This window comes from Pseudomonas sp. NFACC02 (assembly GCF_900110765.1).
GTDB lineage: Bacteria > Pseudomonadota > Gammaproteobacteria > Pseudomonadales > Pseudomonadaceae > Aquipseudomonas.
Map to the genome: position 1 here is coordinate 57,471 of NZ_FOEO01000002.1, position 57,462 is coordinate 114,932.

The 57,462-nt window shown below is 60.2% G+C and carries 50 protein-coding genes and 4 tRNA genes (2 of these 54 running past the window's edge); 13 read left to right on the forward strand and 41 right to left on the reverse strand.

Features of this window, described 5'->3' with window-relative positions:
• The 10 genes from brnQ to sdhC form a co-directional block, all read right to left on the reverse strand.
• Nucleotides 1-521: the 5' portion of a branched-chain amino acid transport system II carrier protein gene (gene brnQ, locus BMY73_RS02405; RefSeq protein ID WP_092404805.1), read on the reverse strand. The gene continues 793 nt to the left of window position 1, outside the view; only the first 521 of its 1,314 coding nucleotides appear in the window; the start codon lies at nucleotides 519-521; its stop codon lies off the left edge, out of view.
• Nucleotides 522-915: 394 nt separating this feature from the next.
• Nucleotides 916-1,800 (reverse strand): succinate--CoA ligase subunit alpha, encoded by an 885-nt coding sequence (sucD, locus tag BMY73_RS02410; protein WP_062381087.1) that lies wholly within the window; start codon nucleotides 1,798-1,800, stop codon nucleotides 916-918.
• Entirely contained in the window at nucleotides 1,800-2,966 is a 1,167-nt protein-coding gene (gene sucC, locus BMY73_RS02415) for an ADP-forming succinate--CoA ligase subunit beta (protein WP_062381086.1), read from the reverse strand. The genes sucD and sucC overlap by 1 nt, the downstream gene beginning before the upstream one ends.
• 204 nt (nucleotides 2,967-3,170) lie before the next feature.
• A complete protein-coding gene (lpdA, locus tag BMY73_RS02420) occupies nucleotides 3,171-4,610 on the reverse strand; it encodes a dihydrolipoyl dehydrogenase (RefSeq protein ID WP_062381084.1) in 1,440 nt (479 codons plus the stop codon).
• 171 nt (nucleotides 4,611-4,781) lie between these two features.
• Nucleotides 4,782-6,023 (reverse strand): 2-oxoglutarate dehydrogenase complex dihydrolipoyllysine-residue succinyltransferase, encoded by a 1,242-nt coding sequence (gene odhB / locus BMY73_RS02425; RefSeq protein WP_062381083.1) that lies wholly within the window; start codon nucleotides 6,021-6,023, stop codon nucleotides 4,782-4,784.
• A 42-nt stretch (nucleotides 6,024-6,065) separates the two neighbouring features.
• Complete coding sequence (locus tag BMY73_RS02430; protein ID WP_062381081.1) at nucleotides 6,066-8,897, reverse strand: 2-oxoglutarate dehydrogenase E1 component; 2,832 nt, start codon at nucleotides 8,895-8,897, stop codon at nucleotides 6,066-6,068.
• A 289-nt stretch (nucleotides 8,898-9,186) separates the two neighbouring features.
• Nucleotides 9,187-9,891 carry a succinate dehydrogenase iron-sulfur subunit gene (locus tag BMY73_RS02435; RefSeq protein ID WP_062381079.1) on the reverse strand — a complete coding sequence of 235 codons (705 nt, stop codon included), beginning with the start codon at nucleotides 9,889-9,891 and terminating at the stop codon, nucleotides 9,187-9,189.
• A gap of 11 nt (nucleotides 9,892-9,902) precedes the next feature.
• A complete protein-coding gene (gene sdhA / locus BMY73_RS02440) occupies nucleotides 9,903-11,675 on the reverse strand; it encodes a succinate dehydrogenase flavoprotein subunit (RefSeq protein ID WP_062381077.1) in 1,773 nt (590 codons plus the stop codon).
• Nucleotides 11,676-11,678: 3 nt separating this feature from the next.
• Complete coding sequence (gene sdhD / locus BMY73_RS02445) at nucleotides 11,679-12,047, reverse strand: succinate dehydrogenase, hydrophobic membrane anchor protein (protein WP_062381075.1); 369 nt, start codon at nucleotides 12,045-12,047, stop codon at nucleotides 11,679-11,681.
• Nucleotides 12,041-12,415, reverse strand: coding sequence for a succinate dehydrogenase, cytochrome b556 subunit (gene sdhC, locus BMY73_RS02450; RefSeq protein WP_062381073.1), 375 nt, complete (start codon nucleotides 12,413-12,415; stop codon nucleotides 12,041-12,043). The genes sdhD and sdhC overlap by 7 nt, the downstream gene beginning before the upstream one ends.
• Nucleotides 12,416-12,777: 362 nt before the next feature.
• On the opposite strand from sdhC, the gene gltA reads away from it, so the two are divergent.
• On the forward strand, nucleotides 12,778-14,067 hold the full coding sequence (gltA, locus tag BMY73_RS02455; RefSeq protein WP_062381071.1) for a citrate synthase: 1,290 nt from the start codon (nucleotides 12,778-12,780) through the stop codon (nucleotides 14,065-14,067).
• Nucleotides 14,068-14,146: 79 nt separating this feature from the next.
• Here gltA and BMY73_RS02460 read toward each other — a convergent pair whose 3' ends face one another.
• The 9 genes from BMY73_RS02460 to BMY73_RS02500 all read right to left on the reverse strand — a co-directional run bounded on the left by BMY73_RS02460 (nucleotide 14,147) and on the right by BMY73_RS02500 (nucleotide 21,468).
• On the reverse strand, nucleotides 14,147-14,752 hold the full coding sequence (locus tag BMY73_RS02460; RefSeq protein WP_092404807.1) for an START domain-containing protein: 606 nt from the start codon (nucleotides 14,750-14,752) through the stop codon (nucleotides 14,147-14,149).
• A gap of 56 nt (nucleotides 14,753-14,808) precedes the next feature.
• The gene (locus BMY73_RS02465; RefSeq protein ID WP_092404809.1) at nucleotides 14,809-15,066 is read right to left on the reverse strand and encodes a YkgJ family cysteine cluster protein; all 258 of its coding nucleotides are present in this window, start codon (nucleotides 15,064-15,066) and stop codon (nucleotides 14,809-14,811) included.
• A gap of 95 nt (nucleotides 15,067-15,161) precedes the next feature.
• Entirely contained in the window at nucleotides 15,162-15,677 is a 516-nt protein-coding gene (locus BMY73_RS02470; RefSeq protein WP_092404811.1) for a hypothetical protein, read from the reverse strand.
• Nucleotides 15,678-15,972: 295 nt separating this feature from the next.
• A complete protein-coding gene (locus tag BMY73_RS02475; RefSeq protein WP_062381063.1) occupies nucleotides 15,973-17,412 on the reverse strand; it encodes an aminotransferase-like domain-containing protein in 1,440 nt (479 codons plus the stop codon).
• A 231-nt stretch (nucleotides 17,413-17,643) separates the two neighbouring features.
• Nucleotides 17,644-18,459, reverse strand: coding sequence for an OmpA family protein (locus BMY73_RS02480; RefSeq protein WP_062381062.1), 816 nt, complete (start codon nucleotides 18,457-18,459; stop codon nucleotides 17,644-17,646).
• Nucleotides 18,456-18,782, reverse strand: coding sequence for a DUF4398 domain-containing protein (locus BMY73_RS02485; RefSeq protein ID WP_062381060.1), 327 nt, complete (start codon nucleotides 18,780-18,782; stop codon nucleotides 18,456-18,458). The genes BMY73_RS02480 and BMY73_RS02485 overlap by 4 nt, the downstream gene beginning before the upstream one ends.
• A gap of 48 nt (nucleotides 18,783-18,830) precedes the next feature.
• Nucleotides 18,831-19,652 (reverse strand): substrate-binding periplasmic protein, encoded by an 822-nt coding sequence (locus tag BMY73_RS02490; RefSeq protein ID WP_092405123.1) that lies wholly within the window; start codon nucleotides 19,650-19,652, stop codon nucleotides 18,831-18,833.
• Between the two features lie 137 nt (nucleotides 19,653-19,789).
• Nucleotides 19,790-20,719 (reverse strand): electron transfer flavoprotein subunit alpha/FixB family protein, encoded by a 930-nt coding sequence (locus tag BMY73_RS02495; protein ID WP_062381057.1) that lies wholly within the window; start codon nucleotides 20,717-20,719, stop codon nucleotides 19,790-19,792.
• Nucleotides 20,719-21,468, reverse strand: a complete 750-nt coding sequence (locus tag BMY73_RS02500; protein ID WP_062381055.1) for an electron transfer flavoprotein subunit beta/FixA family protein — start codon at nucleotides 21,466-21,468, stop codon at nucleotides 20,719-20,721. Before BMY73_RS02500 ends, BMY73_RS02495 begins: the two co-directional genes overlap by 1 nt.
• A 523-nt stretch (nucleotides 21,469-21,991) precedes the next feature.
• On the opposite strand from BMY73_RS02500, the gene BMY73_RS02505 reads away from it, so the two are divergent.
• Nucleotides 21,992-23,656 (forward strand): electron transfer flavoprotein-ubiquinone oxidoreductase, encoded by a 1,665-nt coding sequence (locus BMY73_RS02505; protein WP_092404813.1) that lies wholly within the window; start codon nucleotides 21,992-21,994, stop codon nucleotides 23,654-23,656.
• Between the two features lie 102 nt (nucleotides 23,657-23,758).
• Here the strand turns inward: BMY73_RS02505 and BMY73_RS02510 are convergent, their stop codons facing one another.
• A complete protein-coding gene (locus BMY73_RS02510; RefSeq protein ID WP_092404815.1) occupies nucleotides 23,759-24,664 on the reverse strand; it encodes an AraC family transcriptional regulator in 906 nt (301 codons plus the stop codon).
• Nucleotides 24,665-24,841: 177 nt separating this feature from the next.
• On the opposite strand from BMY73_RS02510, the gene BMY73_RS02515 reads away from it, so the two are divergent.
• Nucleotides 24,842-25,894 carry an NAD(P)-dependent alcohol dehydrogenase gene (locus tag BMY73_RS02515; RefSeq protein ID WP_092404817.1) on the forward strand — a complete coding sequence of 351 codons (1,053 nt, stop codon included), beginning with the start codon at nucleotides 24,842-24,844 and terminating at the stop codon, nucleotides 25,892-25,894.
• A gap of 117 nt (nucleotides 25,895-26,011) precedes the next feature.
• On the opposite strand, the gene BMY73_RS02520 is transcribed toward BMY73_RS02515, so the two are convergent.
• The 5 genes from BMY73_RS02520 to BMY73_RS02540 form a co-directional block, all read right to left on the reverse strand.
• A complete protein-coding gene (locus tag BMY73_RS02520) occupies nucleotides 26,012-26,818 on the reverse strand; it encodes an IclR family transcriptional regulator (RefSeq protein WP_062381048.1) in 807 nt (268 codons plus the stop codon).
• A gap of 65 nt (nucleotides 26,819-26,883) precedes the next feature.
• Nucleotides 26,884-28,209, reverse strand: coding sequence for an MFS transporter (locus BMY73_RS02525; protein WP_092404819.1), 1,326 nt, complete (start codon nucleotides 28,207-28,209; stop codon nucleotides 26,884-26,886).
• Between the two features lie 255 nt (nucleotides 28,210-28,464).
• Complete coding sequence (gene dgoD, locus BMY73_RS02530; protein WP_092404821.1) at nucleotides 28,465-29,613, reverse strand: galactonate dehydratase; 1,149 nt, start codon at nucleotides 29,611-29,613, stop codon at nucleotides 28,465-28,467.
• A gap of 72 nt (nucleotides 29,614-29,685) precedes the next feature.
• Nucleotides 29,686-30,318, reverse strand: a complete 633-nt coding sequence (locus tag BMY73_RS02535; RefSeq protein ID WP_092404823.1) for a 2-dehydro-3-deoxy-6-phosphogalactonate aldolase — start codon at nucleotides 30,316-30,318, stop codon at nucleotides 29,686-29,688.
• Nucleotide 30,319: 1 nt separating this feature from the next.
• Nucleotides 30,320-31,336: a 2-dehydro-3-deoxygalactonokinase gene (locus tag BMY73_RS02540; RefSeq protein WP_092404825.1), complete on the reverse strand. Its 1,017-nt coding sequence runs from the start codon at nucleotides 31,334-31,336 to the stop codon at nucleotides 30,320-30,322.
• A 390-nt stretch (nucleotides 31,337-31,726) separates the two neighbouring features.
• Between BMY73_RS02540 and BMY73_RS02545 the strand changes: the two genes are divergently transcribed.
• Nucleotides 31,727-32,887 carry an acyltransferase family protein gene (locus tag BMY73_RS02545; protein WP_092404827.1) on the forward strand — a complete coding sequence of 387 codons (1,161 nt, stop codon included), beginning with the start codon at nucleotides 31,727-31,729 and terminating at the stop codon, nucleotides 32,885-32,887.
• Between the two features lie 1,191 nt (nucleotides 32,888-34,078).
• Here the strand turns inward: BMY73_RS02545 and asd are convergent.
• From asd to leuC, 4 genes are all read right to left on the reverse strand, one after another.
• The gene (asd, locus tag BMY73_RS02550; protein ID WP_062381038.1) at nucleotides 34,079-35,191 is read right to left on the reverse strand and encodes an aspartate-semialdehyde dehydrogenase; all 1,113 of its coding nucleotides are present in this window, start codon (nucleotides 35,189-35,191) and stop codon (nucleotides 34,079-34,081) included.
• Between the two features lie 82 nt (nucleotides 35,192-35,273).
• A complete protein-coding gene (leuB, locus tag BMY73_RS02555) occupies nucleotides 35,274-36,356 on the reverse strand; it encodes a 3-isopropylmalate dehydrogenase (protein ID WP_092404829.1) in 1,083 nt (360 codons plus the stop codon).
• 152 nt (nucleotides 36,357-36,508) lie between these two features.
• The gene (leuD, locus tag BMY73_RS02560; RefSeq protein WP_092404831.1) at nucleotides 36,509-37,150 is read right to left on the reverse strand and encodes a 3-isopropylmalate dehydratase small subunit; all 642 of its coding nucleotides are present in this window, start codon (nucleotides 37,148-37,150) and stop codon (nucleotides 36,509-36,511) included.
• A gap of 10 nt (nucleotides 37,151-37,160) precedes the next feature.
• Nucleotides 37,161-38,585: a 3-isopropylmalate dehydratase large subunit gene (gene leuC, locus BMY73_RS02565; RefSeq protein ID WP_062381033.1), complete on the reverse strand. Its 1,425-nt coding sequence runs from the start codon at nucleotides 38,583-38,585 to the stop codon at nucleotides 37,161-37,163.
• Between the two features lie 158 nt (nucleotides 38,586-38,743).
• Here leuC and BMY73_RS02570 point away from each other — a divergent pair, with 158 nt between their 5' ends.
• Nucleotides 38,744-39,622 carry a LysR family transcriptional regulator gene (locus tag BMY73_RS02570; protein WP_092404833.1) on the forward strand — a complete coding sequence of 293 codons (879 nt, stop codon included), beginning with the start codon at nucleotides 38,744-38,746 and terminating at the stop codon, nucleotides 39,620-39,622.
• Between the two features lie 56 nt (nucleotides 39,623-39,678).
• Here the strand turns inward: BMY73_RS02570 and BMY73_RS02575 are convergent, their stop codons facing one another.
• Entirely contained in the window at nucleotides 39,679-40,458 is a 780-nt protein-coding gene (locus BMY73_RS02575) for an IclR family transcriptional regulator (RefSeq protein ID WP_062381029.1), read from the reverse strand.
• 215 nt (nucleotides 40,459-40,673) lie between these two features.
• On the opposite strand from BMY73_RS02575, the gene BMY73_RS02580 reads away from it, so the two are divergent.
• Genes BMY73_RS02580 through BMY73_RS02595 form a run of 4 tightly spaced genes read left to right on the forward strand, consistent with a single transcriptional unit; the run spans nucleotide 40,674 to nucleotide 44,135 of the window.
• Nucleotides 40,674-41,456, forward strand: coding sequence for an ABC transporter substrate-binding protein (locus tag BMY73_RS02580; RefSeq protein WP_092404835.1), 783 nt, complete (start codon nucleotides 40,674-40,676; stop codon nucleotides 41,454-41,456).
• Nucleotides 41,453-42,121, forward strand: coding sequence for an amino acid ABC transporter permease (locus tag BMY73_RS02585; RefSeq protein WP_062381026.1), 669 nt, complete (start codon nucleotides 41,453-41,455; stop codon nucleotides 42,119-42,121). Before BMY73_RS02580 ends, BMY73_RS02585 begins: the two co-directional genes overlap by 4 nt.
• Nucleotides 42,118-42,870, forward strand: coding sequence for an amino acid ABC transporter ATP-binding protein (locus BMY73_RS02590; RefSeq protein WP_062381024.1), 753 nt, complete (start codon nucleotides 42,118-42,120; stop codon nucleotides 42,868-42,870). The genes BMY73_RS02585 and BMY73_RS02590 overlap by 4 nt, the downstream gene beginning before the upstream one ends.
• Nucleotides 42,867-44,135, forward strand: coding sequence for an NAD(P)/FAD-dependent oxidoreductase (locus tag BMY73_RS02595; protein WP_092404837.1), 1,269 nt, complete (start codon nucleotides 42,867-42,869; stop codon nucleotides 44,133-44,135). Before BMY73_RS02590 ends, BMY73_RS02595 begins: the two co-directional genes overlap by 4 nt.
• Nucleotides 44,136-44,315: 180 nt before the next feature.
• On the opposite strand, the gene BMY73_RS02600 is transcribed toward BMY73_RS02595, so the two are convergent.
• The 10 genes from BMY73_RS02600 to uvrB form a co-directional block, all read right to left on the reverse strand.
• Entirely contained in the window at nucleotides 44,316-44,759 is a 444-nt protein-coding gene (locus BMY73_RS02600; RefSeq protein WP_062381021.1) for an Hsp20 family protein, read from the reverse strand.
• Nucleotides 44,760-44,872: 113 nt separating this feature from the next.
• Nucleotides 44,873-45,832, reverse strand: a complete 960-nt coding sequence (locus BMY73_RS02605) for a tRNA dihydrouridine synthase (RefSeq protein WP_092404839.1) — start codon at nucleotides 45,830-45,832, stop codon at nucleotides 44,873-44,875.
• A 76-nt stretch (nucleotides 45,833-45,908) separates the two neighbouring features.
• The gene (locus tag BMY73_RS02610) at nucleotides 45,909-46,349 is read right to left on the reverse strand and encodes an acyl-CoA thioesterase (RefSeq protein ID WP_062381018.1); all 441 of its coding nucleotides are present in this window, start codon (nucleotides 46,347-46,349) and stop codon (nucleotides 45,909-45,911) included.
• 83 nt (nucleotides 46,350-46,432) lie between these two features.
• The gene (locus BMY73_RS02615) at nucleotides 46,433-46,972 is read right to left on the reverse strand and encodes a TetR/AcrR family transcriptional regulator (protein WP_092404841.1); all 540 of its coding nucleotides are present in this window, start codon (nucleotides 46,970-46,972) and stop codon (nucleotides 46,433-46,435) included.
• Nucleotides 46,973-47,148: 176 nt separating this feature from the next.
• Nucleotides 47,149-47,224, reverse strand: a tRNA-Glu gene (locus BMY73_RS02620).
• Between the two features lie 54 nt (nucleotides 47,225-47,278).
• Nucleotides 47,279-47,354, reverse strand: a tRNA-Ala gene (locus tag BMY73_RS02625).
• Nucleotides 47,355-47,405: 51 nt separating this feature from the next.
• A tRNA-Glu gene (locus tag BMY73_RS02630) sits at nucleotides 47,406-47,481 on the reverse strand.
• 87 nt (nucleotides 47,482-47,568) lie between these two features.
• A tRNA-Ala gene (locus BMY73_RS02635) sits at nucleotides 47,569-47,644 on the reverse strand.
• Between the two features lie 223 nt (nucleotides 47,645-47,867).
• Nucleotides 47,868-49,349 (reverse strand): glutamate--tRNA ligase, encoded by a 1,482-nt coding sequence (gene gltX, locus BMY73_RS02640; protein WP_092404843.1) that lies wholly within the window; start codon nucleotides 49,347-49,349, stop codon nucleotides 47,868-47,870.
• Nucleotides 49,350-49,627: 278 nt separating this feature from the next.
• Entirely contained in the window at nucleotides 49,628-51,643 is a 2,016-nt protein-coding gene (uvrB, locus tag BMY73_RS02645; protein WP_062381013.1) for an excinuclease ABC subunit UvrB, read from the reverse strand.
• Between the two features lie 340 nt (nucleotides 51,644-51,983).
• Here uvrB and BMY73_RS02650 point away from each other — a divergent pair, with 340 nt between their 5' ends.
• On the forward strand, nucleotides 51,984-53,180 hold the full coding sequence (locus BMY73_RS02650) for an amino acid aminotransferase (protein WP_092404845.1): 1,197 nt from the start codon (nucleotides 51,984-51,986) through the stop codon (nucleotides 53,178-53,180).
• A gap of 270 nt (nucleotides 53,181-53,450) precedes the next feature.
• Here BMY73_RS02650 and BMY73_RS02655 read toward each other — a convergent pair whose 3' ends face one another.
• On the reverse strand, nucleotides 53,451-54,416 hold the full coding sequence (locus tag BMY73_RS02655) for an isopenicillin N synthase family dioxygenase (protein ID WP_092404847.1): 966 nt from the start codon (nucleotides 54,414-54,416) through the stop codon (nucleotides 53,451-53,453).
• Nucleotides 54,417-54,718: 302 nt separating this feature from the next.
• Between BMY73_RS02655 and BMY73_RS02660 the strand changes: the two genes are divergently transcribed.
• The 3 genes from BMY73_RS02660 to BMY73_RS02670 form a co-directional block, all read left to right on the forward strand.
• The gene (locus BMY73_RS02660; protein ID WP_092404849.1) at nucleotides 54,719-55,909 is read left to right on the forward strand and encodes an alpha-hydroxy acid oxidase; all 1,191 of its coding nucleotides are present in this window, start codon (nucleotides 54,719-54,721) and stop codon (nucleotides 55,907-55,909) included.
• A 1-nt stretch (nucleotide 55,910) separates the two neighbouring features.
• Nucleotides 55,911-57,287, forward strand: a complete 1,377-nt coding sequence (locus BMY73_RS02665) for an FAD-binding oxidoreductase (protein WP_092404851.1) — start codon at nucleotides 55,911-55,913, stop codon at nucleotides 57,285-57,287.
• 102 nt (nucleotides 57,288-57,389) lie between these two features.
• Nucleotides 57,390-57,462: the 5' end (the start) of a transporter substrate-binding domain-containing protein gene (locus tag BMY73_RS02670; RefSeq protein ID WP_092404853.1), read on the forward strand. The gene runs 794 nt beyond the window's last position; the window shows 73 of its 867 coding nt (coding positions 1-73); the start codon lies at nucleotides 57,390-57,392; the stop codon falls past the right edge of the window.

A 57,462-nucleotide genomic window follows, 5' to 3' on the forward strand; every position in this document is an offset into this window, starting at 1 on the left:
CCGACATCACCGGCAGGCAGGGCGAACGCCGCGATGCCCAATACGGCCAACGCGATGATCTTCAACGGAGCAAGGAAGCGCCCGACGGTGTCGAGCAAGCGGCCGGGGTAAAGCGAAATCCAGAACACCAGCAGGAAGTACGCGAGGCTGTAAAGGAACAGCGCCAGCGGGCTCTCACCGGTGATCGGCGCCAGGCCGACCTCGAAGGACACGGTTGCCGTGCGCGGGGTGGCGAACAGAGGGCCCACGGACAGGTAACACACTGCTGCAAGCACGGTGCCGGCGACTTTACCGACAGGACGGCTCAGCGTGTCCATGGCCCCACCGACCTTGGCCAGCGCCACGACCGTCACGACCGGCAGACCTACGGCGGTGACCAGAAAGCCCAGAGCGGCCATCCACACGTGCGGACCCGCCTGTAAACCCACGATTGGGGGGAAGATGATATTGCCAGCACCTACGAACAACGCGAACGTCATGAAGCCAAGCGCCAGGATGTCCTGACCTTTCAACACTTTCATCAAAGAAACCACACTGCTGAATCGGAATTAAGAAGAGGATTTCCCTGAGGATGAGGGAAATGCTGCCCGTCCTTTTAGAACAGGCCCGTAGGCATGCAGCGGCTCCTTATGGGGGCCGGCCACGCAAAATGGCGGCTAGCCTACCCTATTTCCCGCACCGTTACAGGGCGGAGCGACCGATGAACGCACTTCTGTGTCGCATATCGGAAAACTCCTACACCTTTCAGCGGAGGACCAGTGCGGTTCCAGGTCTACCGCGTCATCGTTTATTCGCGGGCAAGCTCGCTCCCACAGCGCGCAACCGGAACGACAGGCAGAAATGTCCGAACCCGGAAAACACAAAGGCCACCCGAAGGTGGCCTTTGTCGATCGTTCAATGATTAGCAAGCGATGCTTACTTCTTCATTTCCCAACCGGTCAGCTCAGCCAGGGCTTTGCCGATGTCTGCCAGCGAACGCACGGTTTTGACACCCGCGTCTTGCAGCGCAGCGAATTTCTCGTCTGCAGTGCCTTTACCGCCGGAGATGATTGCGCCCGCATGGCCCATGCGCTTGCCCGGAGGAGCAGTCACACCCGCGATGTAGGAAACGACCGGCTTGGTCACGTTTGCCTTGATGTAGGCAGCGGCTTCTTCTTCAGCCGAACCACCGATCTCACCGATCATCACGATCGCTTCGGTCTGTGGGTCGTTCTGGAACAACTTCAGGATGTCGATGAAGTTGGAACCAGGGATCGGATCGCCACCGATACCGACGCAGGTGGACTGACCGAAACCGGCGTCAGTGGTCTGCTTCACAGCTTCGTAAGTCAGGGTGCCGGAACGCGACACGATACCGACTTTGCCTGGCAAGTGAATGTGACCTGGCATGATGCCGATCTTGCACTCGCCCGGCGTGATCACGCCTGGGCAGTTAGGGCCGATCAGGGTCACACCCAGCTCGTCGCACTTGACCTTGGCATCCAGCATGTCGAGGGTAGGAATACCTTCGGTGATGCAGATGATCAGCTTGATGCCGCCGAAAGCAGCTTCCAGGATCGAATCCTTGCAGAAAGGAGCCGGAACGTAGATCACGCTGGCGGTAGCGCCCGTTTTTTCTACTGCTTCGCGAACGGTGTTGAACACCGGCAGGTTCAGGTGAGTGGTGCCACCCTTGCCTGGCGTCACGCCGCCAACCATTTTGGTGCCGTAGGCAATGGCTTGTTCGGAGTGGAAAGTACCTTGCGAGCCGGTGAAGCCCTGGCAGATAACTTTGGTGTCTTTATTGATCAGGACGCTCATTATTTGCCCTCCGCAGCTTTGACGACTTGTTGAGCAGCGTCGGTCAAGCTGGTAGCAGCGATGATGTTCAAGCCGCTTTCTGCCAGTACTTTAGCGCCCAGGTCAGCGTTGTTACCTTCAAGGCGAACAACGACCGGGATTTTCACGCCGACTTCTTTCACGGCGCCAATGATGCCTTCGGCAATCATGTCGCAACGAACGATACCGCCGAAGATGTTGACCAGTACTGCTGCGACGTTGCTGTCGGACAGGATGATCTTGAAGGCTTCGGTCACGCGCTCTTTGGTAGCACCACCACCTACGTCGAGGAAGTTGGCTGGCTTGCCGCCGTGCAGGTTGACGATGTCCATGGTACCCATGGCCAGGCCGGCACCGTTGACCATGCAGCCGATGTTGCCTTCCAGTGCCACGTAGTTCAGTTCGAACTTGGCAGCGTGGGCTTCACGTGGGTCATCTTGCGATGGATCGTGGAAAGCCTTCAGCTTGGGCTGACGGTACATGGCGTTGGCGTCGATGTTGATTTTGGCGTCCAGGCAGTGCAGATCGCCGTCAGCCTTGATCACCAGCGGGTTCACTTCCAGCAGGGCCAGGTCGTGGTCCTGGAACAGATTGGCCAGACCGACGAAGATCTTGGCGAACTGAGTCACCTGCTTGCCTTCCAGACCCAGCTGGAATGCCAGATCGCGGCCCTGGAATGGCTGAGCGCCAACCAGTGGGTCGATCGTGGCCTTGAGAATCTTCTCAGGAGTTTCGTGAGCGATCTTCTCGATGTCCACGCCACCTTCGGTGGAGGCCATGAACACGATACGACGGCTCGAACGGTCCACTACAGCGCCCAGGTACAGCTCTTTGGCGATGTCAGTGCAGGATTCAACCAGGATCTTGGTGACCGGCTGACCGTTGGCATCAGTCTGGTAAGTGACCAGACGCTTGCCCAACCACTGCTGGGCGAACGCAGCTGCGTCTTCCTTGCTGCGAACGAGCTTGACGCCGCCCGCTTTACCGCGACCACCTGCGTGAACCTGGGCTTTGACGACCCATTCGGTTCCGCCGATCTTGTCGCACGCTTCTGCTGCTGCTTCCGGGGTGTCTACTGCAAAGCCCTTGGATACTGGCAGGCCGTATTCAGCAAACAGCTGCTTACCCTGATACTCGTGAAGATTCATGCTTATTACCGTCTTCGTTAGGTACTGCGCATTCGGTGCTGCTCGTCTAGGCGTGCCGCACCACCTGTGACCGCTTCTCCCGGAAGCGCCCGAACCTGCACGCGGGTGCAGGTCCGGAAACGGCCGGGAGTTCGAGTCCAACGGACCTTCCGCGGTAAGCCTTGTGGGCAAGGCCTACGACGGGCGGTCCGTCGTGGTTTTTTCTTAGCGTTTTTTCTTGTTCTGGATGTGGATGGCGTGGCCATTCACAGCCAAAGCAGCTTCGTGCAGCGCTTCGGACAACGTCGGGTGAGAGAAGACCATCATGCCGATGTCTTCGGCACTGGTGCCGAATTCCATACCGATCGCGCCCTGCTGTACCAGCTCTGCCGCGCCTGGACCGATGACGTGTACACCCAGTACACGGTCGGTTTTGGCGTCAGCGATGACTTTGACGAAACCGCCAGTGTCGTTCGCCGCCATCGCACGGCCGCTCGCCGCGAACGGGAAGCTGCCGACGTTAACCTCAACGCCTTCGGCCTTCAAGGTCTGCTCGGTCTTACCGACCCATGCGATTTCCGGGTGCGTGTAGATAACCGACGGGATCAGGTCGTAGTTCATCTGGGTCTTGTGACCCTTGATGCGTTCGACAACCATGATGCCTTCTTCCGATGCTTTGTGTGCCAGCATCAGACCACGGACCACGTCACCGATCGCATAAACGCCAGGCACGCTGGTTTCGCACTGATCGTTGACGAAGATGAAGCCGCGCTCGTCGATGTCGACGCCGCTGTCGGAGGCCAGCAGATCGGTGGTCACCGGACGACGGCCCACAGCAACGATCAGGCGATCGAACGTGATGTTCTGCTCACCGTCTTTATCGGTGTAGTTGACGACGACTTCGTTGCCGTTGACTTTCGAGCCGGTGACGCGAGCGCCCAGCTTGATGTCCAGACCCTGCTTGGTGAAGGTCTTCTGTGCTTCTTTGGAAACGGCTTCGTCAGCGGCAGGCAGGAATTTCTCCAGCGCTTCCAGAACGGTGACCTTGGAACCCAGGCGCGACCATACCGAGCCCAGTTCCAGGCCGATAACGCCTGCACCGATCACGCCCAGACGCTCAGGCACAGCCTGGAATTCCAGGGCGCCAGTGGAGTCGACGATGACGTTCTGGTCGACCGGGGCCGGTGGAATGTCGATAGGACGCGAACCGGATGCCAGGATGATGTTGTCGGCTTCGATGACTTCGGTGGTGCCGTCAGGCTTGGTCAGCTCGACTTTCTTGCCGGCCAGCAGCTTGCCGTGGCCCTGCAGGGAAGTGACGCCGTTAGCCTTGAACAGGCTGGCAACGCCGCCGGTCAGGCCTTTGACGATCTGCGACTTGCGACCCACCATGGCCGGGACGTCCATCTGCACGTCGCCGGAGATGGAAATGCCGTGCACGTTGAACTGGTTCTTGGCTTCGTAGAATTTCCACGAGCTGTCCAGCAGCGCCTTGGAAGGAATGCAGCCTACGTTCAGGCAGGTACCGCCGAGAGCGAGCTTGCCCTCTTTATCCTGATACTTCTCGATGCAGGCAGTCTTGAGACCAAGTTGCGCGGCCTTGATGGCGGCAACATAACCGCCAGGGCCTGCGCCAATCACTACCACGTCGAATTTCTGGGACATAAAAAAGAGTTCCTCTTTAGCTGCGAGCTTCAAGCCACAAGCTGCAAGCTGATCCGTGATGCTCTACAGACAAGTTGCAGCCTGTTCATTAGGATGTTGCGACGACCCAAGCACGAGCGCCAGGCTGCATATTCTTGCAGCTTGGCGCTTGCGGCTTACAGCTGCCTTGAATCAGATATCCAGCAACAGACGCGCTGGATCTTCCAGCAGGTTCTTGATGGTCACCAGGAACGTCACAGCTTCTTTACCGTCGATCAAGCGGTGATCGTAGGACAGTGCCAGGTACATCATCGGACGGATGACAACCTGACCGTTGATCGCCATAGGACGCTGAACAATGTTGTGCATGCCCAGGATGGCCGCTTGTGGCGGGTTGACGATCGGGGTCGACATCATCGAACCGAAAGTACCACCGTTGGTGATGGTGAAGGTACCACCGGTCATCTCGTCGATGGACAGTTTGCCGTCGCGGGCTTTCTTGCCAAAGGTGGCGATGCCGCCTTCGATTTCAGCCAGGCTCATCTGCTCTGCGTTACGCAGAACCGGAACCACCAGACCACGGTCGCTGGAAACAGCCACACCGACGTCAGCGTAGCCGTGGTAAACGATGTCGGAACCGTCGATCGACGCGTTGACTGCCGGGAAGCGTTTCAGCGCTTCGGTGGCGGCCTTGACGAAGAAGGACATGAAGCCCAGGCGTACGCCGTTGTGGGACTTCTCGAACAGATCCTTGTACTTCGAACGCAGGGCCATGACTTCGGTCATGTCGACTTCGTTGAACGTGGTCAGCATGGCCATGGTCGACTGAGCTTCAACCAGACGCTCGGCAACCTTGGCGCGCAGGCGGGTCATCGGAACGCGCTTCTCGGTGCGGTCGCCCGCCGCCACCACAGGTGCGGCAGCCGGTGCAGCGGCTGGCTTGGCAGCAGGTGCCGCGGCCGGAGCGGATTTCTTCGCTTCGATGGCAGCAACAACGTCTTCCTTGGTGACACGACCGTCTTTACCGGTGCCCTTGATGCTGGCCAGTGCGATGCCGTTTTCTTCGGCCAGCTTGCGGGCAGCCGGAGCGCCGATGGCGTCTTCGTCGCCAGCGGCGGCAGGAGCAGGCGCGGCAGCAGCGGCAGGTGCAGCAGCCGGGGCCGCAGCAGCGGCAGCAGGCGCGGCAGATGCCGTGGCGCCAGCGTCCAGGGTTGCGATCAGTTCGTTGGACAGGACGGTGTCGCCCTCGCCTTTCACGATCGACGCCAATACGCCGTCAGCTTCAGCCAGTACTTCGAGAACCACCTTGTCGGTTTCGATGTCGACCAGCAGTTCGTCGCGTTTTACCGCTTCGCCCGGCTGCTTGTGCCACTTGGAAATGGTGCCGTCGGCAACGGATTCCGGGAAAGAGGGGGCTTTGATCTCAATAGCCATTGTCTGTAATTTCCTTAATTCGGTTTCTAGTGCGCGAAGGCGTTAAACAGTGAACGCGTCTTGCAGCAGTTTTTCCTGCTGTTCGGCGTGCATCGAAGCGTAGCCACAAGCAGGAGCAGCAGAAGCATCACGACCGGCGTACTCGAGAACGAGGTTGCGGTTGTGATTGCCGATGCTACGGCGCAAGTGATGCTGGCTGCTGTACCAGGCGCCCTGGTTCATCGGCTCTTCCTGACACCAGACCACGTCGGTCAGATTGGTGTAAGGCGCGATGGCCTCCATCAGGTCGTCTTCCGGGAACGGATAGAGCTGCTCGATACGCACGATGGCGATATCTTCGCGGCCTTCGGCACGGCGTTTTTCCAGCAGGTCGTAATAAACCTTGCCACTGCAGAGCACCAGGCGGGTCACCTTGGCCGGATCGAGGGTATCGATTTCCGGGATGACTGTCTGGAACGAGCCTTCGGCCAGATCTTCCAGCGTCGAGATCGCAAGTTTGTGACGCAGCAGGGACTTCGGTGTCAGCACCACCAGCGGCTTGCGCAGCGGACGGATCACCTGACGGCGCAACAGATGGTAGATCTGTGCCGGAGTCGTCGGTACGCACACTTGAATGTTGTGCTCGGCGCACAGCTGCAGGTAACGCTCCAGACGTGCCGAAGAGTGCTCAGGGCCCTGACCTTCGTAACCGTGTGGCAGCAGCATGGTCAGACCGCACAGGCGGCCCCACTTGTGCTCGCCGCTGGTGATGAACTGGTCGATCACCACCTGCGCACCGTTGGCGAAGTCGCCGAACTGGGCTTCCCAGATCACCAGCGCGTTTGGCGAGGTGGTCGAGTAACCGTATTCGAATGCCAGCACCGCCTCTTCCGACAGGAACGAGTCATACAGGTCGAAACGAGGTTGACCGGCATACAGGTTCTGCAGAGGAATGTAGGTGGATGCGTCCTTCTGGTTGTGCAGGACAGCGTGACGGTGCGAGAACGTACCGCGACCGACGTCTTGACCGGTGATGCGAACCGGGTGCCCTTCGAACGCCAGTGTGGCGTAGGCCATGGTTTCCGCATAACCCCAGTTGATCGGCAGGCCACCGGCTTGCATCTTCTGGCGATCTTCGTAGATCTTCTGTACCTGACGCTGAACCACGAAGCCTTCCGGCAGTTCCATCAGCTTGGCCGACAGTTCCTGGAGGGTCTTGAGGTCGAAACGCGTGTCGTGACGTGCCGTCCAGGCGTGGCCCAGATAAGGACGCCAGTCGACGAACAATTCCTTGTTCGGCTCCTTGACCAGACTTTTCACCACGTGCATGCCGTTGTCCAGCGCGTTGCGGTACTCGTCGACCTTGGTCTGAGCCGCTTCAGCGCTGAGGACACCGCTGGCAGCCAGCGCATCGGCGTACAGCTCACGGGTGGTGCGCTGTTTGGCGATCTGCTGGTACATCAACGGTTGGGTGCCGCTCGGTTCGTCAGCTTCGTTGTGACCGCGACGACGGTAGCAGACCAGATCGATCACCACGTCACGCTTGAACTGCATGCGATAGTCGATGGCCAGTTGGGTCACGAACATGACGGCTTCAGGATCATCGCCATTCACATGGAGAATCGGCGCCTGAATCATCTTGGCAACGTCGGTCGCGTACTCGGTGGAGCGCGCGTCCTGCGGATTGCTGATGGTGAAACCGACCTGGTTGTTGATCACGATGTGGATCGTGCCGCCGGTCTTGAAGCCGCGGGTCTGCGACATCTGGAAGGTTTCCAGCACGACACCCTGACCTGCGAACGCCGCGTCGCCATGGATGGAAATCGGCAGCACTTTCTCGCCAGTGGCATCGTTGCGACGGTCCTGACGGGCGCGCACGGAACCCTCGACCACCGGAGAAACGATCTCCAGGTGAGACGGGTTGAAGGCCATCGCCAGGTGGACTTCGCCACCGGTGGTCATGACGTTGGACGAGAAGCCCTGGTGGTATTTCACGTCACCGGAACCCAGCTCGACCTTTTTCTTGCCTTCGAACTCGTCGAACAGCTCACGCGGATTCTTGCCGAAGGTGTTGACCAGTACGTTCAGACGGCCACGGTGGGCCATGCCGATCACGATTTCCTTCGTACCGTAGGAACCCGAACGCTGGATCAGTTCGTCCAGCATCGGGATCAGGCTTTCACCGCCTTCCAGACCGAAACGCTTGGTGCCCGGGTATTTGGTGCCCAGGTACTTTTCCAGACCCTCAGCCGCGGTGACGCGCTCGAGCAGGTGGCTCTGAATGTCGGCGGAGTATGCAGGACGGCCACGCACGCTTTCGAGGCGCTGCATGAACCAGTTGCGCTGGTTGGAATCGACGATGTGCGTGAACTCGGCGCCGATGGTGCGGCAATATGTCTTCTGCAAAGCGTCGACGATTTCGCGTAGGCTCGCCTCCTCCTTGCCGATGAACAGGTCGCCGGCACGGAACGTGGTATCGAGGTCAGCGTTGGTCAAACCGTAATGGTTGATCGACAGGTCAGCTGGCGCAGTACGCTTCCACAAACCCAGAGGATCGAGTTGCGCACCCTGATGGCCGCGCATACGGAATGCCTGGATCAGTCGCAGCACTTCGACTTGCTTCTTCTCGTGTTCGCTGCTCACGCTACCGGCGGAGACCGGCTGAGCGCGGCGCTGGTTTTTCCCCAGCAACACGAAATGATCGCGAACCGTAGAGTGCGATACATCGGTGGCAGTGCTGCCGTCAGCCGGCAACGTCTGAAAGTAGGTGCGCCACTCTTCTGGCACAGCGTTAGGGTCGTGCAGGTAGAGCTCGTAGAGCTCTTCCACATAGGCAGCGTTACCACCTGAAAGGTGGGCGCTGTTCCACATGCGCTGCATCACGCTTTCTTGCATGCTTGGTCACCCTCGGTTAGGGGACACCATCGGCGAAGACACCGTTGCAAACTTGAAAAGTCCACGCAGCGAATGTATCAGGTCGCTGACTGCACCAAGCCGCTAAGGATCACGCAGATAGTCCGGGTACCAGCCCGGATGCCCCTGCTGGTCTCATTTCTTCAAAATAAGAGCTGCGGCCAAATGACTGCTGCTCTGGTTAAAACTGCGGCGCCGGTTGAAGCCCGCGCCGCAGCGTTTACGGGTACAACATTTACAAACCTACAAATGCTTCGATGCTGCCTTGAACTCAGATACCGCTCTTCAGAAGCATGCTGCGTACGTGACCGATGGCCTTGGTAGGGTTCAGGCCTTTAGGGCAAACGTTTACGCAGTTCATGATGCCGCGGCAACGGAACACACTGAACGGGTCGTCCAGGGAAGCCAGACGCTCCTGGGTCTTGGTGTCACGGCTGTCTGCCAGGAAACGATAGGCTTGCAGCAATGCAGCTGGACCCAGGAACTTGTCAGGGTTCCACCAGAACGAAGGGCAGGAAGTGGAGCAGCAAGCGCACAGAATGCACTCGTACAGACCGTCCAGCTTCTCACGCTCTTCTGGCGACTGCAGACGCTCGATGGCCGGAGCCGGCGTGTCGTTCTGCAGGAAGGGTTTCACCTTCTCGTATTGCTTGTAGAAGATGCTCATATCGACGACCAGGTCACGGATGACCGGCAAACCAGGCAGTGGGCGCACTACCAGCTTGTTGCCCTTCACCACCGATGACAACGGCGTGATACACGCCAGGCCGTTCTTGCCGTTGATGTTCATACCATCGGAACCGCAAACGCCTTCACGGCAGGAGCGACGATAGGAGAATCCTTCGTCCTGCTCTTTGATCAGCGCCAGCACGTCCAGGACCATCAGGTCTTTGCCACCGGTATCAACGTCGAAGACCTGGGTCTTGGGCGCCGAATCGGTGTCAGGGTTGTAGCGATAAACTTCGACTTTCAACATAGCGGCCACCCTTAGTAAGTCCGAATTTTCGGTTCAAACGCCGGTACGGTTTTCGGCGCAAAGTTGACTGCACGTTTGGCAACCCGCTTCTCACCCGGGTAGTACAGGGTATGGCACAGCCAGTTTTCATCGTCGCGGTCTTCGAAGTCTTCACGGGCGTGAGCGCCGCGGGACTCTTTACGCACTTCCGCAGCCACGGCGGTTGCTTCGGCCACTTCCAGCAGGTTCTGCAACTCCAGCGCCTCGATACGGGCAGTGTTGAAAGCCTGGGACTTGTCGTTGATCTTGACGTTGGCAATACGGGCCCGCAGATCAGCCAGTTGGGCAATACCCTTCTGCATGTATTCGCCGGTGCGGAACACACCGAAGTAATTCTGCATGCAGTTCTGCAGCTCGCGACGCAGCGTGGCGACGTCTTCGCCCTGGGTGCGCTCGTTGAGCGCGTTCAGACGGCTCAATGCGACATCGATGTCGGTGTCGCTGGCATCGGCGTATTCGATACCGTCGGACAGGGCTTTTTCCAGGTGCAGACCGGCAGCGCGACCGAATACGACCAGGTCAAGCAGCGAGTTGCCGCCCAGACGGTTGGCACCGTGAACGGATACGCACGCCACTTCACCGACCGCGAACAGACCAGGAATCACGCGATCCTTGCCTTCAGCGTCCATGGTCATGGCCTGACCGTGAATGTTGGTGGCAACGCCGCCCATCATATAGTGACAAGTCGGTACAACCGGGATCGGCGCGACCGCAGGATCGACGTGAGCAAATGTCTTGGACAGTTCCATGATCCCTGGCAGACGGCTGTGCAGCACTTCTTCGCCGAGGTGATCGAGCTTGAGCATCACGTGGTCGCCATTCGGACCACAACCGTTACCGGCGATGATTTCCTTGACCATGGAACGGGCGACAACGTCACGACCTGCAAGGTCCTTGGCGTTGGGAGCGTAACGCTCCATGAAACGCTCGCCATGCTTGTTGATCAGATAACCACCTTCACCACGGCAACCTTCAGTGACCAGTACACCTGCGCCGGCGATGCCGGTCGGGTGGAACTGCCACATCTCGATGTCCTGGACCGGAACACCTGCACGCAATGCCATACCGATACCGTCGCCGGTATTGATCAGGGCGTTGGTGGTCGACGCGTAGATACGACCCGCACCACCCGTCGCCAGTACCGTGGCCTTTGCCTTGATGTACATGGTTTCGCCGGTTTCGATGCAGATCGCGATCACACCCACGAATGCGCCGTCATGGTTCTTGACCAGGTCAACGGCGTAGTACTCGTTCAGGAACGTGGTGCCCGCTTTCAGGTTGCCCTGATAAAGGGTGTGCAACAGGGCGTGACCGGTACGGTCCGACGCAGCGCAGGTACGTGCCGCCTGACCGCCTTTGCCGAAATCCTTGGACTGACCACCGAACGGACGCTGGTAGATACGACCGGTTTCGGTACGCGAGAACGGCAGACCCATGTGGTCCAGTTCGAAGACCGCAGCCGGGCCTTCCTGACACATGTATTCGATAGCGTCCTGGTCACCGATATAGTCGGAACCCTTGACGGTATCGTACATATGCCAGCGCCAGTCATCGTTCGGGTCGGCCGAAGCGATGGCGCAGGTGATGCCGCCCTGAGCGGAAACGGTGTGCGACCGGGTCGGGAAGACCTTGGTGACCACAGCGGTCTTGTGGCCACCCTCGGCCAACTGCAGCGCCGCGCGCATGCCTGCGCCGCCGCCACCAATGATGATGGCGTCGAACGAGATGGTATTAATTTTAGCCATGAATCAGATACCCCAAAGAATCTGCACACCCCAGACGAAGTAAGCGAACATCGCAATGCCGCATACCGCCTGGAACAGGAAACGCACCGCGGTCGCGGACTGGCCGAAACTCATGGGAGTCAGGTAGTCGGTCGCGATGGTCCACATGCCCACCCAGGCGTGAGCGGCCAGGGCAACGAGGGCGAGCAGACTGAAGATGCGCATTGCGTTGTGGGAGAACAAGGCGTGCCACGTGGCGTAGTCGATGCCAGGGTGCGCGATGAGGTATCCGATCAGAAAAATGAAATAAGCCGCGAGCACTACAGCGGAGACGCGCTGCGCCATCCAGTCATAGAGGCCCGAACGAGACAGGTTCGTAACGCTGGTTACCATATCCAAACTCCCGCCAGAACGATCAGCGCCAGAGAAACGACGATGACGATTTTCGAGCCCAGCTTCCCGCCTTCCAGCGTTTCACCGACTCCCGTATCCATGATCAGGTGACGAATACCGGCCACCAGGTGATACAGCAGGGCAGACAGAAGCCCCCATGCGATGAACTTGGCCAGCGGACTGGTCAAGGTCGCCTTCACGTCGGCGAAGCCTTCTTCAGAACCCAGCGACGCGCTCAATGCGTAGAGCATGAAAGCGAGGCCGATGAAGAGGATGATGCCGGAGATGCGGTGAAGGATCGACGTGATCGCGGTAATGGGGAGTTTGATGGTCCTTAGGTCTAGGTTTACAGGTCGTTGGCTTTTCACGGCTTTTTTTCACACTGAAGAGCCCCTAGGAATCAGGGCAAGTTGTTGGGAAGTGCACTGGTCAGGTACCCACTACCCAGGAAGTGCGACCCCCAGAAAAACAGGTCTCAGAGCCCCTGGCGGTCGGGCATCGAGTATAGACAGTTAGCCCACTAATGACAACGCGCAGACCCTCCCCTAATGGCTGATTGCTTTAGCGGAATAAAAGGCGTAAATGGCAGGGAAATTCGAGGAAAACCTCGCGTTAAAGCCTTCTGGCACAAGACTTTTGGCAAATTGACTTTAGAATTTATCTCACTATAGTGATGCGGGCCCTGCGTGGGGGGCCTGTCTGATGATTTGAAGCATAAATAGGAGGCCACATGGCTGACAAAAAAGCGCAGTTGATCATCGAGGGCGCAGCCCCCGTCGAGCTGCCCATTCTGACCGGCACCGTTGGTCCCGATGTAATCGACGTACGCGGCCTGACCGCCACCGGACGCTTCACATTCGACCCAGGCTTCATGTCGACCGCCTCATGCGAATCCAAGATCACCTACATCGACGGTGACAACGGCATTTTGCTGCACCGCGGCTACCCGATCGAGCAACTGGCCGAACAGTCGGATTATCTGGAAACCTGCTACCTGCTGCTGAACGGCGAACTGCCAACTGCCGAGCAGAAAGCCCAGTTCGTTGTCACCGTGAAGAACCACACCATGGTGCACGAGCAACTGAAGACGTTCTTCAACGGTTTCCGTCGCGATGCTCACCCGATGGCCGTCATGTGCGGTGTAGTGGGCGCGCTTTCCGCGTTCTACCACGATTCGCTGGACATCAATAATCCGCAGCACCGCGAAATCTCGGCGATTCGCCTGGTCGCCAAGATGCCAACCCTCGCAGCGATGGTGTACAAGTACTCCATGGGCCAGCCCATGATGTACCCGCGCAACGACCTGAGTTATGCGGAAAACTTCCTGCACATGATGTTCAACACGCCGTGCGAGATCAAACCGATCAGCCCGACGCTGGCCAAGGCTATGGACCGGATCTTCATCCTCCATGCCGACCACGAACAGAACGCATCGACCTCCACCGTGCGCATGGCCGGCTCTTCGGGTGCCAACCCGTTCGCCTGTATCGCAGCCGGTATCGCCGCACTCTGGGGCCCTGCTCATGGCGGCGCCAACGAAGCCGTGCTGACCATGCTGGACGAAATTGGCGATGTGTCGAACATCGACAAGTTCATCGCCAAGGCCAAGGACAAGAACGATCCGTTCAAGCTCATGGGCTTCGGTCACCGCGTTTACAAAAACCGCGACCCACGCGCCACCGTCATGAAGCAGACGTGCGATGAGGTTCTGCGCGAGTTGGGCATCACCAACGACCCGCAACTGGAACTGGCCATGCGCCTGGAAGAGATCGCGCTGACCGATCCGTACTTCATCGAGCGCTCGCTGTACCCGAACGTGGACTTCTACTCGGGCATCATCCTGAAGGCCATCGGCATTCCGACCAGCATGTTCACCGTGATCTTCGCCCTGGCACGTACCGTCGGCTGGATCTCGCACTGGAAAGAAATGCTGTCCAGCCCGTACAAGATCGGCCGGCCTCGCCAGTTGTACACAGGCGAAGTTTCTCGCGACATCGTTCCACTCGCAGAACGCAAGTAAGCGCTTCGCGACTCGCTCCTTCCGAAAGTAAAAAGGCTGCCAGTGGCAGCCTTTTTACATCCGGACAACTGTACCGGAATTACTTTTCTGCGCGCTCTTTCAATGCCTTAAGCGTATTGAACGGCGCATCTACCACGAACTTGTTAGCCAGCCATGACGGCACACTGCCACCCGGTTCGGTATGCACTTGATACGTCACTTCTGTCTGATTGGGGCCCTTGGGCACAAGCTTCCAGAATCCTTCCACCTGCGCCACGCGCACGAAGCCTTTTTCCTCAGGGATGTACGTCGGCTGACCGAGCAGGTTACGGGTCAAGCTGCCGTCAGCCCCCTCGACCGTCGTAATCTGCAGCACCGAATCACGCGGCGTGACGGGCCAAGGTGTATTGAACTGCGTGTAGGTCCAGGTTTTGTCGCCTTCGTGTTTCAGGATTTTTTGCGACTTGCACTCATGAATCCATGCACACGCGCCCGCAACATCTTCCTGCAGACTGCGCAGCTTCGCGACGCTGGCCTTGATCGTGGTCACACCCTGATAAGCCTTGTATTGCGAGCCCGAGACATCGCTGAGCGATACCTTGATGCCGTCCTCGTTCTTGGCCACTGTCCAACCTTCGGCATGAACAGCGCCGATGACCGATACAGTCATGCCAATTCCAAATGCTATCCGGTACAGCGAACCCATGGTCTTATTCCTTATTGTCTGAAGTTCAGTTGTCGCGAACGAACGAGCTGCCGCCATCATGCGACCGACGTAGCCTCCTCCCACCACCCCAGTATCCGGATCGCCTCTTGCGAACTGCCGCCGCACACCTCGGGATCCGCCGCAAACTGACTGCACACCAGTGGCCGGTCGGACTGGCCGAAGATGCCGCACAGCATGTCGACTGATAGATGCAGGCATCGTTCTCCTGCCGGCTTCCCCTGAGGCATGCCGGGAATCGGCGACGAGATCGAAGGCGCAATGCAGCATGCGCCACAGCCCGGACGGCATTCCATGGAAACATCCTCTTGGGAGGCGATGAGAGATGACAGGATCTTAACCGCTAAAACGCGCGTTTGAAAATGAAGGATTGAAACCCGGTCAGGATGGGTTACTGCTTGAACGTGAAATCCACGGCAGCACCTTCAACTTCTTTGCGCGCTTCATTGCGCAGCTGCAACTGCATTTCGTTACTTAACAGCCGGCCTTGCAGCTGAAAATCCGGGTCACTGTTGCTGTCGGAAAACATCTTGGGCAGCAGCGGCTTCGGGGCGCCACCCGTCGAGGGCTTGGGCTTCGCTCCGGCGGTAATGACGTTGGGAGGCGGTGTCATCTGCTTGACCATTTCAGGGGGCAAACTCAAGTCGAGCGCTGGCTTCGGCAGCTTCGTCTCCTTGACCACCTGCGCAGGCGTTTTGCTCTTGCTAGCCACCGGGGCACGATGGGCAACCTCGGCGTTATCCGCCTTAACCTTGGCGGATTTGGCGTTCACGCTGGGCGTCTTCCGCTCGATCGCTGCAGCCTTGGTGGGCTGTACTGATTTTTTTTGCGCGTCGCCTGCCGGCGGTTCAGCCTTCGTCGCCGCAATAACACGCACAGCAGAAACGTTCGGCGCCAATTCGTGCACAGGGGGCTGCGCCGTGACTGCCTTTTCTACGGGCTCAGGCGCCTGGACTGTCTTGACCCCCGGGGCCGAGACGACGTTTGTAGCGACCACTTTAGGGGGTGGAGCGGGCGGCTTGTCGGCATCACAGGCCGTCAGAAACAGCACCGATAGCACACCCAGACATCGCAATGTTTTCATAACGTAGACGGCAGAAATAGGCAGAAGCCAATATGCTGGCTCTTTGCATGCTCGCTGACAAGTGAACGCCGTGCCAGCTAGCCCATTGAATATGTGAAAAACAATGACAGGCGAGAGTTCACCACGCCTGACCAGCGTCCTGACAAAGCTGTTTGGCCAGCATGCCTAGGGTCATCAGCGCCCGCTCCGCCTCACGGTTCCATGGCAAACCACAGTTCAGCCGAATGCAGTGATTGAACTGCTCTGTGTTGCTGAAGATCAGGCCAGGGGCGATGCTGATGCCCTGCTCCAATGCTCTGACGTGCAACTCCTGCGTATTAACCCGGCCTGGCAAGCTGATCCACAATATGAAACCGCCAGCCGGACGACTGATTTGCGTACCCTCCGGAAACATCTGCTGCACCCCAAGCTGGAACGCACTCAGATTTTTGCGATGTTCCTGGCGGATATAGCGCAAGTGGCGATCGTAACCACCGTTTTCAAGATACGACGCCACGGCCATTTGCGTGACACTGCACGCCGAATGGGTACTGAACGTCTGTAAACGCTGGATTTCCGCCTGATACTTGCCCGCGATCATCCAGCCAATGCGCACGCCCGGCGACAGTGTCTTGGAGAAACTCGAACAGTAGATCACGCGCCCGAGGCGATCGAATGCCTTCAACGCCTTGGTCTTGTTCTGCTCATACATCAGCTCACCGTAGATATCGTCCTCGATGACCTGAATGTCGAAGTCCGATGCCAGACGCAGCAGATGCTTCTGTCGCTCTTCGGGCATCGTGCTCCCCAGCGGATTGCTCAACCGAGAGGTCATCACGAGCGCTTTGATCGACCACTGATTAGCGGCCAGTTGCAAGGCCTCGAGGCTGATACCGGTGTTGGGATCACTGGGGATCTCGATCACCTTCAAGCCCAACAGATCCGCAAGTTGCAGCAGCCCGTAATAGGTCGGTGACTCGGCAGCAATCAGGTCGCCGGGGCTGGTCAGTACACGCAGCGACATCTGCAGGGCATCCACACAGCCATGTGTAATCACCACTTCAGAAGGGTCGACGACGGCACCGGCATCACGCATGCGAATCGCCACCTGACGGCGCAGCGGCTCAAACCCCGGACTGAACATGTAATTAAAGGCTCGCGGCGCCTGAAATCGGGTGACCTTGGCCAGTTGCTGATGCAGCGCGCGCAGCGGCAGGTAATCGATATGCGGCACCGCCGCGCCGAACGCAAAAACGCCCTCCCGACGTGCCTCGACGAGCACCTGTTGAATAATACTGGCCCGAGTGACCAGGCCCGGCCGCTCGACACGTGCGATATCAGGCGTCGGTGCCGTCAGCGCAGGTGTTTGATGAACGTAATAGCCGGATTGAGGACGTGCGCGTATCAACCCCTGATCTTCGAGATTGGCGTACGCCTGCAGCACCGTGGCATGGCTCACGTTGAGCTGGGAACTCATTTTTCGGACGGACGGCACCCGCTCGCCAGGCTGATAAACACCCCGGCGAATGTCCTCGGCCAACTGCTGGGCGATACGTTGATACAGCAGAAGATTGGTCATTTCGCGTCCCTCGACTTCTCTCTTTCAGACTGCCTGCTCAACAGACTGACGGAGCGGCAGCGTAGCGATCTAGGCAAAAGATCACCGGCACAGTTGAGAAGTGTACGGGGACAGTTCACGTCAGAGCCAGTCATACTTGTGTGTAACAATAAATTTTTGCGGCACGCATGCCCGTTTGCGTGCACAAAAAAGCCCGGACTCCTGAAAGGCCGGGCTCCTGAACACATGTTTTTAGCGTGCGGGGCTGAGGTGCCCTTTTTCATCGGAAAACACGATTTCTACGCGGCGATTAAGCGCGCGACCTCGTTCAGACGTGTTGACGTCAACCGGAAACTGGTCGCCGTAACCTTCCACCTGAATGCGCTCATCCTCGATGCCAAGGTCTGAAAGCACATCGGCAACCGCTTGTGCACGATCTCGGGACAACTGAAGGTTTTCCTGCCTGTCGCCGGTGCTGTCGGTGTAACCCTCAATACGCACGACCCGCTTGGGATTGAATTGCAGGAACTGCACAACCTTCAACACCGTACGGTTAGCCGAGCTTTTGAGCTCGGCGCGCCCGGTGTCGAACAGCATGTCGCCCAGGGTCATCACCAAACCGCGCTCGTTCTGCTGGGTCGAGAGACTGATGACCTGGTCTTCGGCCCATTTACCTTGTTGCTGGGCACCAGAAAGCTTGGCCTCGCGCAGAGCCAACTGCAGCCGCTGGCGTTCAAGCTCGAGGCGCGCGAGTTTTTCCTGATTCAACAGCAACTGGCTGTGCTCCGTAGCGATGGCGCTGTAGCGACTGCTCAGGTAGGCGTAATGGCTCACGTCGTCGGAGCTGCCCACATACCCGGAAAGACGCTCGGCCCTGGCTAACAGCTCACCCGCCCGGATCACATCCCTGGGGGCGCTGCGCAGCACGTTGGTATCGCCCTTCACTTTCTGGAAGTCGGCACTGGCGCTCTGCAACGCCTTTTCGCTGTTCTGATGGCCCGCGCAGCCGTACAGACCGGCACTGCCCAACAACAGGCAAACACTCACTACACGAGGAAGGCGGTTCATTGGGCCGCCCCCAATTGTTTGCGCAAGCGATCCAGACGGGCGTTCACTTGTGCCAACTGTTCGTCACTCTTTTCGGTCAGCACCCGCGCTTCGGCCAGTCGTGCATCGAGTTCCGCTTGCTCGGCCTGCATGCGAGCCGTCTTATAGGATTTCTCGGCCATGGCCGCGCGTGCCTGGGTCAGTTTCGACTGTGCCGTGACCATGTCCGGTTCGTCATCGGTGGCACCGACCGCCGTCGCCTGAGCGACGGCTTGCTCCGTGAGTTTGAGCTGTTCAGTTGGCGCAGGATCATTTGCACAGCCAGCCAAAGAGGTGACAGCCATGACAATGAGTAAAGGTCTGGATCTTAAAAGAAAGCTCAAAAAACGTTCCTACTGATTGGGAGTGCTGGCTGGCTGCTGCAACTGAGCCTTCCACAACTCGAGGTTGCGCGCGACCGCTTCACTGGAGCGGCCCGAAGCCGCCAATTCTGTCATTTTTTTTGCCAGCTGTCCGCGCAACCACGGATCGTTGCAGGCCGAATTGAACGACAGCGCCAGATACAATCCCGGCGTGTCGACCGGCAGTGGTTGCGCCTGCAGGTCTTTGGACATCCCGAGGGTCTGGGTCAGCGCCAGGCCTGCGTAACGACCGGCAAGCACGAACTCTGCCTGTCCAAGCATCAGCTGCTGAAACGCCTGAGTCAGGTTCGGCTGTTTCGCCAGGGTCAGATGCTCTTTGATGGTGTTCTCGAAAGTCGGCGTGACGCGGGTTTTCTCGGACATCGCACCCGCATGCCCGCTCAACTCAGCCAGCGAGTTGAAGGGTTGCGCCTGCCCTACACGGGTCCAGACCATAATCTCGTTTTGTGCGATGGGCGGATGAATGAAATCCAGCGAGTCCAGCTCACCGGCATTCAGCGGCGTGTCGGCCAGCAGGTCCATTCGTCCAGAGCGCACTTCTTCAAGCGCCTGACTGCGTTTGCCGGCAAACAGCAGTTCGACCTTGACGCCCATCTGGGTCGCTGCCTCCTTGAGCAGGTCGGCATTGGCGCCCATCAGATGTTTCGGATCTTGCGGGTCACGCCACAAATAAGGAGGCGCGTCAGGACTGCCAGTGACGACCAGTCGCTCGCATTTCCCCGCTGCAACGGCTGCCGTTGACGGCAGAACCAGCCCGGCGATCAGCGACGTCAACGTCTGCCTCGGCGACAACATGCCTGCTTCCTTTTTTCAGCCCAATAAAAAACCCGCTCATTCGTGCCGCGAAACGCATCAATCATCACAAGGATGATCAACAGGTTCGAACAGCCCGAAACGAACGGGTTCTCTTTATAAGTCAGGCGGCGGGTTTAGACCAGCTTCTCCAACTCGGGTACCGCTTCGAACAGATCCGCGACCAGGCCGTAGTCGGCCACCTGGAAGATCGGCGCTTCTTCATCCTTGTTGATCGCAACGATCACCTTGGAATCTTTCATGCCGGCCAGGTGCTGGATCGCGCCAGAGATACCAACGGCGATGTACAGCTGCGGCGCCACGATCTTGCCGGTCTGCCCGACCTGCATGTCGTTGGGGACGAAGCCTGCGTCGACGGCGGCGCGGGAAGCGCCGACCGCAGCGCCCAGCTTGTCGGCCAGTGCGTACAGGTGTTTGAAGTTGTCACCGTTCTGCATGCCGCGACCACCGGAAACGACGATCTTGGCAGCGGTCAGTTCAGGACGATCGGATTTGGCCAGCTCTTCGCTGACGAAGGACGACTTGCCCGCATCGTGTGCAGCCGAAACGGATTCGACCGCTGCGGAACCGCCTTCGGCAGCAACGGCGTCGAAACCGGTGGCGCGAACGGTGATGACCTTGATCGCAGCCGAAGACTGAACGGTGGCGATGGCGTTACCGGCATAGATCGGGCGCTTGAAGGTGTCAGCGCTTTCGACCGAGATGATCTCGGAGATCTGATCGACGTCCAGCTGCGCGGCCACACGGGGCAGGATGTTCTTGCCGTTTGAGGTGGCAGCGGCCAGCACGTGGCTGTAACCGGACGCCAGCTCGGCAACCAGTGGCGCAACGTTTTCTGGCAGTTGATGCGCGTACGCGGCGTTATCCGCGACCAGCACCTTGGCGACGCCAGCGATTTTCGCGGCGGCTTCACCCACGGCGCCCGCGTTCTGGCCAGCGACCAGCACGTGGATGTCACCGCCAATCTTAGCAGCCGCGGCAACGGTATTCAGAGTGGCGGGAGCGATTGCGCCGTTTTCATGCTCAGCGATTACGAGAATAGGCATCAGATCACCTTCGCTTCGTTTTTCAGTTTCTCGACCAGTTCAGCCACCGACTTGACCTTGATGCCGGCGCTGCGGGCAGCAGGGGCTTCGACCTTGAGGGTTTTGTTGGTCGAAGAAGTCGACACGCCCAGTGCGTCAGGCGTCAGGACCTCAAGCGGCTTCTTCTTCGCCTTCATGATGTTCGGCAGCGATGCATAGCGCGGCTCGTTCAGGCGCAGGTCGGTGGTGACGATCGCCGGCAGGCTCAACGAAACGGTTTGCAGACCGCCGTCGATTTCGCGGGTCACGGCAACCTTGTCGCCCGACACTTCAACCTTGGAGGCGAAGGTGCCTTGAGCGTAACCGCTCAGGGCCGCCAGCATCTGGCCGGTCTGGTTGTTGTCGCTGTCGATCGCTTGCTTGCCGAGGATGACCAGTTGCGGCTGTTCTTTATCGACCACAGCCTTCAGCAGTTTGGCCACGGCCAGCGAGGTCAGCTCGTCAGCGGATTCAACGAGGATGGCGCGGTCGGCACCCAGTGCCAACGCGGTGCGCAGTTGCTCCTGAGCGGTGGTAGGGCCAATGGACACGACGACGATCTCGGTCGCGACGCCTTTCTCTTTCAGGCGCACGGCTTCTTCCACAGCGATTTCGCAGAAGGGGTTCATCGACATTTTGACGTTCGCGAGATCGACGCCGGAGTTATCCGCTTTGACGCGAACCTTGACGTTGTAGTCGACCACTCGTTTGACAGCTACAAGAACCTTCATGGATTCCTCGTTACTCTCCGGTGAAAAGAAATCGCCAGGACCTGCCCGGCGATGGGAACACGTCAGTGTAAAGAACACCTCTGAAAACAGCGTATTCGGCGTTGCTTAACGGTGAGTTCGGCAAAAAACAATCACGCCGTCCCGCCAATCCAAGCCATACAGTGACCCGCCGTGTAAACTGCACCTCACCTGCACTGCGCAGGCATCCCACGGGATCGCCCATACCGTCGCGTTGCTTTTAGAGGCATTCTCCGGTCTGACGTTCAGCCTACGGCGAGCGCAAAACCGCCCGTATCTTGACCGGATCGCCTATTCCGGTCAATACGACAAAAACGCCAGTCATGAGCCGGCTCCCTATGATTTATCAGGGTTTCAGCCGATTCAAACAAACGTTTGTATTGGACCTGCAAGGTGGTGTAGATATAATGCGCCCCTTTGAGATGATGCGCGGGCAGCCCGTCACCGTGCGTCGGTTTAGCCCCTATAAAAAAATACCCGTTGAGCCTTGATCAGGAGATAGCCAGTGGAACGCGAATTTATGGAATTCGACGTCGTCATCGTCGGAGCCGGCCCCGCAGGGCTTTCCGCCGCATGCCGTCTGAAGCAGAAGGCCGCCGAAGCTGGCCAGGAGATCAGCGTCTGCGTGGTGGAAAAAGGCTCGGAAGTGGGCGCCCATATCCTCTCGGGTGCGGTGTTCGAACCTCGCGCACTGAATGAACTGTTCCCTGACTGGAAAGAGCTCGGCGCACCGTTGAACACGCCCGTCAAAGGCGACGACATCTATGTGCTGACCAGTGCCGATGCCGGAACCAAAGTGCCCGGTGCGTTCGTGCCCAAGACCATGCACAACGAAGGCAACTACATCATTTCCCTCGGCAACCTGTGCCGCTGGCTGGCGCAGCAGGCTGAAAACCTGGGTGTGGAGATCTACCCGGGCTTTGCGGCTCAGGAAGCGCTGATCGACGAGAATGGCGTGGTTCGCGGGATCATCACCGGTGACCTGGGCGTTGACCGTGAAGGCCATCCGAAAGAAGGCCTGTATACCCCTGGCATGGAACTGCGCGGCAAATACACGCTGTTCGCCGAAGGCTGCCGTGGCCACATCGGCAAGCAACTGATCAAACGCTTCAATCTGGACAGCGAAGCCGACGCCCAGCATTACGGCATCGGCCTCAAGGAAATCTGGGAAATCGACCCTGCCAAACACCAACAAGGCCTGGTGGTGCATACCGCCGGCTGGCCACTGGACGTGATGGGCACCGAGAACACCGGCGGTTCCTTCCTCTATCACCTGGAAAACAATCAGGTGGTGGTGGGCCTGATCGTCGATTTGTCCTACGCCAACCCCTACCTGTCGCCGTTCGACGAGTTCCAGCGCCTCAAGCATCACCCGATCCTCAAGCAGTATCTGGAAGGCGGCAAGCGTGTCAGCTACGGCGCGCGCGCGATCTGCAAAGGCGGCCTGAATTCGCTGCCGAAGATGGTCTTCCCGGGCGGCGCGCTGATCGGTTGCGATCTGGGCACACTGAACTTCGCCAAGATCAAGGGCAGCCACACGGCGATGAAGTCCGGCATGCTGGCCGCTGAATCGGTGGCGGATGCCCTGTTCGCCGGCAACGAAGGCGGCGATGCGCTGAACACGTATGTCGAAGCCTTCAAGGGCAGCTGGCTGCACGAAGAACTGTTCGCCAGCCGCAACTTCGGCGCGGCGATCCACAAGTTTGGTCCGGTATTGGGCGGCGCCTTCAACTTCATCGACCAGAACCTGTTCGGCGGCAAGATTCCGTTCACCCTGCACGACAACAAGCCTGACTACGCGTGCATGAAGCTGGCAGCCGATTCGAAAAAGATCGACTACCCGAAACCGGACGGCAAACTGAGCTTCGACAAGCTGAGCTCGGTATTCATCTCGGGCACCAACCATGAAGAAGAACAGCCTTGCCACTTGAAGCTGAAGGACCCGAGCATCCCGATCAGCGTCAACCTGCCTAAATACGATGAGCCAGCGCAACGCTACTGCCCGGCCGGCGTGTATGAAGTGGTGACTCAGGAAGACGGTGCCAAGCGCTTCCAGATCAACGCGCAGAACTGCGTTCACTGCAAGACCTGCGACATCAAGGACCCGTCCCAGAACATTACCTGGGTCACCCCTGAAGGCGCTGGCGGGCCAACCTACCCGAATATGTAAACGGTAGGCGCGCTTGCCCGCGATTGCGATCTGTCTGCAACGAATGAGTTTGCTGACACGGCACTATCGCGGGCAAGCGCGCTCCCGCATTCGTTTACAGCATCACGCAGAAGCCCTCAACTGGGCGCCCTCTTCTCCCGGACTGCGATCGAAGTAACGTTTGTACTCGCGACTGAACTGCGACGTGCTTTGATACCCCACCTTGTGCGCGACCTGCGCCACGCCCATGCCTTCGCCGATGAGCATTTGTTGCGCTTTCAACAGACGCAGTCGCTTTAGGTACTGCACCGGCGACAGCAACGTGCTGCGTTTGAAATGCTCATGAAAGGTCGAGGTGCTCATGTTGGCGCAACGGGCCAGCTCATCGACGCTCAGCGCTTCCTGATAATGATCACGCAGGTGCTGCAAGGCCGCTGCAATCCGCGCGAAGTGCCCTGTCTGTTCGACCAGCGCCCGCAACACACCCGCCTGCGGGCCGCGCAACGCTGCGTAAAGCACCTCCCGGACGCGCGCCTGCCCCAACACCTCACTGTCTAGGGGATCGTGCAGACTGCGCAACAGTCGCTCGACACTCTCACGCATCGGCGCATCCAGCTCGGCGGACGTCATGGATTCCGGCGTCTGAGGCTTGACCCTGATGTCCGGCGCTTCGCCCATGACGTGCACCAACTCACTCAGCACGGTGCGATCGATCGACACCGCCACGCCATACATGGGCTCTTGCTGGGTGGCGAAGGTCTCGCACATAAAAGGCACCGATAACGCCTGAACCAGGTAATGCCCAGCGCCGTACTCGAGGGTTCGAGGCCCCAGGCGAGCGAGTTTGCTGCCCTGGGCGAGGATAACCAGGCTCGGCTCATAAATCTGCGGACTGCTGGCAACGTAGTAATCCCAGAACATCGCCTGCACGCCGGGTACGCGCGTGTCGACGAATCCCGGACGGGACGCGAGCGGCTTGATCAGGGACACCAGCGTGGCATTGGCATCGGAATGAAGTGTCAGTGACATGGGCGACCAGACAGAGGATTAGACACTGGCATCATCGCAGATCTGCGGCGCGAGGCATCACCCCTCCTCGCAACTTCGGAGGAATGGGCATGACAGGCGGAGAATCGGTCATGGCCGCCATCCGCTTGGGTCGGGAAAATAGGTCGCCTCCACTGTATCGTTTATGCGAGGTATCACATGTACACAGCTATCGGTTATGCAGCCCAATCGGCCACCACTCCCCTCGCCCCCATGACCTTCAACCGGCGCAGCCCTCGCCCTGACGACGTGGCGATCGAGATCCTGTACTGCGGCGTCTGCCACTCGGACATCCACCAGGCGCGCAACGAATGGGGCATCGCCGTCTACCCGCTGATGCCCGGCCACGAAATCGTCGGCAAGGTCACCGAAGTCGGCGCCAACGTTACCCGACACAAGGTCGGCGATCTGGTCGGCGTCGGTTGCATGGTCGACTCCTGCCGTCACTGCGAAGCTTGCGCTGCGGACCTCGAGCAGTACTGCCTCGAAGGCCCTACCCTGACGTATGCCACGCCTGACCGAGTCGACGGCACCAACACCATGGGCGGCTACTCCAGCAGCATCGTGGTCAGCGAGCACTTCGTGGTGCGTATCCCGGAAAAACTGAACCTGGCCGCCGCCGCACCGATCCTGTGTGCCGGCATCACCACCTACTCCCCGCTCAAGCACTACGGCGTCAAGGCGGGCGACAAGGTCGGCGTGCTGGGCATGGGTGGCCTGGGTCACATGGGCATCAAATTCGCCAAAGCCATGGGCGCGGAAGTCACGCTGTTCACCCGCTCGGCGAGCAAGGCCGAAGAAGCCCGTCGTCAGGGTGCCGATCACGTGATTGTGTCCACCGACGCCGAACAGATGAAAGCCGCTGCCGGTCACTTCGACTTCCTGCTCGACACCATTCCGGTGCAGCACGACCTGAACCCGTACCTGGAAACCTTGCGCTTCGATGGCGTGCACATTCTGGTGGGCCTGATCGAGCCGGTCGATCCCGCGCTGCACGCGGCGAATCTGGTCATGAAGCGCCGGGTACTGGCGGGCTCGTTGATCGGCGGCATCGCCGAGACTCAGGAAGTCCTGGATTTCTGCGCGGAACACGACATCAGCTGCGACATCGAGATGCTCGACATCAAGAACATCAACGAGGCGTACAGCCGCATGATCGCCGGTGATGTGAAGTACCGGTTCGTGATCGACATGGCCACCCTGAAAGCCTGAACGCCTGAGCGCTCAGTGTAGGAGCGCGCCTGCCCGCGATTGCGTCGTGTCAATCGACATCTCTGTCACAGACCGATTGCATTCGCGGGCAAGCGCGCGCCTACAAAAGCAAGTCGTTCAACCACCCAGCTCCGCCGACAGCCGCGCCGCCGTCTCTTTGATCACCGGCACCAGCTCGGCCATCTTTTCCAGCGGCATGTACGGCACTGTGCTGGCGATGCTGATCCCCGCAACGATGTGTTTGCTGGCATCGCGGACCGGAGCCGCCACGCAGCGGATGGAAGGCTCGTTGTCCTCAAGGTCGAATGCGTAACCGCCCTTCACGTACTCGCGCATCCGGTCACGCACCTGTTCCCATGTCTGCTCCTGATGCGCAGGCCATAGCGGATTTCTGGCCACCTCCGGCACGCTCAGGTCATACAGCCGACGCCATTCACTTTCCGGGCTGTCTAGCAACAGCGCCTTGCCAATGCCGGTGCGCGCCAGCGGCATCCTGTGGCCCACCCGCGAGCGCATCTCCGGGCCGTTGCGACCAGGATTCTTGTGCAGATACAGCACCTCGTCACCGTCACGAACCGCCAGGTGGAGGGTGTCGCCCGTCAGCGCCGACAATTCATCGAGGTAAGGTCTGGCCAGCATCGCCAACGGCAGCTCTTCGCGGGCCTGAAAACCCAGTTCGATCAGCTTCGGCCCCAGCAGATAGCCCACCTGTGGCAACACACGCAGGTAACGCTCTTCCACCAGACAGCTGGCCAAACGGTGGGTCGTGCTTTTCGTCGTCCCGATCAGCCGTGCGATTTCCTTGAGGTCCCGGGCGCCACTGGCGACGGCCTGCACCACGCTCAACCCTCGCAACAGCGTTTGCGTGCCGGTTGGCGCCGTTTCTTTACCGGTCGGGCTCGGGGTGTCGGAAGCATCTTGCATATCAGGCCTTATCGATTCAGAAAGCTGGCGGCATTATCGTCGCCCGCTTTGGTGCATGCCAATTGTCAGCGTGGATTATCCAGCTCGATTCGCTCGACCTTGCCTACCAGCAGGATGTAGGAAAGCGCGCCGAGCAGCGCCAACACGGCGATGTAAGTGATCGCGGGCGCGAACGACTCACCCGAGGCCAGAAAACCGATGACGATCGGGGTGGCAATGGCCGACAGGTTGCCGATCAGGTTGAAGGTCCCTCCGGTCAGACCCAGCAGACGCGCCGGGGCCAAGGTCGACACCAGCGACCAGGTGATCGACGCCAGGCCGTTGCCAAAAAAGGCCAGGGCCAGGAACGCGATCACCAACGGTGTCGATTCCACGTAATTGGCGCCGATGATCGACGTCGAGATCAGCAACCCGGCAATGATCGGCAGCTTGCGCGCGAACCCCACGGTATAGCCGCGACGAATCAACCAGTCGGAGAAGAACCCGGAGCACAGGACGCCGACGAAGGCCGTCAGAAACGGCAACGACGCCAGCAGACCGGACTTGATGAAATCCATGCCGCGGTACTTCACCAGATAGGTCGGGAACCAGGTCAGGAAAAACCACAGCGTCGAGTTCAGGCAGAACTGGCCGAGGTAGATACCCCAGAGTTTGCGCTGGGTCAGGACGATGCCCAAATCTTTCCAGCGAAAACCGCCCTTGGCTTTTTCGGTGTCAGTCTGTATGTCGACCAGACCGCCGCCGTCCTTGATCAGGTCGATCTCGCCTTGATTGACGCCTTTGAAATCACGCGGCTCGCGGTAAACCGTGTACCAGATCACGGCCCAGATCACGCCCACGCCGCCGGTGGCGACGAAGACCATGTGCCAGCCGAACGTGGCTTGCAACCAGGCGAGGACCGGGGTCAAAAATGCCAGGCCGACAAACTGGCCCGAGGTGTAGAAGCCGACGGCGGTCGCGCGTTCCTTTTCCGGAAACCAGGCGGTGACCACGCGGCTGTTGATCGGATACGCCGGTGCCTCCAGCGCGCCGACCGCCATGCGCAGCACGAACAGGCCGACGAAGCTGCCGACGAAGCCGAGGAAAATCGTCGCGATCGACCACAGGGCCAGCGCGACGGTGTACAGAATGCGCGGCGGAACACGGTCCACCAGCCAGCCGCCAGGCAGTTGCATGGCGGCATAGGTCCAGCCGAACGCCGAAAACACCAGGCCCACGTGCACGGGGTCGATGTTCAGCTCGCTGGTCAGCGCCGGCGCGGCGATGGAAAGGTTGCTGCGGTCCAGGTAGTTGATCACGACGGTGATGAACAGCAGGACCATGATGAAAAAGCGTTTGCGTGTAGGCGTGGCGGTGATCGCCCGCGCCTCCGGCAAGGTCTGTGTGCGCATGGGGGGTGCCTCTTTTTATGTTTATCTGAGGTCTGGATTCGTGTGATACATGGGAATGATCGGTACTTCGTGGGGCTAGGAAATGACCATTGCCCTATGTAGGAACCGGCTTGCTGGCGAACGCAATTCATCGTTCGCCACTTCAGTGGCCTGGCCCACCGCTTTCGCCAGCAAGCCGGCTCCTACAGGTTTTGCGACCAACGCCCGGTTCTGCGGCAGCCAACGCATGCCGGCGATGGCTTCAGCAAACCGATATCACCACTCGGCAAAGCTGCCGTCGGCATGACGCCAGATCGGGTTGCGCCAGCGGTGGCCGATGGCGGCGCGCTCCTTGACGTATTCCTCGTTGATCTCGATGCCCAGGCCCGGGCCGTTGGGGATTTTCACCATGCCCTTGTCGTAGTCGAAGACTTCCGGGTTCTTGATGTAGTCGAGCAGGTCGTTGCTCTCGTTGTAGTGAATGCCCAGGCTTTGCTCCTGGATGAACGCGTTGTAGCAGGCAGCGTCCAGTTGCAGACACGCCGCAAGCGCGATCGGACCCAGCGGGCAATGCAGCGCCAGCGCTACGTCATAGGCCTCGGCCATGTTGGCGATTTTGCGGGTTTCGGTGATGCCGCCCGCGTGAGAGGCGTCCGGCTGGATAATGTCGACGTAACCTTCGCTCAGCACGCGCTTGAAATCCCAGCGCGAGAACAACCGCTCGCCCAACGCAATCGGGGTGCTGGTCAGCGGCGCGAGTTCTTTCAGCGCCTCGTAGTTTTCGCTGAGCACCGGCTCTTCGATGAACATCAGTTTGTACGGGTCCAGTTCCTTCATCAGCACCTTGGCCATCGGCTTGTGCACGCGACCGTGGAAGTCGACGCCGATGCCGACGTTGGGACCGACCGCATCCCGCACGGCGGCGACATTGGCCAGCGCCAGGTCGACCTTCTCGAACGTGTCGAGAAATTGCAGCTCTTCAGTGCCGTTCATCTTCACCGCAGTGAAACCACGGGACACGGCTTCTTGCGCCGCCAGCGCAGTGTCGGCAGGACGGTCGCCCCCGATCCACGAGTAGACACGGATCTTGTCGCGCACCTGACCGCCCAGCAGATCGCTGACGGACACGCCAAGCGCCTTGCCCTTGATGTCCCACAACGCCTGATCGATGCCGGCCAGCGCGCTCATGTGAATCGCACCGCCGCGATAGAAGCCGCCGCGATAGAGCACGGTCCAGATGTCTTCGATGTTGCGTGGGTCCTTGCCGATCAAGTAATCGGACAGTTCCTCGACCGCCGCAGCGACGGTGTGCGCGCGACCTTCGACCACCGGTTCGCCCCATCCCGTGACACCCTGGTCGGTTTCCACTTTCAGGAAGCACCAGCGCGGTGGAACGATAAAGGTCGTGAGTCGGGTGATTTTCATGTCTTGTCTCTCTTGTAGTCGAAGCCGGTAATCGCGGCCTTAGCCAATCCAGGCCGCTTTGTGCGATACGCGTTATTGGCCATGGGGCCGGTACTGTTTCCAGGCGGCGACATAACCCTTCGCGCGCTCGGCGACGTCTTCGGGGCTCATGCCGGGTTTGAACAGCCCGGAACCCAGGCCGAAGCCGGAAACCCCGGCGTCCAGGAAAACCTTCATGTTGTCCGGGGTAATCCCGCCGACCGGCAGCAGCACAGTGCCCGCCGGCAACACCGCCAGCCAGGCCTTCACCACCGCCGGGCCCATTTGCTCGGCTGGAAACATTTTCAAGACATCGGCGCCTTCGGCCAGCGCGGCAAAGGCTTCCGTCGGCGTTGCCACGCCAGGCGACAGAAACAGGCCTTCGGCCTTGGCGGCTCGCAGCACTTCGGGGTCGCTGTGCGGCATGACGATCACCTGCCCACCGGCCTCCTTGACCTGACGCACGTGCTCAGGTGTCAGCACGGTGCCCGCGCCGATCAGGCAATCGGCGGGCAGACTCTGACGCAGCAGGCGGATGCTGTCGTACGGCTGCGGGGAATTGAGCGGGACTTCGATGACGCGGAAACCGGCAGCGTACAGAACCTCACCCACCGCCGGGGCTTCTTCAGGGCGCAGGCCGCGCAGAATCGCGACCAGGCCGTTTTGCGCAAGGGCTTGTTTGAGCATCTCAGTTCTCTACGTGAAGGGGCCGGGCAACGGCCGCAGAAGTGGATGAAACCAGACCGGCCTGGACCGCGACCTGCCACAGACCCCGTTCGGTGGCCTGTTCGGCCAGCGTCACCTGGGGGAATCGGTTGGCGTCAAGTGCGCGCTGATAGCGCTCCAGCAACGGGCCGCTGCCGATCAGGATCACTGACGGCAGATCGGTCTCGTGCTGGCTCAACAACCGGGCCAACGCCACGATTTCGTGGCCGATCAGCAGACCGGACAGATAATCGGGTTGTGCGGCACCGGTCAGGGCGCCGGTAAGGCCGAGGGTTCGACAGCTGAAGATGGTTGACAGCGGACCCGCCGCGCCTTCCGCAGACTGCGCAACGGCAACGCCACGGTCGAACGCGGCGGCATCAAAGGCATCGCTGCGCTGCATCGTGCGCCCGAGGATGGTGTGACTGGAGAGCGCGGCATAGACCTCACCGGTCATGAAGGTGTCGAAATGGACGATGCGCCCATCGACTGCCCTCACCCACTTCGAGTGGCTGCCGGGCAACCCGATCAACAGCGGCCTGGCCGTTTCTTCGGCGGGCAACGCGCTGAGAATGCCCAGCACCTGCGTCTCTTCACCGCGCATGACATTGGGCAGCTCGGAGCGTTGCAGTACGCCAGGGATGATATGGACATCCACGCCGCGCACGCTGCGCACCGTCACCAGCGCAGCACTCAGCGCACCGACACTGGCTGGCGTCTGCTGGTAAACCGCTTCCCGCCAACCTTGAGCGCTGCCGACCATGCCGCAGGCGATCACCGGCAATGTCGGCTGGGCGTCGAGCCAGTCGCCACAGGCTTCATCGAAGGCCAGCTCGAAACCGTCGCTGCACAGCTCACCCGCAATTCGTCGACTGCCGGACGGCAGTTGCATGATGCCCGCGCTGAGCGAACGGTGTTCGAGTACCCGGCCGTTTTCGCCGAGCCGATACGCGCGAAGGGATGTCGTTCCCCAATCGAGCGCGATCAATTGCGCCTGCATGGCTTCACCTGATTGTTATTGATGAGTGAATGCGGGACGAACTATAAACCCGTCATCACGAATATCTCAATATGTAAATTACAATCCCACATTATGGGATTTATCATCAGGTTTACGACGAACAGACGGTTCGCGGCGGCCGCTGATCTGGCAAGCGCGCCGCTTCGTCAGGCATACTCCGGCTTGCCATCCCTGAGGTGTGCCGGACGCCTGTATAGGCCAAGCCGTTCCTGACCCTCCCGAAGATCGCCGCCCATTCAGCCGACAGCGCAGAAGGTGGTAACCATCCCTCGCGTTTTTTTCACACCCTGCTCAGTAAGCTCAGGCGACTTCAGACGCCCATAGCCACCTGCCGTCCACGTCACACTCATCTGCAAAAGGACCCGTAAGATGAAGCGATTTCTCGTGCTTGACAGCCTTCGCGGCCTCTGCGCCATCGCGCTGATCGTTCATCACTCGCACATTGAGCGCAGCATCACCGAGCTGACGTTTTTCAGAAACGCCAGCCAGTTCGTGGGCTTGTTCTTCGCCTTGAGCGGGTTTCTGATTTACCGGCGCTACATCGGTCACCTGGCCACGCCACGCCAACTGGGCGACTTCATGATCACCCGGACCTGCCGGGTCATGCCGCTGCACGTCGCCGTTCTGCTGTTCTTCATCGGGTTCGAGTGCCTGAAACAGGTGATGGAGCGCTACGGCCTGTCGCTGAATTACCCGGCTTTCAGCGGCGACCGCGCGCCAAGCGAGATTTTGCCGAATCTGCTGCTGATCCAGGCATGGTGGCCGGGGTTCAACGCACTGTCGTTCAACTACCCCTCGTGGTTCATCAGTGTCGAGTTCTATCTGTGGATGATCTTCGCGCTGACCCTGTTCTCGCTGCCAGGCCTGGCACGCAAACTGTTCTCGGTGCTGTGCGTCCTGGCGTTCGTCGCGCTCTACATGGACATCAACCTGCTCCCGCGCAACGTGCTATGGGGCGCTTCGTGCTTCTTCGCTGGCGTCATCACCTACCGGCTTTACGTGCGGCTGCACGATTCGACGCCGGGGCCAATCATTGCCACCTTGCTGGAGGTCGGTGTGTTGGCCGCGATGTATTGGGTCATGACAGAGGGCGAACAGCCCCTCACCATCGAGCTGGGGTTGCTGTTCTGCACGGCAGTGCTGATTTTTTCCTACGAGGCCGGGCTGGTGTCGCGACTCTTGCGCTTGCGGGTGTTCCCGGCGCTGGGCAAGTTGTGGCTGTCCATCTATCTGACCCATGCGGCGGTGATATTCGTCCTGGCGACGGGCATTACGGTCGCGGCGAAGTTCAGCGGACTCTCTTTGCTGGTCGACCGGCCGGGCGAAACCAGCGGCACGATGGTGCGTTACTTGAGCACCGGGACCGCGCTGAACGACAACCTGCTGATGCTCCTTGTGGTCGTCGCCGTGGTGGTGGTGTCGATGCTGACCTATCGCTACATTGAAGCACCGGGGATCCGGTTTGGTCAGCACTGGAGGCAGGGAACGTTTTTTCGTCGGCGCAAGGATGATCAGCCGGAGCAGGTTTGAAGCTCCCGATTGGGCCCGCTGAGTCGGGTTCCGTCGTCCATGTAGGAGCGCGCTTGCCCGCGATCTGCCGCGCAGCGGCAGCAAAATCAGGCGACACGGTTATGCCTGACACTCCGCATGCACCGGGTTTGCTGCCGGTTCCCGGCAGATCGCGGGACAAGCCACGCTCCTACACACAGCTGAAGCGCGCTACGCCTTCGGCAGAAGCAAACGATCTTCACTCCGGGCGAAGTCGGGATTAAAAGGAGGGTTCTCGGCTTTGATTCTGGCCGGAGGCCGTAGGAGCGTGGCTTGTCCCGCGATCTGGCGCGCAGCGGCAGCAAAACCAGACGACTCAATTGTGCCTGAAACCCCGCATACACCGATCTTGCTGCCGGTTCCCGGCAGATCGCGGGACAAGCCACGCTCCTACACACAGCTGAAGCGCGCTACGCCTTCGGCAGAGCAAACGATCTTCACTCCGGGCGAAGTCGGGATTAAATGAGGGTTCTCGGTTTTGATTCTGGCCGGAGACCGTAGGAGCGTGGCTTGTCCCGCGATCTGGCGCGAAGCGGCAGCAAAACCAGACGACTCAATTGTACCTGTCACCCCGCATACACCGGCCTTGCTGCCGGTTCCCGGCAGATCGCGGGACAAGCCACGCTCCTACACACAGCTGAAACGCGCTACGCCTTCGGCAGAAACAAACGATCTTCACTCCGGGCGAAGTCGGGATTAAAGGAGGGTTCTCGGCTTTGATTCTGGCCGGAGGCCGTAGCAACTGTCCCGCGATCTGGCGCGCAGCGGCAGTAAAACCAGACGACTCAATTGTGCCTGTCACCCCGCATACACCGACCTTGCCGCCGGTTCCCGGCAGATCGCGGGACAAGCCACGCTCCTACACACAGCTGAAGCGCGCTACGCCTTCGGCAGAAGCAAACGATCTTCACTCCGGGCGAAGTCGGGATTAAAACGAGGGTTCTCGGCTTTGATTCTGGCCGAAGGCCGTAGCGCGCTTGCCCGCGATCTGGCGCGCAGCGGCAGCAAAACCAGACGACTCAATTGTGCCTGTCACCCCGCATACACCGATCTTGCTGCCGGTTCCCGGCAGATCGCGGGCAAGGTGGAACGCCACTCCGGTCGCTCCTACACCTGCGATAGAAAAAAACCGCCTCTAAAAGGCGGTTTTTTTATGGCCGGCGCAAAAGCGAATCAACGCTCCAGCAAAATCCGCAACATACGACGCAACGGCTCGGCGGCGCCCCACAGCAACTGGTCACCTACCGTAAATGCGCCCAAGTACTGCGAACCCATGTTCAGCTTGCGCAGACGCCCTACCGGAATGTTCAGCGTGCCAGTCACCGAGGTCGGGCTCAGTTCCTGGATGCTCGCCTCACGGTTGTTCGGCACCAGCTTCACCCACGGGTTGTGCTGGCTGATCATCCCCTCGATGTCGGCAATCGGCACATCCTTGTTGAGCTTGATGGTCAACGCCTGGCTGTGGCAACGCATCGCGCCGATGCGCACGCAGATGCCGTCGACCGGAATCGGGCTCTTGAAGCGACCCAGAATCTTGTTGGTTTCGGCCTGACCTTTCCATTCTTCACGGCTCTGACCGTTCGGCAGTTCCTTGTCGATCCACGGAATCAGACTGCCCGCCAGCGGCACGCCGAAGTTCTCGGTCGGGAAGCTGTCGCCGCGCATGGCTTCGGCCACTTTGCGGTCGATGTCCAGAATCGCGCTGGCAGGGTTGGCCAGTTCGTCCGCCACCGAGGCGTTGATCGCGCCCATCTGCCTGATCAGCTCACGCATGTTCTGCGCGCCAGCACCGGAGGCCGCCTGATAGGTCATGACGTTCATCCACTCGACCAGACCAGCTTCGAACAGACCACCGAGCCCCATCAGCATCAGGCTGACGGTGCAGTTGCCGCCGATGTAGTTCTTGGTGCCGGCGTCCAGTTGCTGGTCGATGACCTTGCGGTTGACCGGGTCGAGGATGATCACCGCGTCGTCCTGCATGCGCAGGGCCGAAGCCGCATCGATCCAGTACCCCTGCCAGCCGGCTTCACGGAGCTTGGGGAACACCTCGTTGGTGTAGTCGCCGCCCTGGCAGGTCAGCACCACGTCCAGGGTCTTGAGCTCGTCGATGCTGTAGGCATCTTTCAACGGCGCAATGTCCTTGCCCACGGACGGACCTTGTCCGCCAACGTTGGAGGTGGTGAAAAAAACCGGCTCAATGAGATCGAAATCCTGCTCTTCCAGCATGCGCTGCATGAGCACGGAACCCACCATACCGCGCCAACCGACCAGACCTACACGTTTCATCGCAACTACACCTTAATTAAAAGTGGGGCCCCTCCTCGCAGAGAGCCTTTCGACTCGATCTTGCGGCAGTGGGCCCGAGATATTACAGATTGCGCAGCGCGGCGACTACGGCGTCACCCATTTCCTGCGTACCGACTTTGGCATGACCTTCGGACCAGATGTCACCGGTGCGCAGGCCCTGGTCCAATACCAGGCTCACGGCTTTCTCGATGGCATCGGCTGCGGTGTGCTGATTGAAGCTGTAACGCAGCATCATCGACACCGATAGGATCGTCGCCAGCGGGTTGGCCACGCCCTTGCCCGCGATGTCCGGGGCCGAGCCGTGGCAAGGCTCGTACATGCCCTTGTTGTTCGAGTCCAGCGACGCCGACGGCAGCATGCCGATGGAGCCGGTGAGCATCGAGGCTTCGTCCGACAGGATGTCACCGAACATGTTGTCGGTGACCATGACGTCGAATTGTTTCGGGGCGCGGACCAGTTGCATGGCGGCGTTGTCCACGTACATGTGGCTCAACTCGACATCCGGGTAGTCCTTGGCCACTTGCTCGACCACTTCGCGCCACAGCTGGCTGGAGGCCAGAACGTTGGCCTTGTCGACCGAGCAGAGTTTCTTGCCACGCACACGGGCCATGTCGAAACCCACGCGGGCTATGCGGCGGATCTCGCTCTCGCTGTACGGCAAGGTATCGTATGACTGACGCTCACCGTTTTCCAGCTCACGGGTGCCGCGTGGTGCGCCGAAGTAGATACCGCCGGTCAGCTCGCGAACGATGAGGATATCCAGGCCGGCGACGATTTCCGGCTTGAGGCTCGATGCATCGGCCAGTTGCGGATAGAGGATGGCCGGACGCAGGTTGGCGAACAGGCCCAGTTGCGAGCGGATTTTCAGCAGACCGCGTTCAGGACGGATGTCGCGCTCGATGGCGTCCCATTTAGGGCCACCCACCGCGCCCAGCAGGACCGCGTCGGCCGCACGGGCGCGGTCCAGCGTCTCGTCAGCCAAGGGCACGCCATGTTTGTCGATCGCAGCGCCACCGATGACGTCGTGGCTCAATTCAAAGCCCAGCTGATACTTCTCGTTTGCCAGCTCCAGTACCTTGACCGCTTCGGCCATGATCTCCGGACCAATGCCATCACCCGGGAGAATCAGAATCTGCTTGCTCATAACATCCTCGTTTCAATAAATGCATCGGCGCTTCAGGAGCGCCGATTGAAAAAGCTGATACCGCGTGCCTGCAACAATCCCGGAAATCCCGGGTGACTGCCAGGCCGTCTTCGCGAGCAAGCTCGCGAATCGTTCAGACGACACACCCTCAATCAGTCGCGAAACAACCAGGGCTGCGTGGCGCGGTGTCTGGCTTCGAACGACGCGATCGCATCGCCATCCACCAGGGTCAGGCCGATGTCGTCCAGGCCATTGAGCAGACAGTGCTTGCGGAAGGCGTCGATTTCAAAGGTGTACACCATGCCATCTTCGCGGGTCACGGTCTGCGCCTGCAGGTCCACTTTCAACTGGTATCCGGGATTCGCCTCGACCACCTTGAACAGCTCGTCGACCTGCTCTTCGCTCAGGATGATCGGCAGCAGGCCGTTCTTGAAGCTGTTGTTGAAAAAGATGTCGGCGTAGCTCGGCGCGATGATGCTGCGGAACCCGTATTCTTCCAATGCCCACGGCGCGTGCTCGCGGCTTGAACCACAGCCGAAGTTTTCGCGGGCCAATAGCACGCTAGCGCCCTGGTAGCGTTCGTGGTTCAACACGAAGTCAGGGTTCACCGGACGCTTGGAGTTGTCCTGATAGGGCTGCCCCACGTCCAGATAGCGCCATTCATCGAACAGGTTCGGACCGAAACCGGTGCGACGAATCGACTTCAGGAACTGCTTGGGAATGATCTGATCGGTGTCGACGTTGGCGCGATCCAGCGGAGCGACCAAACCGGTGTGTTGAGTAAAAGGCTTCATGCTGGGCTCCTTATTGCTGGCTCATGGTGCGGACATCGACAAAACGGCCATTGACCGCTGCCGCTGCCGCCATCGCCGGGCTGACCAGATGAGTACGACCCCCGGCGCCCTGACGGCCTTCGAAGTTGCGGTTGGAAGTGGACGCGCAATGTTCGCCACTTTCCAGGCGGTCCGGGTTCATCGCCAGACACATCGAACAACCTGGCTCACGCCATTCGAAACCGGCTTCCAGGAAAATCTTGTCCAGCCCCTCTTTCTCCGCCTGCTCCTTCACCAGACCCGAGCCCGGCACCACGATCGCCTGCTTGATGGTCGACGCCACTTTACGGCCCTTGGCGATATCCGCCGCAGCGCGCAGGTCTTCGATCCGCGAGTTGGTGCAGGAACCGATGAACACGCGATCAAGCTGGATATCGGTGATCGCCTGATTGGCCTTCAGCCCCATGTACTTGAGGGCGCGTTCGATGGAGCCACGCTTGACCAGATCAGCCTCCTGCGCGGGATCCGGCACATTCTGATCGACAGCAAGCACCATCTCCGGCGACGTGCCCCAACTGACCTGTGGCTTGATCTGCGTGGCGTCGAGTTCGACCACGGTGTCGAACACCGCGTCCTCATCGGACACCAGATCCTTCCACGCCTCAACGGCCATGTCCCACTGCTCGCCTTTTGGCGAAAACGGACGGCCCTTGACGTAGGCAATGGTCTTTTCATCGGTTGCCACCAGACCGACGCGAGCGCCCGCCTCGATGGACATGTTGCAGATGGTCATGCGGCCCTCGACGGACAGGTCACGAATCGCGCTGCCGGCGAACTCGATGGCATGCCCATTACCGCCGGCCGTGCCAATCTTGCCAATGATGGCCAGGACGATGTCCTTGGCCGTGACGCCGAACGGCAGCTTGCCCTCGACCTTCACCAGCATGTTTTTCATTTTCTTGGCGACCAGGCACTGAGTCGCGAGCACGTGCTCGACCTCGGAGGTGCCGATGCCGTGAGCCAGAGCACCGAAAGCGCCGTGGGTCGAGGTGTGAGAGTCGCCGCAGACCACGGTCATGCCCGGCAAGGTCGCACCCTGCTCCGGGCCGATCACGTGAACGATGCCCTGACGCACGTCGTTCATCTTGAATTCGGTGATGCCGTACTCGTCGCAATTGTCGTCCAGCGTCTTGACCTGCAGACGCGACACCTGGTCGACGATGGCGTCGACGCCGTCCTTGCGGTCCGGGGTGGTCGGCACGTTGTGGTCGACGGTGGCGACGTTGGCGTCGATCCGCCATGGTTTGCGGCCAGCCAGGCGCAAGCCCTCGAACGCCTGTGGCGAGGTCACTTCGTGAATGATGTGACGATCGATATAAAGCAGCGCCGAACCATCGTCGCGCTGTTTGACCAAATGCGAATCCCAAAGCTTGTCATAGAGCGTTTTGCCGGCCATCAGACGGTTTCCTCATCAGCTTGTTTCTATGCCTTGGGTCACCGTCGTCACGGTGACGAACTAAAGACCCCTTGGCTTGTGGGGGAGATGCTATGGAATATGCTTAAATAACTCAAATTCATATTTTTCATGCTTTGGATAACCAACAGGAATTCGATATGGACCTGGCGAACCTCAATGCCTTTATCGCGATCGCCGAAACCGGCAGTTTCTCCGGGGCGGGTGAGCGGCTGCACCTGACTCAGCCCGCGATCAGCAAGCGCATCGCCGGGCTTGAACAACAACTCAATGTACGCCTGTTTGACCGCCTGGGTCGGGAAGTCAGCCTGACGGAGGCCGGACGCGCGCTGCTGCCCCGCGCCTACCAGATCCTCAACGTACTGGACGATACCCGACGCGCGTTGACCAACCTGACCGGCGAGGTCACTGGCCGCTTGAGTCTGGCGACCAGCCACCACATCGGCCTGCATCGCCTGCCGCCGGTGTTAAGGGCGTTCACCCGCGCGTATCCCGACGTCGCGCTGGACATCGAGTTTCTGGATTCCGAGGTCGCCTATGAGGAGATCCTTCACGGACGCGCTGAGCTGGCGGTGATCACCCTCGCGCCGGAGCCGCACTCGCTGGTCAAGGCGGTAAGGGTCTGGGACGACCCGCTGGACTTTGTGGCGGCGCCAGAGCACCCCCTGGCCACCACGCCCCATGTCAGCCTGGCTGACATTGCCAGCTACCCTGCCGTGTTTCCGGGCGGCAACACCTTTACCCATCACATTGTCAGTGGTCTGTGCGAAGCCGAGGGACTGAAACCGAACATCGCCATGAGCACCAATTACATGGAGACGATCAAGATGATGGTGTCCATTGGACTGGCCTGGAGCGTGCTTCCAAGAACCATGCTGGACGAACAGGTCACGAGCATCCCTTTGCCGGGCATACAGCTGCGTCGCCAGTTGGGCTACATCGTTCACACGGAACGCACGCTGTCGAACGCCGCCAAGGCTTTCATGGCGCTGCTCGATGCTCAGGCGACGAAAGCCTGATCGGTGATGCAGCTTATGACTGCTCCGCTGCCATCGGGAGCAAGTCCCCGCCCCATTTATTCCAGGTTCCGGGCGGAGCTGCTCAGCGCCCTCGAGCATTGCAGCAACGCTGGCGCCAGCTGCTTTTCTGCATCCGCCCGGCTCCACCGACTGGTGGGCGCCACCACATGCACCGCTGCCACCGGTCGACCATTGGCACCGAGCACTGGCGCACCGATCGTCATGTCGCCCAGAAACAACTCCTGGCCATTCACCGCGTAACCCTGCTCTCTCACGATCTGCAACGAATCCAGAATCCGCTCGACCTCCGTCAATGTCTGACTGGTGTGCGCAATGCGCTGGCTGTTCTCGATCAACACCAACGCTTCCTCCTGCGGCAACGCACTCAGATACGCCCGCCCTGACGCCGTGCAGTACATCGGTACCCGCGAACCGATCGGCATGTGCACCGGCACGAAGCTTGAGCTGACGAAGCGCGCGATATAGGTCATGTCGTAGCCCGCAGGCTCGGTGAGGCATGAGGTCTCGCCGGTCAAGCGCGTGAGTTCCGACAGGAACGGGTTGGCCACTTCGATCAGCGAATGCGCATCCAGATAACTGAAGCCTAACTCCAGCACACGGGGTGTGAGTTGGTAATGCCGGGTGCGCGAGTGTTTCCGAAGGTAACCCAGGCTTTCGAGAGTAAACACCATGCGCTGGGCAGAGCTTTTGGTCATGCCGGCGGCGTCCGCCACCTCTGCAAGGCTCATGCTGCGGCGCTGGGCGCTGAATGCCTTAAGCACCGAGAGGCCTTTTTCCAGGGATTGGTTGTGCAGACTGTTGCGTTCTTCGGACATGGCGAACTCGCGGGGAATCAGGGCAGGCGTGGCGATATTTCTACCCTAAATCCCAAAAATTGACCATAAAAAATCGCATAGCGATACGACTTGATCATTTTTTGTATTTTCAATAGCGATAAACGATTTTTTTAAATCGAAATGGCACAGAGCTTGCGATTTCATCTGCAGCCGCTTGCGCTACTGACGATCCGTTTTCCTTATGGAGTAACCCGATGAACAGTCTTTCGCTCTTGTTTCGCCGCCTCGCCTTCGGTCTGTGTGCCACCCTTTGCGTCGGCGTTGTGCACGCCGCCGGTGCGTCCTCGTACAAAGTCGGTGCAACGGCCACTGGCTCGCCATTTACCTTCCTCGATATCAAGAGCAACAGCATTCAGGGCATGATGGTCGACGTGGCCGAGGCCGTGGGCAAGGCCGGCGGCTTTACCCCTCAGATCGAACAGACCAACTTCGCCGCGCTGATCCCCTCCCTCACGTCCGGCAAACTCGACTTCATCTCCGCCGGCATGCTCAAGACCCCGGAGCGCACCAAGGTCGTCGACTTCAGCGAGCCGGTGTACGCCTACGGGGAAGGCCTGATCATCAGCGCCGAGGACAACGCTGCTTACCCGGACTTGATGCCGCTCAAAGACCAGGTGATCGGGGTACAGGCCGGTACGGTGTTCTATGATCAACTGAACAAGCTGGGCATCTTCAAGGAAATCCGCACCTACGACTCCATCGGCGAGATGGTGCGCGACCTGTCCCTGGGCCGTATCAAGGCGGCGGTCGCCGACCAACCCATCGTGGCGTACCAGATCCGCCAGGGGCAGTTCAAAGGGGTAAAACTGGCCCCTGATTACACGCCCGCCAACGTCGGCGAAGTGTGCCTGGTGGTGCGCAAGGGCGATGCCGAAACCCTCGCACGCCTCAACACCGCCATCGCCAGCATCAAGGCCGACGGCACGCTGAACGGCATCCTCAAGAAGTGGGGGCTTGATACCCAGGTGCGCCCATGAACCCGGCCGAATTCCTGCAGAATGCCCGGGACTTCCTGCCGATTTTGCTGCAAGGCGCCTGGGTGACGATCCAGATCACCGTGCTGTCGTTCCTGCTCAGCAGCGCGATCGGTCTGGTGCTGGCGTTGCTCAAGTTGTCGCCGATCCGCGCGCTGTCGTGGACTGCGAGCACCATCATCAATGTGATCCGTGGCCTGCCGATCATCGTGCAACTGTTCTACATCTACTTCGTCCTGCCGGACATGGGTGTACACCTCACGGCGTTCTATGCCGGGGTGATCGGCATGGGCATCGCCTACTCGGCGTACCAGGCCGAGAACTTTCGCACCGGCATCATCGCCGTCGAACAGGGCCAGCGCGAAGCCGCCGAAGCGCTGGGCATGCGTTCGGTCATGATGATGCGCCGGGTGATCCTGCCCCAGGCGTTTCGCATCGCGCTGCCGCCCTACGGCAACACCCTGGTGATGATGCTCAAGGACTCGTCTCTGGTGTCGACCATCACCGTGGCCGAGATGACGCGTCAGGGCCAACTGATTGCCTCCTCGACCTTCCAGAACATGACCGTCTACACCCTGGTCGCCCTGCTCTATTTGCTGATGAGCCTGCCGCTGGTGTATGGCCTGCGCCGCATGGAACAGCACTTGAGCCGAAGGAAAAAAGCATGATCGAGATACGCCAACTGCAAAAACATTACGGCAACCACCGCGTGCTGCACGGCGTCGACCTGGACGTGGCCAAGGGCGAAGTGGTGTGCCTGATCGGTCCGTCGGGCTCGGGGAAATCCACCCTGCTGCGCTGCATCAATGCACTGGAAGCCTATGACGGAGGCCACATCAAGGTGTTCGGTGAAACCGTGCAGCGCGCCAGCAAAACCGTGCACGCGCTGCGCAGCCGGATGGGCATGGTGTTCCAGCGCTTCAATCTGTTTCCCCATCGCACCGTGCTGGAAAACGTCATGGAGGGGCCGGTATTCGTCAAGGGCGAACCGCCCCAGCAGGTCCGCGAAGAAGCGCTGGTGCTGCTGGAAAAAGTCGGCCTGAGCGCCAAGGCCGATGCCTACCCGGAACAACTCTCCGGTGGCCAGCAACAGCGCGTGGCCATCGCCCGCGCCCTGGCGATGAAACCCGAAGCCATGCTGTTCGACGAACCCACCTCGGCCCTTGATCCGGAACTGGTCGGCGATGTGCTGGCCGTGATGCGCACGCTGGCCGATGAAGGCATGACCATGATCGTGGTCACCCACGAAATGGGCTTTGCCCGCGAAGTGGCCGATCGTGTGTGCTTCCTGCATGGCGGCTACATCGTGGAAAGCGGGCCCGCCGATCAGGTGCTGGGCAACCCGCAGCATGCGCGCACCCAGGACTTCCTGCGGCGCGTGCTGCACCCCACCGGCAATACGCGGAGCCTGTCATGAAATCATTGTGGTCAGCGACCGCGCCTTCTGCGGCGCCGACGCCTGCATTGGATGAATCGGTGAAGGTGGATGTGGCGATCGTCGGCGCGGGGTACACCGGACTGTCGACCGCGCTGCATCTGGCTGAGCGCGGCGTCAGCGTGTGTGTGCTGGAAACCAGTGAGCCAGGCTGGGGAGCGTCGGGGCGTAACGGTGGACAGGTCAATCCGACGCTCAAGTACGACCCGGAGCAACTGGTGCACATGTATGGGCCGGAACGCGCCGAGCCATTGATCTCCACCGTATCGAACTCGGCGGACCTGGTGTTCGGGTTGATCGAACGCCATGGCATCGATTGCGCGCCGGTGCGCAAGGGATGGATGCAAGTGTCGTACACGCACAAAGGTGTCGCCGGGCTGCATGCGCGTGCGGATCAATGGGCCCGGCGCGGTGTCCCGGTGCAGCGACTGGATGCCGCGGCGGTGAAGTCGCGCCTGGGCAGCGAAGCGTTTGCCGGTGGTTGGCTGGACGGTCGCGCCGGGGCCATTCAGCCGTTGGCGTATGCCCGCGGGTTGGTGAGCGCGGCGTTGGCGGCAGGTGCGCGGATCCATGGTCACAGCGCGGTGACGGGGTTGCAGCGCCAGGGCTCGGGCTGGCGGTTGCAAACCGCTGGCGGTGCCCAAGTGAGCGCCGACCAGGTGGTGCTGGCGACCAATGGCTACAGTGGCAACCTGTGGCCGGGGATGGCGCAGAGCATCCTGGCGGCCAACAGTTTTATCGTCGCCACCAAACCGCTGAGCGGACGCGCGGCCGAGAGCATCTTGCCGGGGCAGGAAACCGTGTCCACGGCGCAACGTCTGTTGTTGTACTTTCGTAAAGACAGTCACGGCCGTTTGCTGATGGGCGGGCGTGGGCTGTTCAATGACCCCACCTCACCTACGGATTTCGCGCACCTGGAGCGATCCCTGGCATTACTGTTCCCGCAGTTGGGACCGCTGGAATTCGAGTATCGCTGGGCCGGGCGAATCGCTATTACCCGGGATTTCATGCCCCATGTGCATGAGCCTGCGCCAGGGCTGACGTTGGCCCTGGGCTGCAACGGGCGAGGGATTGCGTTGTGTACCAGCCTGGGTCAGCAATTGGCGGGGAAATTGTGTGACCGCCAGGCAGCGTTTGCCTACCCGGTAACGCCCTTGCAACGCTTGCCGATGCATGGGCTGCAACGGTTCTATATTGGTGCCGGGGTGGCCTGGTACAGTTTGCTGGATCGGCTCAATATCAGCTGAATCCTGCTCCCATGTGCGCTGAAAACAGCATTTCTCACGGGTTACCCCGCACCGAGAGACGCAAAAAAATCCGATGCCTGTGCAGGCATCGGATTTTGATTTTTCAGCCATAGGTCAGTCGAGAACGCTCGACTGACCGGCATGACCCCATAGGGGCTTGTTTAACGGCTGGCGTGTGAATCAATGCGCCAGCGTTTTCTGATCATTGATCTGGATGCGTTTTGGCTTGGCCTCTTCAGGGACCAGGCGCAGCAGGTCAATGCTCAGCAGGCCGTTGGCCAGTGCGGCGTTTTGCACTTCGATATGGTCGGCCAGACGGAACGACAGCTTGAACGCGCGTTGGGCAATGCCCTGATGCAGGAAGGTCACGCCTTCGGCTGCGTTGTCGCGCTTGCTGCCGCTGACGGTCAGCACACCCTTCTCGACCTGCAGTTCAAGGTCTTCTTCCTGGAAACCTGCAGCCGCGATGACGATGCGGTATTGGTCATCTGCATGTTTCTCAACGTTGTAGGGAGGGTAGCTGCTGGCCGACTCGTTACGGGCCGCCGATTCGAACAGGTCGTTGAAGCGGTCAAAGCCCACGGAAGAACGGAACAGTGGAGCCAGAGAGAAAGCGGTAGTCATGTTAGTCTCCTGATAAATCAGCAAGTGGTTATCTCCGCGACCCGACTTCGGCATCGCGTAATCCCAAAATAGGGACCGTCACTTCTGTTTCAAGAGTCGCCATGAAAATTTTTTCAGGCCGCTTCCTGCTCGACGACACCGAGCATCTGGCTGATGCGCTCGCAGTCCGTTTCACGACGCAGCGCGTCGAACAAGACAACGGCCTCGGGATAACTCTTGGTCAGCAACACCACCCATTGCTTGAGACGGCCCGGCGCCTGTACACGGGTCATCTTCGCCAATGCCTGCTGCCAGAACACCCGCAACAGCGGTTGCAGTTCCTGCCAGGTCATCTCCACGACCTCACGCCCCGCCTCCGCCGCCGCAATTTGCCGCCCCAGATCGGGGCGTGCGACCAGACCGCGGCCGATCATGATGTCACGTGCCCCGCAGATTTCGCGGCAGCGCCGCCAATCGTCGACGGTCCAGATTTCGCCATTGGCGATGATCGGAATCTTCACCACGTCCTGGATCTTGCCGATCCATTCCCAGTGCGCGGGTGGCTTGTAACCATCGACCTTGGTCCGGGCGTGGACGACGATGTGTTCGGCGCCCCCAGCCTCAAGTGCACGCGCGCAATCCAGCGCCGGCTCAGTGCTGTCGTAGCCCAGACGCATCTTGGCGGTCACGGGGATGTGGGCGGGCACTGCACGGCGGACATGGCAGAGGATGGCATGCAGCAATTCGGGCTCTTTCAACAGCACCGCCCCGCCCCGCGACTTGTTGACGGTCTTGGCCGGGCAGCCGAAGTTCAGATCGATGACCGGTGCGCCCAACTCGGCGGCGAAGGCCGCATTCTCGGCGAGGCAGACCGGATCAGACCCCAGCAACTGCACGCGCAAGGGCACGCCCGCGCGGGTCTTGGCGTCCGTCAGCAGCTCGGAGGCGAATTTGTGGAAGTAATGCGCAGGCAACAGGCGCTCGGTGACCCGAATGAATTCGGTCACGCACCAGTCGATGCCGCCGACCTGAGTCAGCACATCGCGCAGAATGTCATCGACCAGGCCTTCCATGGGCGCCAGAGCAATTTGCATGGGGGTCACACTCGAAAAAAGTCCGGCAGTTTACGCAGTGGCGGCCCGCTTGGGAACGGGCCGAGGGCGCCGGACGTCAGCAGGCTACCACCTGTAAAGCCGGCGCATACCCTTCGATGAACTCAGCGGGCATGCGTTTAGGCTTGCCGGTGGACAGTTCGATGCAGACGAAAGTGGTTTGCGCGCGCAGCAAGGTCATGCCGTCACGGGGCCGCTTGAGCTGAAAGCGTCGGGTCATCTTCAGGCGCCGATCCCAATCGACGATCCAGGTCGCCAATTGCAGTTCGTCGTCCTGATACGCGCTGGTCAGGTAGTCGATTTCATGACGTACCACCGCCATGGCGCGATCCAGACGGCGGTACTCGGTCAGATCAAGCCCCAACTGTTGTGAATGGCGCCACGCGCAACGCTCAAGCCAGGTGACGTACACCGCATTATTGGCGTGCCCCAGTCCATCGATGTCGTCCTCGCTCACCTGCAGATCGATGACGAATGGCGTTGCCAGATCCCAGACCATCCCGTTCCCGCCCCTCATGAGTTCATTCGCGGGGCAGTTTAACCAAAAGCGCGCCAGCAGGGTCCGCCTCTGTCACGAACGCCTCACTGCATGGCCGACTTGGCGGCACGCAGCACGCGGTCTGACAGTTCGCTTGGGCCAAGCGCACGCGCCAGCGCCAGACCGCCGAGCATCAGGGCGATGTCGGCCAGGGTCTTGTCGGTTTCTTCAGGGCTGGAGGCCAGCTGCGCGACCATCAATTCGATGTGTTCGGACAATGCGCCGCGAAAATCATCCGACAGACGCGCCATCTCCCCTATCGCCGTGGGCAGCGGACAGGCATGTTCTTCGGCATCACGGTGCTTGCGGGACAGGTAGAACGCCGCGAGCAAGGCGCGCCGCTCTTCGCCGGGAAGCCGGTCGTCTATTTTCGCGACCATGTCCCGTCGCTCGCTCAGCAACTGGTTGAACGCCTCCAGCATCAAGGCTTCCTTGCTGTCGAAGTGCGCGTAGAAACCACCCACGGTCAGCCCCGCCGCACCCATGATCTCGTTGACGCTGGGCTCGACCGGTCCACGTGCGATCAATGCCACGCTCGCCGCATTGAGAATGCGTTCGCGGGTTTGTGCTTTTTTGTCGTTCATGTCCGCCTCCGGGATGATGACAGTAATATTATCTGCATCATGCGGGATGGCAAGTCGCGAGGTGAAACCACTGAGCTGTGGCGGGCAAAACGGACGGGCGAAGAAATAAAACCCCAGAAAAACAAAAGGGCCATTCAATAATCGAATGACCCTTGGTCTCGCAGAGCGAGAAATCGTGGCGTCCCCTAGGGGACTCGAACCCCTGTTACCGCCGTGAAAGGGCGGTGTCCTAGGCCACTAGACGAAGGGGACGCAAAACCTTCAGTCAGGTTCGTCACAAACATCATCGACGAACCCTGGCAAATTTGGTGGAGCTAAGCGGGATCGAACCGCTGACCTCCTGCATGCCATGCAGGCGCTCTCCCAGCTGAGCTATAGCCCCGGATTTACGTCTCTCGACGGAGATCAGCCTGACGGCATCACTCGGTAAAACTGGCGTCCCCTAGGGGACTCGAACCCCTGTTACCGCCGTGAAAGGGCGGTGTCCTAGGCCACTAGACGAAGGGGACGTAACCCTTGTGTACCTGAATCGGTGCTGGTTCCGATTTTGCGGTACAAACCTCAAGGCAGTGTAGCCAACCTTGACGCTTCTAAATTGGTGGAGCTAAGCGGGATCGAACCGCTGACCTCCTGCATGCCATGCAGGCGCTCTCCCAGCTGAGCTATAGCCCCACATTACACGCTCAGATGACCCTGCGTTACCGCAGTGTTTCTGTGTTGCCGTGTGGACGGGGCGCATATTAAGTGCGACCCACATACCTGTCAAACTTTTTTTCAACAAATTCCAAAAGAATTTTCCGGGATAACAATCACTTACCGCCCTCCCCTGAAGAGTCGGAAAGTGGATCGGCCGCCGTGCGTCCAGGTTCGGCGATGCGCGGCGGCCGATCCTCACTCAGCCGATGGCGCCGAGCAGCTTTTCCCACTCCTTGTTTTCTTTCTTGGAAACGCCGCCCAGCAGGTCAAGCGCCTGACGCAGACGGAAGCGAGTCAGGTCCGGACCGAGGATTTCCATGGCGTCGGTCACCGACACCGAGTTGGCCTGACCGGTGATCGCGGCGAACATCAACGGCATGGCATCGCGCAGTTTCAGCTGGAGATGCTCGACCACGGCCTGAATGCAACCGGTAATGGTGTCTTTCTCCCACTGACGCAGCGACTCCAGCTTCCACAGAATCAGCTGTATCACCTGACGCACCTGCTCCGGCGACAGCTTCTTGTGCTCGAACAGTTTCGGATCCGGGTTGACGCCCCCGGCGAAGAAAAAACCGCCCAGCGGTGCGACCTGACTGAAGGTTTCCACACGCCCTTGAACATGGGGTGCGATCTTCATCATGTAGTCACTGTTGAACGCCCACTTCTGAACCCGGGCAGCGAATTCCTCCACCGGCAGCTCGCGCAGCCACTGGCCGTTGAGCCAGGACAGCTTCTCGATGTCGAAGATCGGGCCGCCCAGCGAGACACGGTTCAGGTCGAAATTCTCGACCATTTCCTGCAGCGAGAACTTCTCCCGCTCGTCCGGCATCGACCAGCCCATCCGGCCCAGGTAGTTGAGCATCGCTTCGGGCATGAAGCCCATGCGCTCGTAGAACGTGACGGAGGTCGGGTTCTTGCGTTTGGACAGTTTGCTCTTGTCCGGGTTACGCAGCAGTGGCATGTAGCACAGCGCCGGTTTTTCCCAGCCGAAGTATTCGTACAGCAGTATCAGTTTGGGTGCCGACGGCAGCCACTCTTCGCCGCGCAATACGTGGGTGATGCCCATCAGGTGGTCATCGACGACGTTCGCCAGGAAGTAGGTCGGAAGGCCATCGGTCTTCATCAGGACCTGCATGTCCATGCGATCCCACGGGATTTCGACGTCACCGCGCAGGATGTCCGGCACGATGCATACGCCTTCGCTCGGCACCTTCATGCGGATCACGTGCGGTTCGCCTGCCGCCAGACGGCGCTCGACCTCTTCCTTCGAGAGCAACAGCGCGCGACCGTCGTAACGCGGGGTTTCGCCACGGGCCATCTGCTCGGCGCGCATCTGGTCCAGCTCTTCGGCGGTGCAGAAGCACGGGAAGGCGTGACCGGCGTCGACCAGTTGCTGGGTGTACTGCTTGTAGATGTCGCCCCGCTCGCTCTGGCGGTAGGGGCCGTGTGGACCGCCCACATCCGGACCTTCGCTCCATTCGATGCCGAGCCAGCGCAGCGCGTCGAAAATCTGCTGTTCGGACTCGCGGGTCGAGCGCAGCTGATCGGTGTCTTCAATACGCAGGATGAATTCGCCGCCATGTTGCTTGGCAAAGCAATAGTTGAAGAGCGCGATGTAAGCCGTGCCAACGTGGGGGTCGCCGGTGGGCGATGGCGCGATACGGGTACGAACGGTGGTCATGGAAAATTCCGAATAGGTCGAACAAGCCGCGAATCTTAACAGGCCGGGCCCTCGCGGCTCCAGCGCCGACCGGGATCAATCGCCAGATTCGCCGCGATAACCATGCCGCCTGGTCAGGTCAACCCTGCCCCTCAGAAATGAATACCGCAAGCGTGCGCCGGGATCGCCATGGTGGCGGTAATACTGACCAGAAAGCTGCCGCAGGGGTCAAGGGTGGGGCTGCGCGTTGAAGTTTCTCCTGACACGCCGCAGCTCCTTCAAGGCATCGTGAAAGTCGGTCAAACCGCCAGCAGCCGCTCGCGAAGCTTGGTGATTTCGTCGCGCATCTGTGCCGCGGCTTCGAACTCCAGGTCGCGGGCCAACTGGTACATCTTCTCTTCCAGTTGACGAATGCGCTTGGTGATCTCGTTCGGCGATCGCAGTTCGGCTTCGTACTTGGCGTTTTCTTCGGCGGCTTTGGCCATGCCCTTGCGCTTCTTGCTGCGCGAGCCGGGCACGGTGGCGCCTTCCATGATGTCGGTAACGTCCTTGAACACGCCTTTTGGCGTGATGCCGTTCGCCAGGTTGAACGCAATCTGCTTGTCGCGACGACGCTCGGTTTCGCCGATCGCCCGCTCCATCGAACCGGTGATGTTGTCGGCATACAGAATGGCCCGCCCGTTGAGGTTGCGGGCCGCGCGGCCAATGGTCTGGATCAGCGACCGCTCGGAACGCAGGAAGCCTTCCTTGTCGGCGTCGAGAATCGCGACCAGCGACACCTCGGGCATGTCCAGGCCTTCGCGCAGCAGGTTGATCCCCACCAGCACATCAAACGTGCCCAGGCGCAGGTCGCGGATAATCTCGACGCGCTCGACGGTGTCGATGTCCGAGTGCAGGTAACGCACCCGTACGCCGTGGTCGGCCAGGTAATCGGTCAGGTCCTCGGACATGCGCTTGGTCAGCGTTGTGACCAGCACCCGCTCTTCCAGCGCCACGCGTTTGTGGATTTCCGACAGCAGATCATCCACCTGCGTCAGGGCCGGCCGGATCTCGATCTGCGGGTCGACCAGACCGGTTGGACGCACCACCTGTTCGACCACCCGCCCGGCATGCTCGCCTTCGTACGGGCCAGGTGTCGCGGACACAAAGATCGTCTGCGGGCTGACGCTTTCCCATTCATCGAAACGCATGGGCCGGTTATCCAGCGCCGACGGCAGACGGAAACCGTATTCCACCAGCGTTTCCTTGCGTGAGCGGTCGCCCTTATACATGGCGCCGACCTGCGGCACACTGACGTGGGATTCGTCGATCACCAGCAGCGCGTCAGGCGGCAGGTAGTCGTAGAGGGTGGGCGGCGGCGCACCGGCCGGACGACCCGACAGGTAGCGCGAGTAGTTTTCGATGCCGTTGCAGTAGCCCAGCTCCAGGATCATCTCCAAGTCGAACCGGGTGCGTTGCTCCAGACGTTGCGCTTCCACCAGTTTGTTGGCGCCGCGCAGGTAGTCCAGACGCTCCTGCAACTCGGCCTTGATGCCTTCCACCGCATCGAGCAGCGTCTCGCGCGGGGTCACGTAGTGGCTCTTCGGATAGAAGGTGAAACGCGGCAGCTTGCGGATGACTTCGCCGGTCAACGGGTCGAAGGCCGACAGGCTCTCGACTTCGTCGTCGAACAGTTCGATGCGAATGGCTTCCAGGTCCGATTCCGCCGGGAAAATGTCGATGACGTCACCGCGCACGCGGAACGTCGCCCGGGCAAAGTCCATGTCGTTGCGGGTGTATTGCAGGTCGGCCAGACGGCGCAGCAAGGCACGCTGGTCGAGCTTGTCGCCCCGGTCGACGTGCAGCACCATGCGCAGGTAGGTTTCCGGACTGCCCAGACCGTAGATGCAGGACACCGTCGTGACGATGATGGCGTCCTTGCGCTCCAGCAACGCTTTGGTGGCTGACAACCGCATCTGCTCGATGTGATCGTTGATCGACGCGTCCTTCTCGATGAAGGTATCGGACGACGGCACGTAAGCTTCCGGCTGGTAGTAGTCGTAGTAGGAAACGAAGTACTCAACGGCGTTGTTAGGGAAGAATGCCTTGAATTCGCCGTACAACTGAGCGGCCAGCGTCTTGTTCGGCGCCAGCACCAGGGTCGGGCGTTGCACCTGCTGGATGACGTTGGCAATGCTGAAGGTCTTGCCCGAACCAGTCACACCGAGCAAGGTCTGGTGCGACAGCCCCGCGTCGATGCCTTCGACCAGTTGGCGGATCGCCGTCGGCTGATCACCGGCCGGCTCAAAACGGGTAACGAGCTGAAACTCGGACATAACCTACCTCTGTGTTCGCTCTCGCCTGAAGGGGACTTCCAGGTCAGAGCGTAATGAGCGCGGACGACTGATCCCATCTGAGGAAAAGACGTACGAAGAAAAGAATGATGGGACTACAAATGGTGCCCATAACGCCAGCTTTCAAGCCATCCTCAGGACATTAGTCAGCGTCACAGGACTAACGGTCGAAAATAATCGGAAAAACCCGGAAAAAACCAGACCCGACCTGTCGCCCCCGCTCGCGATGCTCTCTATACTGACTCCCCGTTTGCGCACCGCTCTAGTGCATTCGGCCGGAGCGATGCGACCCATTCACTCCCCATTCAGAGCCGCCGCAAAAATGAGCCTGTTTTCCGCTGTCGAAATGGCACCACGCGATCCTATCCTGGGCCTCAACGAAGCATTCAACGCCGATACCCGCACCACCAAGGTCAACCTGGGTGTCGGCGTTTACAGCAACGAAGAAGGGAAGATTCCGCTGCTGCGTGCCGTTGCCGAAGCAGAGGCCATTCGCGTCGCTCAACATGTCCCGCGTGGCTACTTGCCGATCGATGGCATCGCCGCTTACGACAAAGCCGTGCAAACCCTGCTGTTCGGTGCCGAGTCGCCATTGCTGGCCTCCGGTCGCGTGATGACGGTGCAGGCCGTTGGTGGCACCGGCGCCCTGAAAATCGGCGCCGACTTCCTCAAGCAGTTGTCGCCAGACGCCGTTGTGGCCATCAGCGACCCTAGCTGGGAAAACCACCGCGCCCTGTTCGAAACCGCCGGTTTCCCGGTGCAGAACTACCGTTACTACGATGCCGCCACCCACGACGTGAACCGTGCGGGCATGCTGGAAGACCTGCAGAATCTGCCGTCCGGCTCGATCGTCGTCCTGCACGCCTGCTGCCACAACCCGACCGGCGTTGACCTGACCCTGGAAGACTGGAATAAAGTCCTTGAAGTCCTGAAGACCAAAGGCCATGTGCCGTTCCTCGACATGGCTTATCAAGGCTTTGGCGATGGCATCGACGAAGACGCCGCCGCCGTGCGTCTGTTCGCTGACTCAGGCCTGACCTTCTTCGCCTCCAGCTCCTTCTCCAAGTCGTTCTCGCTGTATGGCGAGCGTGTGGGCGCGCTGTCGATCGTCACCGACTCTAAAGAAGAAACCGCGCGGGTCCTGTCGCAGGTCAAGCGTGTGATCCGCACCAACTATTCGAACCCACCGACCCATGGTGCAACGATCGTCGCCGCCGTGTTGAACAGCCCTGAGCTGCGTCGCAAGTGGGAAGACGAACTGGCTGAAATGCGTTTGCGCATTCGCGGCATGCGCGAAGAGATGACGAACCGTCTCGCGAACAACGCGGCGGGTCAGGACTTCAGCTTCGTGGCGCGTCAGCGTGGGATGTTCTCGTACTCGGGCCTGACCACCGAACAAGTGCACCGCCTGCGCAACGAGTTCGGGATCTACGCGCTGGACACCGGCCGGATCTGTGTGGCGGCCTTGAACAAGGGCAATATCGAGGCGGTGACCCAGGCGATTCTGGCGGTGATCTAAACAGCAGCGAGCTGGAAGCCGCGAGCTGCATGAGGGGAAGCAGATGGGTGTCTGCTTCCCCTTTTTCTACGCGCACTACAATCCGATTCTGGCCGGCGGCTGTAGGAGCGTGGCTTGTCCCGCGATCGGCTGCGCAGCAGTCGTAAAGTCAGCCAAAGAGGTGTAACAGACAGACCGCGTTCACCGTATTTGCTGCCGCTGCGCGACAGATCGCGGGACAAGCCACGCTCCTACAGCCGCCGGCCAGAAACATGTCCGCGTTGTCAGAGCTCATTGCGCCTTCTTGCGATACGCCATCGAATCATCAATCCGCTTGAGGATGTAGTCCCCTGCCGCCACGGGCGGATATAGGCTTTCTTTCGCATCGATGCCCAGATCACACGGATCGACCACCGCGCCATAGGTCGGGTCGTAGAACGTGGCAATCGAATACCGCTCATGCCCCGACTTATTGATCACCCGATGCAACGTTGAACGGAAGCGATCGTTGGACCAGCGCGCGAGCAGGTCGCCGACATTGACCACCAGGCTGCGCTCGACGGGCGTCGCGTCGATCCAGCTGTTGCTGGCCAGTTCACGGACCTGCAGACCACCGCTGTTGTCCTGATACAGCAACGTGATGCAACCGTAGTCAGTGTGTGGTGCAACGCCGAACTGATCGGTTTCGGCCATCGGCGGATGGGGCGGGTAATACACCATCTGCGTACGCTGCAACCGCTTGCCGTATTTCGGCGCGAAGAATCCGGGCTCGATGCCCAGCCCTACCGCGACCGCTTTGAGCAGGTCGGCGCCGGCCAGGCCGATTTCTTCGTAATAGGCATCCAGCGCCACGCGCAACTCCGGCATGAAATCCGGCCATTGATTTGGCCCACGCAAAGCCTCGCCCGCCAGCACACAAGGGTCGTCTTCCGGCAGCTCCAGGCCCATGCTGAAGAACTCCTTGAAGTCCGGCTTGGTCGCTTCATACATCAACGCGCCGCCCAGCGCATGCCAGCCACGATGACGTTTGTTCACCGCCACCTGACGCTTCACGTCTGCCGGATAGGCAAAGAAGGTTTTCGCCGCCGCCATGGCCGTGTCGATCACGCTTTGCGGTACGCCGTGGTTAATGATGTAGAAAAACCCGGTTTCGCCGCAGGCCTTGCGAATTGCCTCACCGGCGCGCAGGACCGCTGCGGGATCGCCTTCGCGTACGCCGGCCATGTCGATCAGTGGGAGATGAGTGTGAGCGGTCATGCAAGCTCCTGTCAGTTGGGGATCGGACAAGCTGTATAGACAGGTGAAGCATTTAGTGTGCCCAACACTGTGCAGCAGCGCACTGCTGGTCCTGTGGGAGCTGCCGGAGGTTCAGTGTGCGAATCAAGACAGTTTCCACACGCCCCAGTACCGGGCAGGCCGGCCTCAATCGGTGCAACTTTTGGTGACAATGCTCAGCCCTTCCTTACGCCACCTTGGCGTAAGGCCGCGGCAGGCGTCCATGCGCCCGAGATGGCCTGCATCTTGCGTCAGCTGTCTATACAGCTTGCCCAAGGATTGTCATGCGTCGCTATCACGCCGGTACCGATTCTCTCCGTGCGCACAGTATTGCCGAACTGGCCCACATGGCCCGTCGGCGTCTGCCGCATTTTGCCTGGGAATACCTGGAAGGTGGCGCCGAAGAAGAACTGACGCTGGCGCGAAATCGCCAGGCGTTCGCCGAGGTCAGCCTGTTGCCCCGGACGCTGATTCCGTGGCAGACCCCGGACACACGTCGCACGCTCTTCGGGCGACAACTGGCACTGCCGATGGCCATTGCACCCACGGGCTATAACGGCATGCTGCACCGCGACGCCGACATTCATCTTGCCCGCGCGGCCACCGAGCGAGGTCTGCCCTTTTCACTCAGCACCGTTTCGACCAGCTCGATGGAAGAGATCGTCGCCGCCGTGCCCGACGTCAACTTGTGGTTTCAGCTGTACAGCATGAGCGACCCCGAGGTGCAGGAGGACTTGTTGCAGCGCGCCGAAGCGGTGGGTTGCCAGACCTTGCTGCTGACCACCGACGCCGTGCTGCTGGGCAACCGCGAATGGGACAAGCGCAATTTCGCTCGCCCGCGCCAACTGAGCCTGCGCAACAAGCTCGACGTCCTGCGTCACCCGCGCTGGATCAGGCAGGCGCTGTGGCCGCACGGCATGCCGAGCATGGCCAACCTCAACCGCTACCTGCCGGCTGACCAGCGCAATGCGGCCGGCGCCGCGCACTTCATTGGTGAAAAGATGGAAAAGCAGTTGAGCTGGGATTTCCTCGCGCGCCTGCGGGATCGCTGGCCCCACCGTTTGGTGCTCAAAGGCGTGATGCACCCGCGGGACGCCGAACAGGCCGTGAGTCTCGGGCTGGACGGCATCGTGGTGACCAATCACGGCGGTCGACAACTGGATGGCGTCCCCGCCACGCTCGATTGCCTGCCCGCCATCGCTGACGTCGCCAAAGGCAAGCTCAGCATCCTTTTCGACAGCGGCATTCGGCGTGGCACCGATATTCTAAAAGCCTGCGCGCTGGGCGCCGACGCGGTGCTGTTGGGTCGAGCAACCTTGTATGGCGTCGCGGCCGGCGGCCAGACCGGCGCGGGTCATGCGCTGGATCTGCTGGGCAACGAACTGCGGCTTGCACTGACCTTGCTCGGTCAACCTGACCTGAATCAATTGAGCGTCAGCCGCCAGCCTAACGCGACCTTTACCGTGAGTGGATGACATGAGCGACCTGCAACAGACCCTCAACCAGTTGCGCGACGCCTTGGGCGATGCGCAGGTGCTGACCGGCGATGCCATCGGCCAGCGTCACTACAGCGACTGGACCCGCCATGCGCCGACCTGCCCGGCCGCTTTGATCCTGCCCAAAGACACCGAACAGGTGTCAATCGCCCTGCGCATCTGCAATGCCGCCGGACAATCCGTCGTGCCGCAAGGTGGCATGACGGGCCTGGCGGGCGGAGCCGTGCCTCGCGCCACCGACATCGCATTGTCGCTGGATCGCCTGCGCGGCATCGAGGACATCGACACGGCGGCGGCAACGGTCACCGTCAGGGCAGGCACCACCCTGCAAGAGATCCAGCAGACCGTTGCCGATGCCGGTTACCTGTTTCCGCTGGACCTGGGGGCGCGCGGCTCCTGTCAGATCGGCGGAAACATCGCGACCAACGCGGGCGGCAATGCGGTGATTCGCTATGGCATGACCCGCGACCTGGTGCTCGGTCTGGAAGTCGTGCTCGCTGACGGCCGCGTGCTGAACCTGATGAACAAGATGATCAAGAACAACTGCGGCTATGACCTAAAACAGTGCTTCATCGGCAGCGAAGGCACCCTTGGAGTGATCACCCGCGCCGTATTGAAGATGGCACCTCAGCCGGGCCCGTCCACTACTCTGCTCTGCGCCCTCCCCGATTACGCCAGCGCCGTCGCCCTGTTGCGCCGCCTCCAGCGCAGTGCCGGAACGCCGCAGGCGTATGAGCTGATGTGGCAGGACTTCTTCCGCATGGGCGTGTCCTGGCTGGAAAACCCGGTGGCGCCGATGCCCGACCATCATCCACTTTACGTGCTGCTGGAGTCCTCGGCGGCCAGCGACGTGCTGGAACAGACGCTGGAAGCGGCCATCGAGGCGGGTGAAGTGGTCGATGCGATCCTCGCCACCTCCCAGACCCAGGCCCGCAGCCTGTGGAAGATCCGTGAAGCCACCGGCGAATTCCCGGTGCGTCTGGCGCCCTTGAATTTCGACATCAGCCTGCCGATTGGTCAGATCGGCGACTTTGCCGACCTGTGCCGTCAACGCCTGAATGAGCGCTGGCCCGGCAACCGCAGCGTGTACTTCGGCCACATCGGTGACAGCAATCTGCACCTGACCGTGGACTGCCATTCGCTGCCGCAACCTGCGCCCGTCTACGACATTGAGGACCTGGTGTACAGCGCGGTGGGCGAGCTGGGCGGCGCAGTCTCCGCCGAGCACGGCATCGGCCTGCTCAAACGCGAATTTCTTCATCACTCGGTCAGCGCCGAAGCCTTGCAGGCGATGGCCGAGCTCAAGCGCAGTTTCGACCCCAGGGGCATTCTCAATCCGGGGAAAATCCTCGGCTGAACGCTCCCGGGGTTGTATATACCGGTATGGCACGCTAACTGCAGCAGGCGCTGGCACCTTTGCCCCACATAACGACGACACTGCATCTGAAGGAGTTACCCCATGCAACTCGATTCCTGCGTTGGTAAGAAAGTGTTTGGCAAGACGTTCAAAAGCCTGAGCATCGCAGCCGCTC

Bases quoted from the DNA above. Each gene is read 5' to 3' on its own strand.
- leuD (WP_092404831.1), bottom strand. From the start codon at position 37,150: ATGAAGCCTTTTACTCAACACACCGGTTTGGTCGCTCCGCTGGATCGC.
- leuC (WP_062381033.1), bottom strand. From the start codon at position 38,585: ATGGCCGGCAAAACGCTCTATGACAAGCTTTGGGATTCGCATTTGGTC.
- BMY73_RS02475 (WP_062381063.1), bottom strand. From the start codon at position 17,412: ATGACCAATCTTCTGCTGTATCAACGTATCGCCCAGCAGTTGGCCGAG.
- BMY73_RS02465 (WP_092404809.1), bottom strand. From the start codon at position 15,066: ATGGAATGCCGTCCGGGCTGTGGCGCATGCTGCATTGCGCCTTCGATC.
- BMY73_RS02665 (WP_092404851.1), top strand. From the start codon at position 55,911: ATGAGCGACCTGCAACAGACCCTCAACCAGTTGCGCGACGCCTTGGGC.
- BMY73_RS02660 (WP_092404849.1), top strand. From the start codon at position 54,719: ATGCGTCGCTATCACGCCGGTACCGATTCTCTCCGTGCGCACAGTATT.
- BMY73_RS02525 (WP_092404819.1), bottom strand. From the start codon at position 28,209: ATGCGCACACAGACCTTGCCGGAGGCGCGGGCGATCACCGCCACGCCT.
- BMY73_RS02435 (WP_062381079.1), bottom strand. From the start codon at position 9,891: ATGTTGAAAGTCGAAGTTTATCGCTACAACCCTGACACCGATTCGGCG.
- BMY73_RS02590 (WP_062381024.1), top strand. From the start codon at position 42,118: ATGATCGAGATACGCCAACTGCAAAAACATTACGGCAACCACCGCGTG.
- BMY73_RS02545 (WP_092404827.1), top strand. From the start codon at position 31,727: ATGAAGCGATTTCTCGTGCTTGACAGCCTTCGCGGCCTCTGCGCCATC.
- BMY73_RS02595 (WP_092404837.1), top strand. From the start codon at position 42,867: ATGAAATCATTGTGGTCAGCGACCGCGCCTTCTGCGGCGCCGACGCCT.
- BMY73_RS02535 (WP_092404823.1), bottom strand. From the start codon at position 30,318: ATGCTCAAACAAGCCCTTGCGCAAAACGGCCTGGTCGCGATTCTGCGC.
- BMY73_RS02585 (WP_062381026.1), top strand. From the start codon at position 41,453: ATGAACCCGGCCGAATTCCTGCAGAATGCCCGGGACTTCCTGCCGATT.
- gltX (WP_092404843.1), bottom strand. From the start codon at position 49,349: ATGACCACCGTTCGTACCCGTATCGCGCCATCGCCCACCGGCGACCCC.
- BMY73_RS02510 (WP_092404815.1), bottom strand. From the start codon at position 24,664: ATGTCACTGACACTTCATTCCGATGCCAATGCCACGCTGGTGTCCCTG.
- BMY73_RS02580 (WP_092404835.1), top strand. From the start codon at position 40,674: ATGAACAGTCTTTCGCTCTTGTTTCGCCGCCTCGCCTTCGGTCTGTGT.
- BMY73_RS02500 (WP_062381055.1), bottom strand. From the start codon at position 21,468: ATGAAGGTTCTTGTAGCTGTCAAACGAGTGGTCGACTACAACGTCAAG.
- BMY73_RS02430 (WP_062381081.1), bottom strand. From the start codon at position 8,897: ATGCAAGAAAGCGTGATGCAGCGCATGTGGAACAGCGCCCACCTTTCA.
- BMY73_RS02570 (WP_092404833.1), top strand. From the start codon at position 38,744: ATGGACCTGGCGAACCTCAATGCCTTTATCGCGATCGCCGAAACCGGC.
- BMY73_RS02540 (WP_092404825.1), bottom strand. From the start codon at position 31,336: ATGCAGGCGCAATTGATCGCGCTCGATTGGGGAACGACATCCCTTCGC.
- lpdA (WP_062381084.1), bottom strand. From the start codon at position 4,610: ATGTCCCAGAAATTCGACGTGGTAGTGATTGGCGCAGGCCCTGGCGGT.
- BMY73_RS02605 (WP_092404839.1), bottom strand. From the start codon at position 45,832: ATGCAAATTGCTCTGGCGCCCATGGAAGGCCTGGTCGATGACATTCTG.
- BMY73_RS02615 (WP_092404841.1), bottom strand. From the start codon at position 46,972: ATGAACGACAAAAAAGCACAAACCCGCGAACGCATTCTCAATGCGGCG.
- BMY73_RS02610 (WP_062381018.1), bottom strand. From the start codon at position 46,349: ATGGTCTGGGATCTGGCAACGCCATTCGTCATCGATCTGCAGGTGAGC.
- asd (WP_062381038.1), bottom strand. From the start codon at position 35,191: ATGAAACGTGTAGGTCTGGTCGGTTGGCGCGGTATGGTGGGTTCCGTG.
- BMY73_RS02520 (WP_062381048.1), bottom strand. From the start codon at position 26,818: ATGCAAGATGCTTCCGACACCCCGAGCCCGACCGGTAAAGAAACGGCG.
- sucD (WP_062381087.1), bottom strand. From the start codon at position 1,800: ATGAGCGTCCTGATCAATAAAGACACCAAAGTTATCTGCCAGGGCTTC.
- leuB (WP_092404829.1), bottom strand. From the start codon at position 36,356: ATGAGCAAGCAGATTCTGATTCTCCCGGGTGATGGCATTGGTCCGGAG.
- sdhD (WP_062381075.1), bottom strand. From the start codon at position 12,047: ATGGTAACCAGCGTTACGAACCTGTCTCGTTCGGGCCTCTATGACTGG.
- sucC (WP_062381086.1), bottom strand. From the start codon at position 2,966: ATGAATCTTCACGAGTATCAGGGTAAGCAGCTGTTTGCTGAATACGGC.
- uvrB (WP_062381013.1), bottom strand. From the start codon at position 51,643: ATGTCCGAGTTTCAGCTCGTTACCCGTTTTGAGCCGGCCGGTGATCAG.
- BMY73_RS02460 (WP_092404807.1), bottom strand. From the start codon at position 14,752: ATGGGTTCGCTGTACCGGATAGCATTTGGAATTGGCATGACTGTATCG.
- gltA (WP_062381071.1), top strand. From the start codon at position 12,778: ATGGCTGACAAAAAAGCGCAGTTGATCATCGAGGGCGCAGCCCCCGTC.
- BMY73_RS02495 (WP_062381057.1), bottom strand. From the start codon at position 20,719: ATGCCTATTCTCGTAATCGCTGAGCATGAAAACGGCGCAATCGCTCCC.
- BMY73_RS02480 (WP_062381062.1), bottom strand. From the start codon at position 18,459: ATGAACCGCCTTCCTCGTGTAGTGAGTGTTTGCCTGTTGTTGGGCAGT.
- odhB (WP_062381083.1), bottom strand. From the start codon at position 6,023: ATGGCTATTGAGATCAAAGCCCCCTCTTTCCCGGAATCCGTTGCCGAC.
- BMY73_RS02655 (WP_092404847.1), bottom strand. From the start codon at position 54,416: ATGACCGCTCACACTCATCTCCCACTGATCGACATGGCCGGCGTACGC.
- BMY73_RS02600 (WP_062381021.1), bottom strand. From the start codon at position 44,759: ATGACTACCGCTTTCTCTCTGGCTCCACTGTTCCGTTCTTCCGTGGGC.
- sdhA (WP_062381077.1), bottom strand. From the start codon at position 11,675: ATGGCTAAAATTAATACCATCTCGTTCGACGCCATCATCATTGGTGGC.
- BMY73_RS02485 (WP_062381060.1), bottom strand. From the start codon at position 18,782: ATGGCTGTCACCTCTTTGGCTGGCTGTGCAAATGATCCTGCGCCAACT.
- dgoD (WP_092404821.1), bottom strand. From the start codon at position 29,613: ATGAAAATCACCCGACTCACGACCTTTATCGTTCCACCGCGCTGGTGC.
- BMY73_RS02650 (WP_092404845.1), top strand. From the start codon at position 51,984: ATGAGCCTGTTTTCCGCTGTCGAAATGGCACCACGCGATCCTATCCTG.
- BMY73_RS02575 (WP_062381029.1), bottom strand. From the start codon at position 40,458: ATGTCCGAAGAACGCAACAGTCTGCACAACCAATCCCTGGAAAAAGGC.
- BMY73_RS02515 (WP_092404817.1), top strand. From the start codon at position 24,842: ATGTACACAGCTATCGGTTATGCAGCCCAATCGGCCACCACTCCCCTC.